The sequence below is a fragment of the Marinobacterium sp. xm-g-48 genome (assembly GCF_013282925.1).
GTDB lineage: Bacteria > Pseudomonadota > Gammaproteobacteria > Pseudomonadales > Balneatricaceae > Marinobacterium_E.
The window spans coordinates 692060-749730 of the sequence record NZ_WBYQ01000001.1 but is presented as its reverse complement, the minus strand read 5'-3'; the positions used below and the strand labels follow the sequence as shown (position 1 = coordinate 749730).

The window sequence follows — 57671 nt, the reverse complement described above, 5'->3', positions numbered from 1 at the left end:
GTTCTGCTGCACGAACACAACTTGCAGTCCCTTCCGGGCGAAGTGTCAAACTATCACCGTTACGATCTTCGAAGGTGTACATTTCCTTCTCAACGATATCGGTTACTTCACCAATTGAGCGTTTGAATAACTCAGTTTGTTCTACGATAGGGGTACGAATCTCAGCATAGCCATAAGCCTGCAGGACCGTTTTTACTTGAGTTTCTAGATACTGCCAGACCGGTGACTGGTCTGGCAGAAGATCATTCATACCACGAATGGCTTGTAGCTTTGCCAATTTTATAACCCGTAATGTGCGATCTAATTATCGCGATAATGTTAAACGGGCTACATTCTTTCTGGTATGAGGTTCTAAATCAACTGTTGAGCCATCAAAAGTTACAGAACTGACTGCATTCGCACGTCCAATGACAATTGAAAACGGGGCTTTACCTTTGATTGTCAGATCCTGTCCTTTTTTTGATAGCCCGTTAAACAGCGCTTCACCGGTAGCATCTTTGATATTCAGCCAACTGACATCGCTAAATTTAATCGTCACACCATCTGAACCACTCGTATTAACAGGTGAAGCGGTCAAGGGTTCGTTAGGCTCGGACTTTTCCGCCGGTTTGGGCTGCTCTGTTTTGACTGGAACGGCCGCCGTTTTAGATTCGAGATCAGGCGTTTCAGCAGGCTTAGGTAGCTCAATCGCTTTGGGCGCTTCAACCACCGCATCTTCATTAGACTCTTGAGTCATTGTTTTGATAGGTATTGAAAGACCCTCAGACTCTCCTGCCAATGGCGGAAGCGCCTGACTGCTCTGCTGCTCTTCAGGTTCAGAACCACCAAACAAACCGGACAGCCCAAGTGTCGGCCAATTAATTTGAGAAGCCCCAAAAGCAAGACCTGCTAAAAGAGCCGCAATGATGACCAACCGAAAGAGGAGTGTTAATAGCGAACTTGCACGACGCGGGTTGAGTTTCATCACCGTACCGGCGGTCGCTGAACCCGCTGATTTAATGGCTGAGCGGCGTTTAACAGGCCGCTGACCAATAGCCGCATTGTACTGTTCAACAAAGGTCTCGGGATCCAACCCAACTCGATTACAGTAGTTACGAATATAACCACGCGCAAACACCGGCTGACCCAATTGATCAAGGTCACCCGCTTCAATCGCAGAAAAAACAGCACTGGTTAGCTTCAGATCTCGCTGCAGCGCACCAGCAGAGATACCCAATGATTCACGGGCAGCAATCAGCTTGTGGTTTTCAAATCCTGAGAGGCTATCGCCCAATAGATCATGGTCTGTCACAGGCCAGTATCCTTAAATTTATTATACTCTTCGGAATTCGGATAAAGGTTCTTCAAAAGCAGCGCATAACTTGCCGCTTTTGATGGGTTCCCACTATGTCTGGCTAACCTTACACCAACCCAAAGACTTTTGGCAAAGTGCTGGGTCTCTTGAGCATCAAGTTGCTGTTGAAAGATTGCATAGTGTTGAGCGGCCAGTGAAGCCTGTCCTTTATCTAAGTAAAGATCTGCAAGCTCAATATGAGCCGTCACCCGAAGTGGTGACAGTGTCACTGAACGATTAAAGACGTGCTCCGCAGCGGAATCACGATCGATCAGACGGTAGCAGCGACCCAAGTTTTCAAATGCTTGTGCTCGCTGTGTATAGAAAGGATCTTCAGTTGATCTTGCTAAGGCTTTACAGGCCTCTTCAAACCGCTGCTGAGAAAAAAGAAAGGCGCCATAGTTGTTAAAGATCATGGCAGAGTTAGGGTCTGCTTGAGTGGCTCTTTGAAAATATTGATCGGCCAGTTCTGGTTCACGCTCGGCTTGAAACACCATTGCCAAACCATTCAACGCTGGGGCATAGCCAGGGTCGGCCAAAGCAGCCTGTTGAAGAGACTCTTTTGCCGATGCCGTATCACCCGCCTGGAGATATTGCATACCCAGCTTGGTGTAGGCTGCTAGGGCAGATTGATCTATTCGCCCTTTAGGTTGTTCACTCGATGAAAAAGCGGAACAGCCTGCCAAAGTAATAGAGCAAAAAAGAGTTACTGCTTTGAATAGGGACACAAAATACCGTTTAGAAACTTAAAGTTAGTTTCATTAACGATAGTAGAATAGTGTCAATAAATCTAGCTCGTTTGATTGTGAAGTTCGATGTACTTCGCACTGCGACGAGTCTTATCCTCAACCTGACCGACGAGCTGACCACAAGCCGCATCCACATCATCGCCACGAGTACGGCGAACGGTCGTAAGGATATTCCCTTTCAACATCTCAGACTTAAATGCCTGAATTGCCTGCTCAGAGGGGCGATCGTATCCAGAATTTGGAAAAGGATTAAATGGAATCAGGTTAAGCTTACAAGGCACCTGACGAAGCAACTTAACCAGCTGACGAGCATGCTCACGCTGATCGTTCACACCAGCAATCAGTGTGTACTCGATCGTTGCTACACGTCGATCCGACAGCTTATCGAAATAGCGTTTGACCGAAGCCATTAGCTCTTCGATCGGGTAGCGCTTATTGATAGGCACTAACTGATCACGCAGTTCATTGTTTGGAGCATGCAGAGAGATCGCTAATGAGACATCAGCACCTAACTCAGCAAGCTTGTCGATTTTAGGAACCACACCGGCCGTACTCAGGGTCACACGACGCTTAGAGAGACCATAGGCGTTATCTTCCATCATCAACTGTACTGCATCAAACACAGCATCAAAGTTCATCAGCGGCTCACCCATACCCATTAACACGACGTTGGATACGCGTCGTTCACCACTTGGGTCAAACGGCCCAAAGGAACGGATAGCAACACGAAGCTGAGCGATGATTTCGGCAGCGCTAAGGTTTCGGTTGAAGCCTTGCTTGCCTGTTGAACAGAAGCTGCAGTCCAAAGAACAACCCACCTGTGAAGAGACACAGAGCGTGCGGCGATCCCCTTCAGGAATCAAGACCATCTCAATCGCTGAACCACCATCCATCTGGATGACCCATTTACGGGTACCATCTTTGGACGTTTTATCCAGTAACACCTCTGGCTCACGAATTTCAGCAACCTCAGATAGGCGTTCACGTAGGGCTTTGCTGATGTTCGTCATCTCATCAAACGAACTGGCACCCTGCTGGTGAATCCACTTTAGGACTTGAGTTGCACGAAAACGCTTCTCACCCATCTCCTCAAAGAAATCTTCAAGCTTAGTAGGTGATAGACCGATAAGGTTTACTTTCTGTTCTGCCATGAGCTTTGGACCAAAAAAAAGGCGCCCTCCGATCAACGGAGAGCACCTTGGGCGTCATTATGCGCCGAAGAAGTATTCGATTTCGCGTGCTGCAGAAGTAGCAGAGTCAGAACCGTGTACTGCGTTCGCATCGATAGACTCAGCAAAGTCACGACGGATAGTGCCTTCAGCTGCTTCTTGTGGGTTAGTTGCACCCATTAGTTCACGGTTTTTAGCGATAGCGTTTTCACCTTCAAGAACCTGAACAACAACTGGACCAGACGTCATGAAAGAGACTAGGTCGCCAAAGAAAGGACGCTCTTTGTGCTCTGCGTAGAAACCTTCAGCATCTGCTTGTGAAAGCTGTTTCATCTGCATAGCAGAAACTTTTAGGCCTGCTTTTTCGAAACGAGAAACGATCTCACCGATAACGTTTTTAGCAACAGCATCAGGTTTGATGATAGATAGAGTACGTTCAGTAGCCATGACTGTGTAATCCTTTAATTAAATTATGGGTTAAAATTTGTGCGCGGATTATACGTTATGCGACGAAAGATAAATAGCCCTTCAACCACAACAAAAAAGGCCCGCTGTGCGGACCCTTTTCAGAGATGCTATAGAAGAATCAATGCCCTTCTGATACCTGATTGATGGTGTATTTAGGAATCTCGACAACCAGATCTTCATCACCAACAACGGCCTGACAACTCAGTCTAGATTCAGGCTCAAGACCCCAGGCCTTATCGAGCATGTCATCTTCTAACTCGTCGGACTCCTCGAGGCTATCAAAACCCTCACGGACGACGACATGACAAGTAGTGCAAGCACAGGATTTTTCACAAGCGTGCTCAATATGAATATCGTTCGCCAGTGCTGCATCACAGATCGTAACACCCGGTTCCACATCGATCACTTTGCCGTCTGGGCACAACTCTTCATGGGGTAGGAAGATCACTTGAGTCATTACATTTACCTAATCTAATTGATCAACGCGCTGGCCTTGCAACGCTTTTTGAATTGATTGATCCATTCTACGGGCTGCGAAGAAGTCACTCACTTGGGCGAGATGCTCTACGCCGGACTCTATCGCTTTAGAGCTCGCACCATCACGAAGCGAACGCAGAACGTCAATTTCTGAAAGAAGATCCTGTCGCTCCTGATCGTTCAGCAACTGCTCGCCATCTTCAGCAATCGCCGCTTCAAGCGATACGATTAAACGATCTGCCTCAACCTGCTGTTCACGCAAGGCGCGCCGCTCTTTATCATCTGCAGCAAACTGATAAGAATCCGTTAGCATCTGAGTAATTTCAGAGTCACTCAAACCGTAAGAGGGTTTCACTTGAACCGCACTCTCAATACCGGTCGATAGCTCTTTGGCTGAGACATTTAATAGACCATCCGCATCAACCTGAAAGGTGACTCGGATTTTAGCGGCGCCAGCCGCCATAGGGGGAATACCGCGCAGAGTAAACTGAGCCAGTGATCGGCAGTCATCTACCAACTCACGCTCACCTTGCAATACATGCACCAACATAGCCGTTTGACCATCTTGGTAGGTTGTAAACTCTTGAGCGCGAGCAACAGGGATTGGCGTATTGCGATGAATTACCTTCTCAACCAAACCACCCATAGTCTCTAACCCTAAAGAGAGAGGGAGCACATCTAACAGCAACAACTCTGCATCCGGTTTATTGCCCGCTAAAATATCAGCCTGAAGTGCTGCACCCACCGCCACAACACGATCAGGATCGATATCGGTATGAGGCTGGCGATTAAAGAACGCCTCGACCCCAGCAACAACGGCTGGTACACGAGTTGAACCACCCACCATCACAACATCGTTGATCTCATCTGGCTTGATGCCAGCATCTTTTAAGGTACGTTTGCAGGCACGAAGCGTTTTCGACACAAGGGGTGCCGTCAACTGTTCAAACTGCTGACGCGTCACCAAAACTTCTTGATCATTAGCCAAGGTTAGAGTGACTGAATCTGAATCCGTCAGTGACTCTTTTGCACGACGCGCTTGAACCATAAGAGATCGCATAACCGCAGGTGTACGCTCCAGCTCAGGCGCTTGCTCTAGCAACCACTCAGCCAAAGCGTGGTCGAAATCATCGCCTCCCAGCGCCGAATCTCCACCCGTAGCCAGCACCTCAAACACACCCTTGGTCAAGCGCAGTATAGAGATATCAAAGGTACCGCCACCTAAATCGTAAACCGCTACGACGCCTTTATCCTGTTGATCTAAACCGTAAGCGACCGCTGCCGCAGTAGGCTCATTCAGAAGGCGAAGAACTTTCAAGCCGGCCAGCGTGGCCGCATCTTTGGTGGCCTGACGCTGTGCATCATCAAAGTAGGCTGGAACTGTAATAACAGCCCCTTCAAGCTCACCACCCAAAGATTCGGCAGCACGAGCTGAAAGCGCTTTAAGAATATCCGCAGAGATTTGAACCGGACTCAAATCACCCAAGGCTGTTTTGAGGTAGGGCATCCCCCCCTCGCCTTCTGAAAACTGATAAGGAAGTTGATCGCCTAAAGTTAACACTTCATTTGAGGAGCGACCCATTAAGCGCTTAATGGATTGAATCGTGTTAAATGGATCGTCGCTTACTCTCGACAGCGCTTCAGCACCGACGATGGCACCAGCCTCTGAGTAGTGGACAACCGAGGGCAGCAAATGGCGCCCTGCCTCATCAGAAAGTGTCTCTGCAACACCATTTCTAACCGACGCCACCAGTGAATTAGTGGTGCCTAAATCGATCCCTACCGCCAACTTACGTTGATGGGGATCCAAACTCATTCCGGGCTCTGCAATTTGCAAAAGCGCCATGACTAAAACTCCTCATCGAGGCGATCTTCCATGGCCTCTATCTCAGACAGTAGTTTCTTTAAAAATTGCAGCTTGCGAACAGACTCTTCAGCCGACTCCAAATCACCACCCGCATAAGCCACCTGAAAATGATCAAAGCAGGCTTTTTCCAACTCCACAGTTTGTGACTCTAAAGCTTCTAGAGTAGCGAAAGGGTCTGCGGCTTCGGGCGCTTCAGCTAAGGTTTCGCGAAGCTCCATCTGCTGCATTAAAAAGTCCATTGGCAGCTGCTTTCTTGACTCTTCACCGGTCAGCACACCTTGTAATGAGAGAAGGTACTGTGCACGCGAGAGTGGTGACTTAAGCGTTTCATAGGCGGTGTTGAGGTGAGTACTGTTCTGCACAGCCTGGCGCTGTTCAGCATCACCTTTGTGAGCAAATCGGTCTGGGTGATACTCTTTTTGCAGCTCTCGAAACGCTGTATCGAGGAGTGTACGATCAAGAACAAAACCTGCTTCAAGACCGAAGAGTTCGAAATAGTTTTGAGAAAGATTCAAGAATTAAGCCTTAACCGGTTTAAACATGGAAACTTTCGCCGCAACCACACTCACTGGCGACGTTCGGGTTATTGAACTGAAAGCCTTCGTTGAGCCCCTCTTTGACGAAGTCGAGCTCTGTACCCTCTAGATAGACAAGGCTTTTTGGATCAACAACAACCTTAACGCCCTCAAACTCGTATACAGAGTCTTCACTGTTAAGTTCGTCAACATACTCCAGAACGTACGCCATGCCTGAACATCCTGAGGTCTTAACCCCTAAACGGATACCAATGCCCTTGCCGCGTTTTTCTAAATACTTAGCCACATGGTTAGCAGCTGCTGACGTCATCGAAATTGACATAAAAACCTTCTACCTAAACTGTCTACCAGAGGTTAAATGCGATTACTTCTGCTTGCCGCGGTAATCTTCAATGGCTGCTTTGATTGCATCTTCTGCCAAAACTGAACAGTGAATCTTAACGGGAGGAAGCGCTAGCTCTTCAGCGATTTTAGCATTTTTCAGCTCAGCCGCCTCGTCCAGTGTCATACCTTTGACCCATTCAGTCACTAATGAGCTAGATGCAATGGCAGAGCCACAACCATAGGTTTTAAACTTTGCATCCTCAATCACGCCGTCATCACTGACTTTGATTTGAAGTCTCATTACGTCACCACATGCAGGTGCACCGACCATGCCGGTACCTACGTGTGGATCATCACTTTCCATTTTGCCAACATTACGAGGATTCTCGTAGTGATCAATTACTTTATCGCTGTAAGCCATGCTGATCTCCTCTCACTGAGTATTAGTGATGTACCCACTCAACCTTAGTTAAATCCACACCGTCCTTGTACATATCCCACAAAGGCGATAATTCACGAAGTTTTTCTACGGCCACACGTGCTTGTGCCGCTGCGTAATCCACCTCTTCATCGGTCGTAAATCGACCAAAAGAGAAACGGATCGAGCTGTGCGCCATCTCATCATTGAGGCCCAATGCACGTAGCACGTAAGAGGGCTCAAGGCTTGCTGATGTACAAGCAGAACCAGAAGAGACCGCCAAATCTTTCAGAGACATCAGAAGTGATTCACCCTCAACAAAGGCAAAACTCACATTCAGGTTGCCTGGGTAGCGCTGCTCAACAGAACCATTGATATGAACCTCTTCCATATCGCTGATTTGTGACCAGAAACGATCACGAAGTTCAGCCAAACGCTTATGCTCTTGCTCCATCGATGCTTGAGCAATCGCGCAGGCTTCACCCATACCAACCAACTGGTGAGTTGCCAAAGTACCTGAGCGCATACCGCGCTCATGGCCACCACCATGTATTTGAGCTTCAATACGTACACGTGGCTTACGACGCACATACAGTGCACCGACACCTTTCGGGCCATACATTTTGTGGCCACAAAGTGACATTAGATCGACCTTCATCTCGGCCATATCGATTGGTAACTTGCCAGCACTTTGCGCAGCATCTACGTGGAACAGCACACCGTGCTTACGAGTCAATTCACCGATCGCCGCAATATCAGTAATCGTGCCAATCTCATTGTTGACGTGCATCAGAGAGACAAGAATGGTGTCATCGCGAAGCGCATCTGCCACCATCTGTGGCGTAATCAGACCGTCGCTACCCGGTGTTAGGTAGGTCACTTCATACCCTTCACGCTCTAATTGGCGACAGGTGTCGAGGACCGCTTTGTGCTCAATCTTAGAGGTAATGATGTGCTTACCCTTCTTATGGTAGAAGTGCGCAACACCTTTAATGGCCAAGTTATCCGATTCGGTAGCGCCTGAGGTCCAGACGATTTCACGAGGGTCTGCACCAATCAACTCTGCTACCTGGCGACGGGCAGTCTCAGCCGCCTCTTCCGCCTTCCAACCAAACAGGTGCGAACGTGACGCTGGGTTACCAAAGTTACCATCTGGGGTAAGGCACGCCATCATCTTTTCAGCAACACGAGGGTCCACCGGTGTTGTCGCTGAGTAATCTAGATAGATCGGCAGTTTCATACTCTCTCTCCAAAAACGTTAAACTGAGTTATGGCTCTTATGCGCTGGCAACAGAGGGAATTAACCCGTCAGCTGCCGTACTTTGGCTTTGACGATCTGCAACAGCCATTACATCCCTGCGTTTCAAAAGATCTGCAAGGCTAATATCACTAAGAAAGTTGTGGATCTGATCGCTAAGATCGCTCCACAGATGGTGCGTCAAACAGGTCTCACCGGCCTGACAGTTACCTTGGCTGTTACAGCCTGTAGCATCAATCGATTCATTAACCGCATCGATGATAGATGCTACAGTAATCTGTTCGCACTCCAGATTGAGCAGGTAGCCTCCACCTGGCCCCCGCACACTGGTCACCAGTGCGCACTTACGCAACTTGGCAAAAAGCTGCTCAAGATAGGATAAAGAGATACCCTGTCTTTCAGAAATATCCGCCAAACTGACTGGTCCTTTCTCTTTGTTGAGCGCCAAATCAAGCATCGCGGTTACGGCATATCGCCCTTTGGTTGTAAGTCGCATAAGACCTTCCTACACCCTATTGTGTTAAAGGTATTATCTAAAACCCTACAAAAACAGTCAACTATTAATCCTACAATTTTAGTCAACTATTAATCTTTACGGATTGAGCGATTTATCTTGGTCAAAATGCCACGCAAAATATTGACCTCTACTTTGTCTGGTACCGCCCTTAGTAGCAGTCTTCTTAACCGAGTCATTAACTGTCTTGGATTATCAGGCTCGAGAAACTTAATATCGATCAGTGTCTGCTCAAGATGATTAAACATCAGCTCAATCTCTTTTTGATCTGCCAACTCAATATCCCAATCCACACCCCATTGCGGCGCTTCTTCAACCACCGACTCTTGCAGCGCCATGCGCAGTTCATACGCGATCACCTGCACAGCTGCGCCGACATTTAATGAGCTAAAATCGGGATTGGTCGGAATATGAACATGCAGATGACAAGCGTGCAGCTCTTCATTGGTTAAGCCACGATCTTCACGACCAAACAGAATAGCTACTTTGAAATCATCTGAAGAGTGGGAGAGTCGCTCTGAAACTTGAGCTGATAACTCTCTAGGGTTAACGATCGGCCAAGGGATGTGACGACCTCGAGCACTGGTGCCCACCACCAACTGACAATCCGCAACTGCTTCCTGTAACGACTCAACGACCAGTGCAGATTCAAGAATATCATCCGCTCTCGAAGAGCGAGCATTGGCTTCAGGGTGAGGAAAGAGTTTGGGCTCTACCAGACAGAGTTCAGACAGCCCCATATTCTTCATAGCACGCGCAGCAGCACCAATGTTCCCTGGGTGGGTGGTATTAACTAACACGATTCGGATTTTATCTAACATCTGTCTCTCCCTGAGCGGGCGTGATTCTAACAGATGACGCCATGAATCACATCTGCTCGATAGTAGCGGTTTTGTAGCGGTCTGAGGTATAATGAAATTCGCTCTTTTAACAATTCCGGATACTTACTGATGCAACCAATGGTTAACATCGCCCTACGGGCTGCCCGTCAGGCTAGTGAACAGATCACTCACGCTTTAGAACGTCTCGACCTCATTAAAAGCGAGCAGTCGAGTGTCGCTACTTTTTTAAGCGATACGTGCAAAAACGTTGAACGCACTATTGCGTTTAACATCCAAAAAGCGAACCCACACCACAGCATCTTCGGTGAGTATTCAGGTGAGTACCCAGCTCAAGAAGAGGGCCCTAACCCTTGTGAGTGGCGAGTACACCCTATCGACAGTGTTGTTCACTTTTCAAACGCAATCCCCTCTTTTGCGCTGTGCATTACTGGAACTATCCGCGGTAAAGTTGAACACGCACTGATTCTTAACCCCATTACCGGTGAAGAGTTTACTGCGAGCAACGGTCAAGGCGCACAGCTAAACGGCAAACGCCTTCGTGTCAGCAACAGCAAAGCGCTTGATAGCACTCTGATCGGAACCGGTTTCTTGGGTCGTCCTTCAGACAAGAGCAACCTTGATCTACAACTGAACATTAACCGCGCATTGATTGAAGCGAACGCTGACATTTTCAGCACCGGTTCTGTCGCACTGAATCTAGCTTACACTGCAGCCGGTCGAATTGACGGCGTTGTTCAGAAAGGCGTGGTGGCAGAAGAGGTCGATGCAGGCCTACTCATTCTTCGCGAAGCGGGTGGCCTATCGGCTGATTTTACAGGCGGAACTGACATCCGCGGCAAAGGTGAGCTGATCGCCGCTAACCCGAAACTGTTTAAAGCACTGGTTACCAAGGTTCATAGCCTTAAATAATCATTCTAAAGGCGGGTTGATCCCGCCTCTGTTTTTTCTATACTGGGTGTTCTAAAAACAAAAAGAACACAACAGTGAACGCTCAATCGATATTTACCGCTTCGTCCAGCAACAGCGATCCCGAACTGGCCGTGAAAGAGCTGAAACATCAGCTCAACGATCCCTCAATTCAATTTGTACTGTTCTTCTGTTCAGCCTCTTTCAATCTTGCGAAGTTGGGCTATGCATTAAACGAACAGTTTCATGACATTGGCATTTCAGGCTGCACGACAGCCGGAGAGATAACCCCTAACGGCTATGAGCGCGGGTCGATTACAGCCATTGGTTTCTCTAACCAGGATTTTTGTGTTCAAGTCGGCTCCGTGAAGAACCTGAAACGCTTCACTCTAGGCAATGCTCAAACCATGCTGGATCAGTTGCGGTCACAGTGCACCCTTTCAAGCGCTGCACTGAACGGCTTTGCCATTACTTTGGTTGATGGCCTTTCAATTGACGAAGAGATCTTTCTTGCCACCCTCAACTCTGCACTTGGCTCAATCCCCAGCTTTGGCGGATCGGCGGGTGATGACGTCAATCTAGCCACCACCCATGTCTTTTTTGACGGTGATTTCCATACCGACGCGGCGGCCGTTTTGATGGTCAATACACGATTTGAGTTTGAGGTTTTTACAACCCACCACCTACTCCCAACCGATAACAAGTTTGTGGTGACGGACGCTGAACCGCAAAACAGAAAAGTCAATGAACTCAATGCCGACCTAGCGGCGACCGAGTATGCCGATGCACTTGAGCTATCAGTCGATCAGTTAAATAACGATATCTGCACGCTCAACCCCTTGGCTGTCAAAATTGGTGAGCAGTATTTTATTCGCTCCATCCAATCCATTGAGCCCGATTCCAGCCTGACGTTCTTTTGCGCAATGGAGAATGGCATCGCGTTAACACTGATGCAGCCCAAGGATTTAAAAGAGAATCTGATCGATCTATTCAATGGCATTGAGAGTCGCATTGGAAAACCACAGATAGTGATTGGCTGCGACTGTTTTTTACGACGCAGGGAAGCCGAACTTAAAGGTGAAGATCAGCAGGTTTCAGAACTTCTAAAAGCCTTTAATGTGATTGGTTTGAACACCTACGGTGAGCAATTCTCAGGCATGCATATTAACCAAACTTTTACTGCAGTCGCCATCGGACAGAGACGGTTGAATGAGTCAGTCTGAGTTAGACGCTGCGCAGAAAGAGAACGCAAAGCTGCGCAAGATCAACCAAGCGCTGATAGAGCGACTGGAGTCAGGCGCCGTTCAACTGGCAAACCCCTACTCCGCCTTTGAGCATTCCGTTACGCTTGCTGAACAGGTCAGAGAGCGCACCGATGCACTGAACCAAGCGCTGGAAAAGCTTAACCTAAGCCATAGAGAGCTGAGTCAAGCCAACCAAGTCGCCGAGCAAGCCAATCTCTCAAAAACGAAATTCCTAGCGGCCGTTAGCCATGATCTACTGCAACCTCTGAATGCCGCCAGACTGTTCGCCACCACTCTCGCCGAGCAACCCTTGGATGATCGTCCAAAGTCACTGGTAGATTCGATGACTCGTTCACTCAACGATGTAGAGAACCTTTTGAGAACGCTGGTCGATATCTCCAAGTTGGATGCAGGCGTTGTCCATGCGGATAAAACCAATATCAGAGTTGCACCGATTTTGGAGCAACTCTCAACGGAGTTTGAGGCTGCGGCTCAACATGCCGGACTGAAGTTTAAACATCGAACCTGTAACGCTTGGGTACACAGTGACTCGCTGCTACTGATTCGATTACTGCGCAATCTTCTGACCAACGCGATCCGCTATACCAAAACAGGCGGCGTCCTACTCTCCGCAAGGCAACGTGGTGACAAATTGCTGATACAGGTATGGGACACTGGTGAGGGAATTAGCCAAGAGGATCAGAAGAGCATCTTTGATGAGTTCAAACGACTACCCAATGCGGACAAAGCGCACGATAAAGGGTTAGGGCTTGGCCTATCGATCGTCGATAAAATTGCAAAGGTGTTAAACCATACGTTGACTGTGACATCGACACTGGGCAAAGGATCAGTCTTCAGCCTTGAGATCCCAATTTTAAATAGAGCACAGGAGCCGGCTAACGATCCATCCCCCCTCCATCCTTCTCTCTCCTCATCCCTTCAGGGTAAACAGATCCTCGTGGTCGATAACGATGCGACCATTTGTGAAGCCATGAGTCAGCTTCTCACACACTGGGGGGCTAATGTCGCGACCTCACTGAACGGTGAAGCCTTAGGGGATAAGATCGATCTGGGAAGCGTTGATCTGTTAATCGTAGATTACCATCTGGATCAGGGTACCGGCATCGATCTCGCGAAGCGTTTACTTGAGCAGAGCTCCATCGATATTCCTGTACTGGTCGTGACGGCCAACCATAGCCAGAGTCTCAATGAGACGATTCGACAAGAGGGTTTTAGCCTGCTGCACAAACCGCTAAAGCCTTTACTCTTTAGGCAGCGCTTGCGACAGCTGTTGGGCTAGAGATAGATCGAAAAGTCTATGGAAGAGGCTTGATTAGCCGCCTGAACACGGTTATCGACACCCAATCGACGCAGTATTTCAGAGACGTGCGTTTTAATTGTGCTCTCTGAAAGGTTTAACTCATCACCAATCTGTTTGTTTGAGCGCCCTTGGGCAAGCTGCTCTAACACCAAAAGCTGTTTTCGAGTCAGCGCCCTCAGCGTATCGTGAAGCTGATGACTACTATTCTGCTGAGGTGACGCTTGGCGCAACAGCTCTGCAGGCATGTAGAGATCACCCGCCAGTATTTGCTCTATCGCCTTACCGAGGGCCTGCTTAGGCAGAGACTTGGGCACATAACCCACGGCTCCAAGTGCTAAAGCTTGCAGTACTAGTTGTTTATTCTCCTCTGCGGAGACAATGGCAACCGCAACATCGGGATGGTGAGATCGAATGTGTTGCAGTCCTGATAAACCTTGAACCCCAGGCATATTAAGATCCAATAGAACCAGGTCCGGCTGCTGCGCTTCAATGAGTTGATCAACCTCGCTGAATTGACCGCACTCGGCGACTTGCTCATCGGGGTAGAGGTCGATTAAAACATTAACGACCGCCTCTCTATAGAGGGGGTGATCATCAACGACTAGGAACTGGTAAGAAGGCATAGGTTTAAGCGTCTCGAATCATGCCAATGTGAGCAATACCGCACTCATCGTAGACTTCACCATAGGATTGAAAACCAAAGCGCTGATAAAACGCCTCGACGGGTAGTTGTGCCGACAAGCGAATAGCGACACCCGGCGCGAGGGTCTCCAGTATATGAATCGCCTCTTCTGTTAGGGTGTTTGCAAACCCTTTTCCCCGTTCGGCTTTGGGAACTAGGACCCTACCGATCGAGGATTCAGCATAGACTTGGTTGGGTAAGAAGAGTCGTGCATAGGCAACCAGTTCACCGGCACTGTTTTCTAACCAGAGGTGCTGCGCAATCTGATCTTTATCATCCAGATCTTCACATTGACAGCTCTGCTCTAAGAAAAAAACGTTCGAGCGGTGTTTCATGATCTTGTAAAGCTGATCAATCGATAGCTCGTCAAAAGTTTTGAGAAAACGTTTTGTGGTCACTGACTACTCCTTGAAAGTAGTTCGATTCTATCACTACTTTCCCGCACACCACATTGCTCTTTCAAAAACGGTACTTTAGTACCAATTAAAAAGAGCCTTATGGCCGATAGGGGATCTTATCGAAACTCTTCATAGTGAGGTCAGGCTAATCAATAGCCCCTCGACTAAAAAAAACAAATGAGGATTCTTCGATGATCTATGCAAATCCAGGCAGCGCAGGCGCTGTTGTCTCTTTCAAAGCAAAATACGGCAACTACATCGGCGGCCAATGGGTAGAACCAGTTAAAGGCCAATACTTCACAAACCACACTCCTGTAAACGGTGAAGCGATTTGTGAAATCCCACGTTCGACTGAAGAGGATATCAACCTAGCGATTGATGCTGCTGAAGCAGCTAAAGATGCATGGGGCACAACCTCTGTTACAGAACGCTCTAACCTACTGTTAAAAATTGCTGACGTTATCGATGCAAACAGTGAAATGCTGGCGGTTGCTGAAACTTGGGACAACGGTAAAGCCGTTCGTGAAACCCTAGCAGCCGATATCCCACTCTCTTCTGACCACTTCCGTTACTTTGCCGGCTGTATTCGTGCACAAGAGGGAAGCATTGGTGAAATTGATAATAAAACGGTTGCCTACCACTTCCACGAGCCACTGGGCGTGGTTGGACAGATTATCCCATGGAACTTCCCACTACTGATGGCTGCCTGGAAACTGGCACCAGCTCTTGCCGCCGGTAACTGTGTGGTTCTTAAGCCTGCAGAGCAGACTCCTGCCTCAATTTTGGTTCTAATGGAGCTGATTGGCGATCTTCTACCAGCGGGCGTACTTAATATTGTAAACGGCTTTGGTGAAGAGGCCGGTCAGGCATTGGCTAGCAGCAAACGCATTGCGAAGATTGCCTTCACAGGCTCTACGCCTGTTGGCTCACACATCATGAAGTGTGCAGCCGAAAACATTATTCCATCAACCACTGAGCTAGGCGGCAAATCACCTAACATCTACTTCTCGGATGTTATGAACGCTGAACCTGAATTTGTCAGCAAAGCCGTTGAGGGTGCGGTACTAGCCTTCTTTAACCAGGGTGAAGTGTGTACCTGTCCATCACGTCTTCTTGTACAAGAAGATATTGCAGACGAGTTTCTTGCGATGGTGGTTGAACGCGCTAAACAGATCAAACGTGGTAACCCACTGGATACTGACACCATGGTGGGTGCTCAGGCATCACAAGAGCAGTTCGATCGCATTCTTAACTACCTACAGATCGGTCGTGATGAGGGTGCAGAGGTATTGATGGGTGGTGACGTTCACGCAGTGGATGGCGATCTATCCAAAGGCTACTACATCCAACCAACTCTTCTTAAAGGCAGCAATGACATGCGCGTCTTCCAAGAGGAGATCTTTGGACCGGTTGTCTCAGTCTGTACCTTCAAAGACGAAGCGGAAGCACTGGCAATCGCTAACGATACCACTTTCGGTCTTGGTGCTGGTGTATGGACACGCGATAGCAACGTTCAATACCGTATGGGTCGCGGCATTCAAGCCGGTCGTGTATGGATGAACTGTTACCACCTCTACCCTGCTCACGCAGCATTTGGTGGATACAAGAAATCAGGTGTTGGCCGTGAAACGCACAAGATGATGCTGGATCACTACCAACAGACCAAGAACATGCTTATCAGTTACGACATTAACCCACTGGGTTTCTTCTAACGCTTCCAAAGTGCTTGCCCCCGCCAGGGGGCTTTTTTATTCCCAGGATGGGATGTATCCAGCGGTTTCAGGGATGAAATAGAGCTGGGCATATCCAGGATGGGATGTATCCAGCGGTTTCACGGATGAAATGGAGCTGGGAATACCAGCTTTGCTGGCAAAAAAAAGCCGGCTTATTAAGCCGGCTTTCTAGTATCAAGCAACGAATTACGCGTCGTAGGGATCACGTAAAACGATGGTTTCAACACGGTCTGGACCCGTCGAAACGATGTCGATAGGCGCTTCCATTAGCTCTTCGAGCTTAGCGATGTATGCACGCGCATTCTCTGGCAACTGTTCTAGAGTTTGAGCACCGATTGTCGACTCACTCCAACCAGGCACTGACAGGTACTGTGGAGTCACTTTTTCGTAATCTTCACTGCCGTTCAAAGAGTATACGTCGTTACCTTCAGCATCTTTATAGCCGGTACAGATCTTGATCTCTTCCAGGCCATGCAATACGTCCAGTTTAGTCAGACAGATACCAGACACAGAGTTCACTTGAATCGCATGTTTCAGTGCAACTGCGTCGAACCAACCACAACGACGAGCACGACCTGTAGTCGAGCCAAATTCATGGCCACGTTCAGCAAGGCGCTGGCCGATTTCACAATCCAATTCAGTTGGGAAAGGACCACCACCAACACGTGTCGTGTAAGCTTTAGTAATACCTAGGATGTAATCTAGGTAGAGTGGACCAAAACCAGAACCCGTAGAAGTACCACCCGCCGTTGTATTCGAAGAGGTTACGTATGGGTAAGTACCGTGGTCGATATCAAGAAGAGAGCCCTGCGCCCCTTCAAACATGATATTTTGACCCGCTTTACGCATTTCGTGCAGTTTAGCGGTCACATCCACGACAAGCGGAAGCAACTCTTCTGCCATTTCGAAACACTCTTTAAGGACCGCTTCGTAGCTTACCGGTTCTACTTTGTAGTAATTCTCTAGCATGAAGTTATGGTACGCCATCACCTCTTCTAGTTTCTTAGCGAACATCTCGCGATCCTGAAGATCACCAAGACGTAGACCACGGCGAGATACTTTGTCTTCGTATGCTGGTCCAATACCACGACCTGTAGTACCGATCTTGGCATTACCGCGAGCGATCTCACGCGCCTGATCCAGCGCAATGTGGTAAGGCAGAATCAGGGGGCAAGCTGGGCTAAGACGTAGACGTTCACGAACAGGAACACCGGTCTCTTCAAGCTGCTTCATCTCTTTTAACAGAGCGTGCGGAGACAACACCACACCGTTACCAATCAAACACTGAACGTTTTCACGAAGAATGCCTGAAGGAATCAGGTGAAGGACGGTCTTTTCACCATCGATTACCAGAGTGTGGCCCGCATTGTGTCCGCCTTGAAAGCGAACAACCGCTGATGCTTTATCCGTTAGAAGGTCAACGATTTTACCCTTGCCCTCGTCACCCCATTGGGTACCGAGAACTACGACATTTTTGCCCATTAGTATCTCAACTATTCGTTTACTTAGAGAGTGGTAACAGTCCACTCAGAATTTTCTTTTACCAGACGACGATCGCAGTGCGTTGGCACTGCTGCATTGTCTAGCTCATAAACCACTCGTTCGCCCTGCGCACGCAGTGCTGCGACAGCTAGGACCAACGATGAATCTTCCATTTTCGGCGCCAAAATCGCCAAACCTGGCTCTGGCACTTCATCCAACGCCAATGTAACCAGTGTTTTCAGATCGGCACTGAAGCCAGTAGCGGGACGCGCACGACCAAAGTCCGCTCCGATCTGGTCATAGCGACCGCCTTTTGCTAGTGCTTGGCCAAACTTAGGCGAGTAGGCCGCGAATACAACGCCTGTATGGTAGCTGTAACCGCGCAGTTCACCCAGGTCAATGTAGATACCGATTGATGGGTGCGCTGTTTTAACACGATCAGCAATCGCAGCAACGTGATCGACAGCAGCAAGAATGGCCGCGTTATCCGCAAAGAGTTCGCGTGCACGCTCCAGCGCCTGCTCTGAGCCATTTAAGGTACCCAAGGCGGCAAGCTTGTTTTTGATCGAGTCTGATTGATCAAGCTGATCAACAAATTGCGCCAGCTCAGGCAACGCCTTACGCTCTAGAATATCGATGTAGCTGGTAATCTCTGCTTCAGAGAGGCCCGCTTCAGCCACCAATTCAGTGAATACACCTACATGGCCTAGATCCAGATTGATTGCTCCTTTGACACCGACCTGAACCAAAGTGTCGAGCATCAGAGCGATGACTTCTGCATCACTGTCAACGCCTTCGTGCCCGAACATATCAGCGCCAATCTGCATGGGGTTGCGCGATGCCAACATATTCACCGCACGAGTGTGAAGTACTGAACCACAGTAACAGAGACGGCTCACGCCATCTGAACGCAGACGATGGGCATCAATACGCGCGACCTGTGGCGTAATATCCGCTCGAATACCGAGCATGTGACCAGAAGTCTCATCGGTCACTTTGAAGGTACGCAGACCTAAGTCACCACCCACACCGGTCAACAGTGACTCAAGGTGCTCAGCAACCGGAGGCATCACTAACTCGTACCCCCAGCCATGAAACAGATCCAACACTCGACGACGAACCAGCTCAACCTCGCGCGCAACGGGAGGGAGCAACTCTTTCATACCGTCAGGAAGTAGCCAGCGATCAGCCAACGCCATTATAAAAAACTCCGATACTCTTTATTTAGAAAGTATGAGTAGTGCAGTGCCTATTAACATAGAGGCCAGGCCAAAAGCACGAAGGGTCTTATCATTCACCATCGCCAGTTGACTCACCATAGAGCGCCAGCGGTGTGGATAGAGAAAAGGAATGATCCCTTCTATCACTAAAACCAAACAAAATGCGAGCCAAAGCTCGTGCCAAAGTTCAGACATCTTAAGTACTGCTAAATCACAAAAAAACCGGGGCACGCCCGGTTGATCAATTTTAACACGAAAACGGGTGCCAATGGCACCCGCTTTTTAACCCGACCTTGGTTTAGTTGGTCGCGTTTGGAGATGCGTTCTGCAGGTAACGGAAGAACTCACTATCCGGCTTCAGCAGCAGTACATCAGATCCATTATTGAATGACTCTTTGTAGGCAAGAAGACTGCGGTAGAAAGAGTAGAATTCACTGTCCTTGTTAAATGCTTCTGCATAGATACGTGCCGCTTCTGCATCACCCTCACCTCGAGTCACCTCCGACTCACGATAAGCGTTCGCTAGGATAACGGTGCTCTGACGGTCAGCATCTGCACGGATACCTTCTGCAAGCTCTTGACCACGTGAACGAAGCTCACGTGCCAGACGCTCACGCTCTGTGCGCATACGTTGGTAGACCGAGTTTGACACTTCAGACGGTAGATCTATTCGTTTAACACGAACATCAATCACGCTTAAGCCTAGCTCTTTTTCACTCAGCTCTGTCAGTGATGAAACGACGGTATCCATCACCTCTTCACTCTCACCAGAGACAACCTCAGTTAGGGTACGAGTACCAAACTGGTTACGCAGACTGGTCTCAATACGCGTCGACAAAAGATCTGCCGCACGGAACGAGTCACCAGAGGTTGCGGTGTAGTACTTCTCCACATCCGAGATAATCCACTTAACGTAAGAGTCTACCACTAGACGTTTTTTCTCTAGTGTAAGGAACGACTGTGGGCGAGTATCCAAGGTTTGAACACGAGCATCGAACTTACGAACGGTGTTCACAAATGGAATTTTAAAGTGCAGACCGGGTTTTAGATCGCTTTCGACCACTTCACCAAACTGCAGCTTCACGCCACGCTCGGTCTCTTTAACGATGTAGACCGAGTTACTAACAATCAACAACACCAATACGGCAAGTACCGATGTAAACATCGAAGTCGGTTTCATATTAACGACCCTCCCGTAGTGTACTAGTGCTTGAGCTGCCGATGCGGTTAATCACCTGCTGCGTTAACTCACGCATGCTGGAGTCATCTAAACGCACAGAGCGTGGCGTGTTAGCAATGGTATCTGCTTGGCGCTTCATCAATTGATCCAGCGGTAGGTACATCATGTTATTACCACCATCGACATCCACCATCACCTTAGGCGTTTTGCCCAACACCTCTTGCATCATATCGATGTAGAGACGTTCACGGGTGACACCAGGAGCCATCTGATATGCTTGCAGAAGTGATGTGAAACGATCAGCTTCACCGCTTGCTCGAGCAACGACTTCCTCTTTGTAAGCATTCGCTTCTTCGATCACACGCTGAGCGGTACCACGAGCTTCCGGAACAATACCGTTAGCGTAAGTTTCCGCCTCGTTTTTAACACGCTGCTCATCCTCACGCGCTTTGATCACGTCATCAAACGCATCTTGAACCTGCTGTGGTGCGGTTGCGTTTTTGATATTGACACGTGAAAGAGCAAGACCTGTGCCGTAACTGTCCATGTAGCTTTGTAGACGTGCCTGAACCTGTGTCGCGAGAATCTCACGACCTTCGGTCAAGATGCCGTCCAGGTTAGTCGAACCAACCGTATGGCGAAGTGATGATTCAGATGCATGTGACAGACTGGTTTCAGGGTCACGAACATTAAGAACAAATGCACGTGGATCACTGATCACATACTGAACCGTCATCTCTACATTTACGATGTTCTCATCACGAGTCAGCATCAAAGAGCCGTGGTCGTGGGTACGAACTCGAGTCACATTCACCTTAGTGACTTCATCCAGTAGTGGCGGGTTCCACTGCAGACCTGGCTGTACAGTTTCATGGTACTTACCAAGGCGCAGAACAACACCACGTTCCTGTTGATCGACTGTGTAGAAACCAAAGCCAGCCCAAGCAACCACTACAACCAGAGCAATGATGCCGAAAAAACCTGCACCAGGTCCTTTAACATCACCACCATTAGAACCACCAGAACCACCAGAGCGTTTACCGCCAAAGATAGAGTTCAAGCGTTCTTGCAGCTTCTGCAACGCTTCATCTAGATCGGGTGGTCCCTGTTCAGGGCCGCCTGATCCACCACGGCGGCCATTATTGCCACCTGAGTTCCATGGATCCTGGTTGTCTTTACGACCACCGGGCTCATTCCAAGCCATAGTATTGCTCCATTACTTTAAAAATCTAAAACAAGCTAAACTTGTTACCACTGCTCTTCTTCAGCCGGCAGATAGCGCTCATGCGGAATATCTAAACGGCTTAAAATCTTTCTCAGCTCCTTCTCTTGGAGCCTTACCTCTAACCTAATACGACCGTCATCGGTAAACTGTTCATCGACCACCGCGTTTTGTGCAAACAACATGGCTCTGAACTGCCCCTGATTATGATCAAGCTCCACAATCTCGTGGAACATATCATTGGCCAGACGCTCGCGCAGCGCTTGAACAAGAAGATCAGTACCTACACCGGTTCTAGCCGATAACCAAACCCGAACAGGCACGCCTTGATCATCTCGATCGATACGAGGCTCTACACCCTCGAGTCCATCAATTTTATTGTAGACCTCCAGTGTAGGAACTTCATCCGCTCCTATCTCGTGTAACACATTATTAACTTGTGCAATGTGCTCACGACGCTCTTCATCTACCGCATCAATGACATGAAGAAGCAGTGTAGCTTCAACCGTCTCTTGAAGGGTCGCACGAAAGGACTCTACTAGTTTATGGGGGAGGTCTCGGATAAATCCAACCGTGTCAGCCAAAATAACTGAACCAATATCACTTAGCTCTAACTTTCTTAGGGTTGGATCGAGTGTCGCAAACAGCTGGTCGGCTGCATAGACGTCCGCTTCGGTAATTCGATTAAACAGTGTCGATTTACCTGCGTTGGTGTAACCAACCAAAGAGAGAGTCGGAATCTCTGCACGGGCACGTGCTCTACGGCCCTGTTCTCGCTGCTTACGAACCTTCTCTAGGCGACCGGTAATCGCTTTAATTCTGGCGCGCAGTAGACGTCGGTCGGTTTCAAGCTGGGTTTCACCAGGGCCACGCAGACCGATACCACCCTTTTGACGCTCAAGGTGGGTCCAACCTCTGATTAGGCGAGTCGACATATGTTCAAGCTGAGCCAACTCAACCTGCAGCTTCCCCTCATGGGTTCGAGCGCGTTGTGCGAAAATATCAAGAATCAGGCCTGTACGATCAAGTACTCGACACTCAATTTCACGTTCGATATTTCGTTCTTGGCCGGGGGTTAGAGAATGATCAAAGATAACCAGTTTGGCATCATGCAGGCGCACGAGCTCTGCAAGCTCTTCAACCTTACCTTTGCCTAAAAAGAATTTTGAACTGGGTTCGGAGCGAGTCCCGAAGAGATACTCAACGGGATCAGCACCGGCAGAGAGAGCCAGCTCTTCTAGCTCTCTAGGATTGTCATTCGCATTAGGTCCAGGGAAATCAATGTGGACGAGAATCGCTGTCTCGCCCGATTCGGGACGATCGAAAAACAATTAGAAACCTCAGTCAGCTGGCTTTTCGTCAACCTGAGGTAGTTTTACAGGACGAGATGGAACCACTGTCGAAACAGCGTGTTTGTAAACCATCTGGCTAACGGTGTTTTTAAGCAGAATGACAAATTGATCGAAAGACTCAATTTGGCCTTGTAGCTTGATGCCGTTTACTAGGAAGATTGATACTGGAACGCGCTCTTTGCGCAAAACGTTCAAGTAAGGGTCTTGTAGGGTTTGCCCTTTTGACATAGTCATCACCTTTAGAGTAATCGTTATTAAGACTCTACGACCGCCGCCCAATATTTCAGGCTCGAGACAATCCTCGATACAGCCATTACGTAGAGAGAAAATGATATTAGATTCGTGGAATCAATGCCAAAGTTTTCTTAAAAAGATTTTCACCAAAGGGATCAATCACCTCTGCACCCTGCCAGCTGCGCAACCATGTCATCTGACGTTTAGCTAGCTGACGTGTCGCTACCACTCCTTTATGGTGCATCTCTTGCCAATCCAACTCACCCTCCAAATACTGCCACATTTGGCGATAACCAACACAACGCATTGAAGGCAGATTCAGATTCAGATCCCCACGCTGACGAAGCCTAACCACTTCCGCCTCAAAGCCTTGCTCCAACATCAGCTTGAAACGCAGCTCAATACGCTGATGCAGTTGAGCGCGATCTTCTGGCATTAACGCGACGGGAATGAGGTTCCACGGCAACTCTAGGGCTTTCTGTTCCTGCCAGTGGCTCTCAATACTTCGGCCTGTCATCAGAAAGACTTCCAATGCACGCTGGATTCGCTGTTGATCGTTGGGCCCCAAACGCTCACCCGAAGCCGGATCTAACTGAGCTAAGCGAGCGTGAACGGCCGGCCAACCCTCCTGCTCAGCCTGAGCCTCAATCTCCGCTCTGATCTCTGCATTGGCTTCGGGGAGTTTTGCCAACCCTTCTGCCAACGCCTTAAAGTAGAGAATGCTCCCCCCCACAAGAACAGGCAACTTGCCCTGCGCGTGTGCTTGATCGATTAATTGACGTGCATCCTCAGCAAAGTCTGAGGCTGAATAGACCTCTGTTGCATCTAAAATATCCACCAACGCATGCGGGTACTTTTCCAATGTCTCGCGATCAGGTTTGGCCGTACCAATATCCATCTCTCGGTATATAAGAGCACTATCAACACTGATAATCTCAACGTCCATATGATCAAACAGATTAAGGGCAAGGTCCGTTTTGCCTGAGGCTGTTGGCCCCATCAAAAAGAGTACTGGCAACTTTTCGGCCACTACTGCCCCCTTAGGAAGAGCTTATCCAGCTCATTCATGGTCATCTGCACATAGGTAGGACGGCCGTGGTTGCACTGACCACTTCGTTCAGTCGCTTCCATATCACGCAATAGAGCATTCATCTCTGGTAGCGTAAGCTGGCGGTTGGCCCGAACCGAGCCATGGCATGCCATGGTCGCCAACAGCTCATTAATGCTCTCTTCAATACGGCTGCTACTGCCATAAACCTTCATATCGGATAGAACATCACGAACCAAGAGCGAAACATCCGATCGAGCCAGTGCAACAGGCACTTCACGAATCACAACAGACTCTTGGCCCATTCGCTCAACAGAGAAGCCTAACTTAGCAAACACCTCGGAGCGCTCTTCAGCAATATCCACTTCGGCTTCACTTAAATTCAGAGTAACCGGAACCAATAGCGGCTGACTGCGCAATCCATCAGATTCCCATGCACTCTTCATTCGCTCGTAAACAATACGTTCATGCGCGGCGTGCATATCGACCAAGATGAGTCCTTCTGCAGTTTGGGACAAAATGTAGATGCCATGCAGTTGCGCCAATGCAAAACCCATTGGGGGAATATCTTGAGTCTCTGACGACGGGTTCAATGAACCATCCTGATTCAGTGTAGAGGTAGGATGAAGAGCCCCATAACCGGCTAGCTGCTGCTTCACCTCACCGGCTGATGGCGTTGCAGGTCGAACGTAATTAGAGAAGTTAATCCCTGAAGTGCTACTACCTAGCCCAGTACCTGAACCGGTTGACTGAAGTGAGATGCGCTGCTGATCAAACTGCTGCTGAATCGGTTGAGCCTGCCCCTGCAAAAGGGATGACACAGAGGTATCGCTGTTCTGTTCACCGGGACGCGTTTCCGCGATCACCCGGTGAATGGTACGGAATATGAAATCGTGAACTAAGCGCCCTTCTCGGAATCGAACTTCATGTTTGGTTGGGTGTACGTTGACATCAACCAGCGCCGGATCGAGCTCTAGATAGAGAACATAACAAGGGTGTCGACCGTTATAGAGAACGTCTGCATAGGCTTGGCGAATAGCATGAGTCACCAGTTTGTCACGAATGATACGTCCATTAACAAAGAAATATTGCTGATCAGCTTGCGAGCGCGAATAGGTTGGCAAACCGATCCAACCCCACAATCTGAGACCTGAAGCTTCTGCACTGATGTCTAAGCTGAGTGCATTATCAATAAAGCCAGATCCTAACAGTAAGGCTATACGGCGCTCTCGCATCTGCTCACTGTTGGCCGGCTTCAGTTGATGCACCACACGGTTGTTATTGCTGAGCTGAAACTGAAGATCGAAACGACTCAATGCTAGACGTTTAACCACCTCTTCAAGGTGTCGATACTCAGTATTCTCTGTCTTCAAAAATTTACGGCGCGCAGGGGTATTAAAGAACAGGTCGCGCATCTCAACGGTTGTCCCTTGCGGATGAGCTGCAGGTGATACCTCAGCGACCATGTCCCGCCCCTCCGCCTTGACCTGCCAGGCGCTATTATCATCGACTGAGCGCGACGTGAGAGTTAAACGAGAGACCGAACTGATACTGGCCAGTGCCTCACCGCGAAAGCCGAGGCTTGCCACCGCTTCAAGATCCTCAAGCGCTGTGATCTTTGAAGTCGCATGACGACTCAACGCCAGTGGCAGATCCTCTTTATCGATCCCCTTACCATCATCACGAATACGGATCAGCTTCACACCGCCCTGTTCAACCTCCACCGAGATCTTTTCTGCACCCGCATCGATGGCATTTTCCAAAACCTCCTTGACGACGGATGCGGGGCGTTCTACCACTTCACCGGCAGCGATCTGGTTGGCTAACTGCGGCGATAAAAGATGTATTCGACTGCTCATATTAACCTGCAGGTATCTTTAGAACCTGACCCACTCTAATACGATCAGACTTCAAATTATTATAACGACGCAGTGCGTCCAAACTGACGCCATTACGCTCGGCAATCATTGAGAGACTGTCACCCGGAACCACTTTATGGCTTCGATTGATATTCTTAGGCACTTTCCCCTGAGCCTTCAAAGAGGCGACAAGCGTAGCCGCAGGCGGGCGCTTCCAAAAATGACTAATAATGCCGTCCGCAATCGCTTTCGCCATCCGCTTTTGGTACTTAGGATCACGAAGCTTTTTAGCCTCTTGTGAATTCGAAATAAAACCCGTTTCAACAAGAATGGAGGGGATGTCAGGAGATTTAAGCACCACAAACCCCGCTTTCTCCACGTAGCTTTTGTGCATTTTGGCAAAGCGCGCGATGTTCTGATGAACCGCTAGCGCCACCTCTGAGCTACTGGTACGCGCATAGGTCATCGACATATCCAGCAGCACACTGGCGAGCGTCTCATCTTTATCTTCAAGACTGACACTACCGACACCGCCGATTAAATCAGCTGCGTTCTCTTTTTTCGCCAGCCAACGACCCATCTCACTGGTGGCACCGCGGTTTGAAAGAACCCAGACAGAGGCTCCGCGTGCCCGTTTGTTTTGTGCGGCGTCTGCATGAATCGATACAAATAGGTCGGCATTTTTTTGGCGCGCTTTCTTGGTACGATCACGAAGGCGGATAAAGTAGTCACCGGTTCGTGTTAGCTCAGCACGAAAGCCCGGCTGCTGATCAATCAGCTTTTTAACCTCTTTGGTGATGGCGAGAACAACCTGCTTCTCTTTAAGGCGTCCGGGGCCAAGCGCACCCGGATCTTCACCACCATGCCCCGCATCTAAAACAACAACAATTTCGCGCTGCCCCGTAGGCAAAGTCACAGGCTTAGGCGCAGCAGTGGGTTTTAATTGCGCTCCACCTTGATGGGCCAGATCGATTACCAATCGATCCCCATACTTCTCATTGGGCGCTAACGTAAAACTCGAGGGTTTAACCGGTTGCGCTAGATCTAGAACGATACGCAACTTATCACTCTGTTCACCGGTTCGAATGCGACTGATAGGACTTCCCGTCAAATCAACGGTACTAAAATTGGATTTCGCTCGACCCTTGGGTATATCGATAACAATTCGATCCGGATTATCGAGGGTAAACAGCGAGTGTTCGGTGGAGCTGTCCAGATCAAAGACCAGTCGAGTGCTGTCAGGCGACTGCCACAGGCGCAAACTATCAACCGAAGCAGCCCAAGAGAGCAGAGGAAGCACTAACAGAGCGCAGCCAAAGAAGAGTCTCTTAAACTGATTCAACGCTGATTGATTCCTTAATAACATCATTAAGCCTTAACAGACCTCAATTCTTGGAGTCTCTGCACAGTGGATTGCCCTAACTCGGTGCGAGCAAAGATTGTTATTTTACGTCCCAAATCTTCGGGTTCAAGGAAGAGATCTAGATCAGCAGCTGGCAGGAAACCTTCGCCCTTCTCTGACCACTCGACCAGACAGAGCGAACTGTTCTCAAAATAGTCGCGAATCCCCATATACTCGAGCTCTTCAGGATCACCCAAGCGGTAAAGGTCGAAGTGATAGACCCTACGATCATCAAACTCGTAGGGTTCTACCAGCGTATAGGTAGGACTCTTCACCGCGCCTTGATGGCCTAACGACTGAATCACACCACGTGCAAGAGTCGTCTTGCCCATGCCAAGGTTGCCATGCAGAAAGAGGACCCCCGAACTCATTGCACGGGAAATCAATGCACCAGCAGCGATTGTTTCAGCCTCATCTGCAAGAGACCATGAGATCGATTGTGTCACGAATTCATTACCCTAATAAACTTCTGATATGAGGAAGAAGGTCTGTCGCAATCAACCCTCTTTCACCCTCGGCACTGGCCATATCACCCGCTTTAGCATGGAGCCAAACACCTATCTGCGCAGAATCTAACAGAGAGTACCCCTGCGCCAAAAACGTTGCGATGATACCAGAAAGCAGATCCCCCATCCCAGCCGTTGCCATACCTGGATTGCCTAGGTTGCAGATAAAGGCTTTATGACCATTGCAGACAATGCTGCCGGCACCTTTTAACACGATGACACCACCCAACTGGCTCTGAAGCGCAAATGCACTCCTGACAGGGTCAGACTGGACTTCTGCTATAGAACAGCCCAACAATCTAGCAGCCTCACCGGGGTGTGGCGTAAAGACAGCATGAGGATGAAAACCAACTTTATTCTGTGCAATAAGGTTCAGTGCATCCGCATCCACCACAGTCGGTTTATCTAAAGAGTTGACCCTTTCTAAACAGCTGAGAGCCCAATCGCTCTGCCCCAAACCGGGCCCTATCGCGATGGCATCCATGGATTGAATCATCGACTCAAAGGCCGCAATGTCACTGGCTAAACGCACCATCACCTCTGGCGTACGAGAGAGCATCGCTGTGACCGCCGATTCACTATTGGTCAGTAGCGTGACCCGCCCCGCCCCTGTTCTGAGCGCAGCTTCACTCGATAGCATCGGCGCACCGCCAAACCCAAAATCACCGCCAATCACTACGAGGGACCCTTGGCTGCCTTTGTGCGCAGCGCGATTCAATGGAGCTATTCGATGCATCGGTTCAGAGATCAATTGACTCTGTGACTCTGGGAAGAGATCTGCTGGCACGCCCAAGCTATCCACCATCACACGACCCACATAGTCACGCGCTTGATTGATAAACATCCCCTGCTTGGGAGCGATAAAGGTCAAGGTCGCATCGGCTTTAACGGCAGAACCCAGCACTGATCCTGTATCAGCCGACAGACCTGATGGGATATCCAATGAAAAAACAGGCCTTTGCTGCCGGTTGATCCAATGAATAACAGCAGCTGAGTCTGAGCGAACCTCGCCATTCAGACCAATCCCTAGCAGAGCATCCACGATGAGATCTGACTCGTCATTAACAGCCGGATCAAAGGGACGTTTTGGAAGGTCAGCAGGCAGGTCATTCCAAGCCTCTAAAGCTTCACCGCTTAGCTGAACTTCAAAATCAGTGCTAGCCAGAGTGATTGTCACAGCGTGACCTGACTTAAACAGCAGTTTGGCTAACGCCAGTCCATCTCCACCATTATTGCCGGCACCACATACAAGATTAAACGAGCTGGCCTTCGGATAGAGTCGTGTGATCCAGTGTTGCGCCGATCGTGCAGCACGACACATCAATTGATAACCCGGTATCGGCATAGACTCAATGGCCAAACGATCAATCACTTTGCATTGAGCGGCAGTAAAGAGCGAAGAGCCAATTGGGGACTCATTCATTCGAGGCACTCCTGATGCTGACTTATTTGACGTATAGTAACACCTCATCATGAAAACAAGCTGATAATGACTCGCGTGCACAAGATCGAACTGTCCAATATTGCCGAAGGTTTAAAAGAGAGAGCGAAGCAGCTTGGATTTCAGCAGTGCGCAATCACCCTGCCAGATCTACAACATGAAGCGAGCCACCTGCGTAGCTGGCTGGATAAGCACTACCATGGCGAAATGAGGTTTCTTGCCGAACATTTCGAAAAGCGAATCGATCCAACCCTGCTGGTTGAAGGCACTCAGCGTATTGTTCTACTGCGTATGGACTACCTTCCCGCCGATGTCAGCCTGTTCAAAACGTTGACCAATGCCGACAAGGGTTACATAGCACGTTACGCATTGGGGCGTGATTATCACAAGTTGATTCGAAAACGCATTAAACAGCTTGGACAGTGGTTAGAAGAGCAGTGCCAAACCACGATTAACTTCCGCCCTTTTGTCGACAGCGCTCCGATATTAGAGCGCCCGCTTGCTCGTGACGCTGGTCTGGGCTGGATCGGCAAAAATACACTACTGCTCAATAAAAGCGCGGGGTCTTGGTTTTTTTTGGGCTCACTGTTTACCGATGTCGAGCTACCTATAGATCCACCAGAAACGGCTTCACACTGCGGATTATGCACCGCTTGTTTGGATGTTTGTCCCACCAACGCATTTCCCAAACCCTATGAGCTGGATGCTCGACGATGCATCTCCTATTTGACCATAGAGTACTCTGGCAGTATTCCAGAAGAGTTACGCCCGCTGATGGGCAATCGCATCTTTGGCTGCGACGATTGCCAACTGGTCTGCCCGTGGAACCGTTTTGCTCAGCACACCCAGGAGTGTGATTTCTCGCCACGCCATCAACTCGACGATATCGATCTGATTGAGCTGTTTCAGTGGAGCGAAGAGACCTTTCTACAAAGAACTGAAGGATCAGCCATTCGCAGAACGGGCTACCAGGGATTTAAACGAAACATTGCGGTAGCCCTAGGCAACAGTAAGGGTGGTGACAGAGTCATTGAGCTGCTTGAAGCTTGTTTAGCCTCTAACGAGAGCGCGCTAATAAAAGAGCACGCTCAATGGGCGGTTGAGCATTTAAGAAATCGAACGGCCGATGCGAACGCACTGAAAATTATCGATTTCCCACTTGCTCAACGTTTAGACCTGTAAAAAGTGCTCACGATAGACTTTTAACTCTTCAATGGAGTCACGAATATCATCCAGGGCTAAATGAGCCCCCTTTTTAACCACCTTTTCAGTCACATCAGGGCGCCAGCGGCGTGCCAGCTCTTTCAGCGTGCTGACATCCAAATTACGGTAGTGGAAGAAGGCTTCTAGTTCGGGCATGTAACGATGCAAAAACTTACGATCTTGATGGATAGAGTTTCCACAAATCGGCGAAGTACCCTGGTCGACATGCTCTCTCAAAAACGCCAACATCTGCTGTTCTGCTTCGGACTCACTGGTACGGCTCTGTTTAACTCGTTCAATCAAACCTGAGCCACCATGCTGCTTTGTATTCCACTCATCCATGGCATCAATCAGTGCATCGGATTGGTGAACGGTAATCACAGGACCTTCGGCTAGAGTGTTCAATTCAGAGTCGGTCACAATCGCAGCCATCTCAATGATGCGCTCACGCTCGACATCCAGACCCGTCATCTCTAGATCGATCCAGATAAGATTATCTTGTCGTGACATGCCAAAGCTCCCTTTAAAGTGTCTAATCTTTTATGAACAAAGTATGATGCACAGTATACCGACTAACACAGCGATTTAGCAGAGATTGAATGGCGCAACGTAAAGTTAATCGCCGCCAAGCATGGCGTATTAAGAAGATTCAAGAAGAGCGTGCCGCTCGAGCCAATAAACGTGACACTCAAATCGACTCACAACTCGAAGGGGGCGATTTAGGTGCCGAACAGCGTGGCCTGATCATCTCGCACTACGGAAAACAGGTCGATATTGAAGCCTTAGATGGCGATCGTAGCGGTGAAATCATTCGCTGCCATATGCGTACCCACCTAGGGCAATTGGTGACCGGGGATAGAGTGATCTGGCGTCCCTCCCCCGATGCGGGTGTGGTCGTCGCTGTTGAGGATCGCCACTCTGAACTTAAGCGCCCAAACAATCATGGTGAGTTGAAGCCAGTCGCAGCCAACATCGATGCAATATTAATAGTCATCGCCGTCGAACCCCATGCGCACGCCAACCTGATTGATCGTTACTTAGTTGCCTCTGAACTCTCTGGCATAGAGCCTATTATTGTCTTAAATAAGACCGATCTACTCGATGACAAGCATCGTGAACGATTGATACCTCTTCTGGATAGCTATGCCGAAATTGGCTACCGCACCATCTATGCATCCACAGAGAACTCCAACGGCTTAGATGAGCTGCACGAGTTCTTAAAAGATCGCACGACCGTCTTTGTTGGACAGTCTGGTGTGGGTAAATCGTCGCTGGTCAATGCGCTACTGCCTGGCGTTGATCTGAAAGTGGGCGCCCTGTCTGAGTCGAATCGAACCGGTAAACACACAACAACCACCGCGCGTCTATTCCACATACCCGAAGGGGGCGATCTCATCGACTCTCCTGGCATCCGTGAATTTGGTCTATGGCACATTGATCCCAACGATCTGATTGACGGATTTAAGGAGTTTCGCCAGGTCACAGGCCACTGCAAGTTCAGAGACTGTAAGCACGAACAGGAGCCTGGTTGTGCTTTTTATGATGCGATCGACATGGGCGTCATCAGCGAGCAGCGCTTTTTCAGTTACAAACAGATTTTGGATTCCATGTTGGAATCTGACTTCACGGTGCGATAGTGAAAAAGCACTAGCTCAGGTATCATCACAACCCAACTTAAAGAATCACTCAGGCGGAGTTTTTAGTGAAAGATAAACTGTTCATTCTGTTTCAATACATCGTGCCACAGCACTTGTTATCACGTGCCGTTGGCCGCCTAGCTGAGTGCACAAATAGCCGTATTAAGAACTGGATTATTCAGCGATTTATAAAACAGTTTAACGTCGATATGAGTGAAGCGGAGCGCCAGCAACCGGAACAATTTATCAACTTCAATGACTTCTTCACTCGCGCCCTTAAAGAGGGAGCTAGACCGATTGCAGAGGGCGAAGATGTCGTGGTGTCGCCTGCTGACGGGGCAATCTCAGAGATGGGAACCCTTCAATATGGGCGTATTTTGCAAGCAAAGGGACATAGTTACAGCGCCGTTTCTCTGCTGGGTGGTTGTACCGAGCGAGCAAAACCCTTCATCAATGGCGAGTTCGCGACCATCTACCTATCACCAAAAGATTACCACCGCGTACACATGCCAGTAGCCGGTGCACTTAAAGAGGCCTACTACGTTCCTGGTGATCTTTTCTCGGTCAACCAAACCACAGCCAACAATGTTGACAGCCTGTTTGCTCGTAATGAACGCCTAGTCTGTCTATTTGAGACAGAGCGTGGCCCAATGGCGATGGTACTCGTCGGCGCAATGATTGTTGCCGGTATAGAGACCGTCTGGAGTGGCCAGGTAGCCCCTCTCAAAAAAGAGGCTATGAAACTGTTTAGCACAGAAGCTGACGCCCCTCTTCTACTGGAGAAAGGTGCAGAAATGGGCCGATTCAAACTCGGTTCAACGGTGATCCTTCTCTACCCTGAAGGCGTAATCAATTGGCGCGACCATCTAGCGGCCGGCGCACCGGTCAAGATGGGTGAAGTCATTGCCCATCAAACAGAGTCTTAAGTGATACCACAACCCTTTTTAGTGAGCTGAGCTATGAACATTGCGATAACGGATGCCAAACTGTTCTCCGTCGAAGGCGTTGATGCAGCCTCTTTTTTACAAGGCCAGCTAACCGCCGATGTGGCTGCACTTAACATCGGTGAGCACCTCATCGCCGCACACTGCTCAATTAAGGGAAGCATGGTTGGGCTTTTCAGAGTCATGCGCATCAGTGACGAATGTTTTTGGCTGCGGGTCCATCAAGAGATCGCCGAGAGCGCCTTTAACAACCTAAAGAAATACAGCATCTTTTCCAAGGTGCAGCTTAATTTCATAGATAGCGCCAATGGGTTTTGCCTATCGAGCGACTATTTAGAGCCTGTTAAAAGTTCTGAAAGTGACCGATCCTTTGCGGCTCAAATCGATGCCGAGCACGTTGAGTTCTGGACCACCGATCTTGAAGTACAAAATAGATTGGCCAAGGATGCTACCGGCTCATTAGAGGATTGGTATGAGATCAATGTCCGCGCTGGCATCTTCGATTTAAGAGAGGCCACCCAAGAGACATTCATTCCTCAGATGTGTAATTTACAAGCCATTGATGGCGTCAGCTTCAGTAAGGGGTGTTACACCGGTCAGGAGATAGTAACCCGTCTACAGCATCGCGGTATTTTGAAAAAAGCGATGTACGGGTTCACGCTACCGCAGGGCCATTCCATCAGCATTGGGGAGCCACTGTTTAATGCTGACCAAGTTGAGGTCGGCAGCGTAGTACTGACTAGCTCAACTGATCAAACCTCTCTACTTGCTGTCATTCAACAGTCAGAAAAAGAGGGTGCGATTTTTACAGAGAGTGGCGCAGCCCTAAACGCTTTGGAACTACCTTACACCTTAGATCCAAAGCTATTTGAATCCAAGCGTTAGCCATCAACCGAACAGATCTGCTTGTCCTATCACCGGCAGCTCCCAGTTGATCTCAGAAAACCCCTTCTCAGCGAGCCAACTGTTGGCTTTAGAAAACGGCTGACTACCAAAAAAGCCTCGGTGTGCTGATAGAGGCGAAGGGTGAGGTGATTGAATCACCAGATGCTTTGCCTGATCGATCATGCTCGTCTTTTTCTGAGCATAGCTTCCCCAGAGGATAAACACCGTGCCCATGGAGCTATCATTAACCTGCTGAATGATACGATCGGTGACACTCTCCCAACCCTTGCCTTGGTGTGCATTGGCGTTGTTATCCTCTACCGTAAGGACCGCATTGAGTAAAAGGACTCCCTGCTCTGCCCAGGCTTCAAGAAAACCATGTTCTGGTGCAGCTATTCCTAAATCACTACTCAACTCTTTGTAGATATTCCTCAGAGATGGTGGCACTTGAATACCGGGTAAGACAGAGAAACTTAAACCATGCGCCTGGCCTGCCTGATGATAAGGATCTTGGCCAAGAATGACGACGCGTGTCGACTCTAGCGGGGTCAGCTCCAAAGCACGAAACCACTGATCTTGAGGTGGGTATATTGTGACACCCTCAGCTGTTCGTTGATCCAGAAACGCCATAAGAGATTGATAGCTTGGTGTCTCGGATATCTCTTTCAGCAGCTGCTGCCAACCCTTAGAAAGCATCGGCACCTACCTTGAATGCGACTGATTAAAGCTAAGTTCGGCTGAGCTTTTTATGACTCGCCCGAAAAAGGGTGAGTAGTATCGAACCTTGCCAGGCGCATGTGAGAAGTAGCCTGAGATAATGACGATCAGACAGAACAGCACCGTTGTCAGGTGAGGAGCGTTCATCGCTAACAACAGTAGAAAAATTTTAGTAATGACTGCCAAACCCCGCAGTTGAATCAACCAAATTGCATCAACGTAGAGTTCGACCAGTAGCATTAAGGACCCAGTCGTCAGCGCCAGTATGGCATAGGGCCGCCAAAGCGATTCGGGTAAGTCGTACAAGAAAAAGCCCGCAAAACCTGCAACCCCAAAAAGGTGCAGAGTTCGCAGGCTTATACTGAGATAGCGCTTCGCTGTGAAGTCACGCTTCTGTTTGGGAAACAGCCTCGACAACACAGCAAAACCCTTCTGTACGCTTAATTGCGCTTAAGCGCGTGGACGCATTGCAGGGAATAGAATGACGTCACGAATCGATGGTGAGTCAGTCAGTAGCATCACCAAACGGTCAATACCGATCCCTTCACCTGCTGTTGGTGGCAGTCCATACTCAAGTGCCGCAACGAAATCAGCGTCAAAGTGCATCGCCTCATCATCGCCTGCATCTTTCTCAGCGACCTGTTTGCGGAAACGTTCAGCTTGATCTTCAGCGTCATTCAACTCCGAGAAGCCATTTGCTAGCTCACGACCCGCGACGAAGAACTCGAATCGATCGGTCACAAATGGGTTGTCGTCACTTCGACGAGCGAGAGGAGAGACCTCGGTAGGGTATTCTGTAATGAAGGTTGGTTGCTGCAGAAGGTGTTCAACGGTCTCTTCAAAAATCTCAATCTGGATTTTACCCAGACCCCAGCTATCTTTTACGTCGATGTCCAGACGCTCGGCAATCTGACGAGCGGCATGTTCATTCGCCAATGCTTCCGCTGTGATATCAGGGTTGTACTGCAGAATGGCATCAAATACTGACAATCGGGTAAACGGCTTAGCAAGGTCGTACTCAAACGTCTCTAGCACCTCACCCTCTTCATTACGAACCGTATTGATGATGGTTGTTGTGCCTAGCACCTGCTGTGCAACGGTACGAAGCATCTCTTCCGTTAGGTCCATTAGATCTTTGTAATCAGCATACGCCTGATAGAACTCGATCATGGTGAACTCTGGGTTGTGACGTGTTGAGAGACCCTCATTACGGAAGTTACGGTTGATCTCAAATACGCGCTCGAAACCACCGACAACCAGGCGTTTCAGGTAGAGCTCTGGCGCGATGCGAAGATACATATCGATATCAAGTGCGTTGTGGTGTGTCACAAAAGGACGAGCCGATGCACCACCAGGAATCGCTTGAAGCATTGGCGTTTCCGCTTCAAGGAAACGGCGCTCGCTTAAGAACTGACGAATCGCGGCAATCACCTTAAAACGCGTCTCAAACACATCACGGGATTCAGGGTTAGTAATCAGATCAACATAACGCTGACGGTAGCGCATTTCAGTATCTTGAAGCCCTTTGTGTTTATCTGGCAGTGGGCGCAAGCTCTTTGTCAGCAACTGGTACTCTGCCATATCAACGTAGAGATCACCCTTGCCTGACTTGTGCAATTCACCGCTAATGCCGACGATATCACCAAGGTCTAGTTGCTTAGCAAAGCTACGAGCCTCTTTGTTAACGTACGCCTGGATGCGGCCAGACATATCTTGGATCACCATGAACGCGCCACGATTGAGCATCACTCGACCGGCAATAGAGACCTTAATGCCTGCAGCTTCTAGCCCCTCTTTGCTCTTCTCACCGTGTTCAGACTGCAGATCCTCTGCGTAGCTGTCGCGACGAAAAGTGTTCGGGAAGGCTTGGCCCTGCTCACGCAGTGCAGAGAGTTTTTCACGGCGCTCTGCAATCAAGCGGTTTTCATCAAGCTGTGTGTTATCAGACATGGTGTCTATTTCCTGTGTTAACTTTTAGAGACCAGCTTTTAAGCTAGCTTCAATAAACATATCCAGATCGCCGTCGAGCACGCGATCACAATTCGACGATTGAACGCCAGTGCGAAGATCTTTGATACGCTGATCATCCAGTACGTAACTGCGAATCTGACTGCCCCAACCTATATCGGCTTTAGTATCTTCAACCTCTTGGGCAGCCTCACGACGTTTCAGCATCTCCATTTCGTAAAGCTTGGAGCGTAACTGCTTCATACAGTTATCTTTATTCTGGTGCTGCGAACGCTGCGACTGACTCTGTACAACGATTCCAGATGGACCGTGGGTAATACGGACCGCCGACTCAGTTCGGTTGACGTGCTGACCACCCGCACCGGATGCACGATAAACATCGACACGAAGATCAGCCGGGTTAATGTCGATCTCAACATTGTCGTCGATCTCAGGAGAGACGAAGACAGATGAGAAAGAGGTATGGCGGCGACCACCAGAATCGAATGGGCTCTTACGAACGAGACGGTGAACACCCGTTTCTGTTCTTAACCAACCGAAGGCGTACTCACCCTCAAAACGAATCGTTGCAGATTTAATACCGGCCACGTCACCGTCAGACACTTCCATCAACTCGGTTTTAAAGCCTTTGCTCTCACCCCAACGAAGGAACATTCGAAGCATCATATTGGCCCAATCCTGAGCCTCGGTACCACCCGAACCCGCCTGGATATCCAAGAAGGCGTTACTTGAATCCGCTTCACCCGAGAACATACGGCGAAACTCAAGTTGCGATAACATGCCGCCTAGACGCTCAACTTCACTGCGAACCTCTTCAACGGTATCTTCGTCATCCTCTTCAACTGCCATCTCCAGCAGCTCCAGGCAATCAGCAGTCCCCTCAGTCAGCTCATCGATGGTCTTAATCACAGACTCAAGGCTTGATCGTTCGCGACCTAGCTTTTGTGCATGCTCTTGATCATTCCAAATATTGGGATCTTCAAGCTCACGCTCAACCTCTTCAAAGCGCTCAAGCTTCTCGTCATATTCGAGATAGCCACGCAACTCTTTAGTGCGTTCGGCATACTCTTTAAGGCTGTTAACAATCGGATTAATTTCCATAGTCGAGCAAATGTCCAAAAGGTCTTAAAAAAGGGGGCACATTTTACAGGATTTATCCTCACCTTTAAATCACCGTCTCGGCCTTTATTTCAACGTTTTTCATGCACCTCTATTGAGATAACGGACAAGCTAGTCCATCGTATGGGAATGACAAATTTTATCGATTTAACAGGCACCCTATATGGCTACCTAGCGGTACTCACCTTCCTTGTCGGGTACTATTTTGTGATCAGCGAAGACCGCACTCACCTAGCCAAATCCAAGCCGATGATGGTGGCCGCTGGTTTAATCTGGTTATTAGTCGGCCTTAGCTATTCCATCAATGGCCAACCAGAGCAAGCTGGCGCACTACTGGAACAGACCCTGCTTGAGTACGCAGAGCTTTTTCTGTTCCTGCTCAGCGCCATGACATTTATCCACGCCCTTGAGGAGCGCAACCTATTTTTGGCATTGCGTAGCTGGCTGATTGCTAGAGACTTTTCCCTAAGAACCGTGTTCTGGGTCACGGGTGGGTTGACCTTTGTCCTATCCCCCATTGCTGACAACCTCTCGACAGCGCTACTGATGGGCTCAGTAGTGATGGCTGTTGGCACCAGAACAGCGTCGTTCGTAGTGCTCGGCTTGATCAACGTGGTTATTGCCGCCAATGCAGGGGGCGTTTTCTCCCCCTTCGGCGATATTACGTCACTGATGGTTTGGCAGCAGGAGAAACTAAAATTCCTTGAATTTACCCATCTTATTGTTCCCGCACTGATCAGCTGGTTCGTGCCTGCTTTAGTGCTTAACCATTATCTTCCGACAGGCCCAGCGCAACTCCCGCATGAACAACAATCCATGAAGCCTGGAGCGATCGGCATGCTGATACTCTTTTTAGCCACGATAACGGCGTCAGTGTTAATCCATTCACTTCTGAAATTACCCCCGGTAATTGGAATGATGACGGGGCTAGGCGCGTTAAAGATTTATGGATACCTATTGTCAAAACAGGATCCTCTGTTGCAAGAGAGTGAATTGCGTGGACACCACATGGGTGCGATGACAAAACACCTCAAAGGGGATCACGGTGAAGTCGTCATGCGTTTTGATAATTTCCGAGTGGTTGAACGCGCCAGCTGGGATACATTAATGTTCTTCTATGGCGTTGTACTGAGCGTTGGTGGTTTAGCTGCCCTGGGCTATTTAGCCCTGATCTCAACGTCGCTTTACGGCAACTTTGGAGAGACCACCACCCATCTAATCATCGGCCTAAGCTCCTCATTGATCGATAACATACCCGTGATGTACGCCATTCTGAGCATGGATATGCCGATGTCGACTAACCAATGGCTATTGGCGACCCTCTGTATTGGCATTGGTGGCTCTCTGCTATCGATTGGCTCAGCGGCAGGTGTGGCTCTGATGGGCCAGGCGAATGGCATCTACACTTTCAGAGCCCACCTCAAATGGAGTTGGGCGATACTCCTTGGGTATGCACTATCAACCGGATACCATATAGTTTTTACATTGTGATTTTGTATTCATTAGCGAGCTTATCAACATGCAGAAAAAAATTGTCACCGTCTGGGATCTAAGCACTCGACTCTTTCACTGGCTTCTAGTCATGCTATTTGGCTTAAGCTGGCTGAGTGCAGAATTAGGTGGCAACTGGATGATCTGGCACACTCGCTTTGGATTTGTAGCTGCAGGCTTAATCACATTCCGCATTATTTGGGGAGTGATTGGCAGCGACTCCTCTCGATTCTCCCAATTCGTGAAACGTCCAAGCAGCGTCATAGCCTACCTCAAGGGAGAGGGGCAAAGAGACTACAACACACATAATCCTGCTGGCGCACTCAGTGTCATAGCCCTGCTAGGCTTAATGTTTCTACAGATGACGACGGGGCTGTTTAGTAACGATGACATTTTTATTGAAGGGCCATTAGCCTATCTAATCTCTTACGACGCTCAACTAGCGATGACGGAACTGCATGAGGCGATTTTTAATCTATTGATTTTGTTTGTCGCCCTGCATCTGGCTGCCATTATTTGGTATCAACGTTTCAAAGGTGAAAAACTGGTGCAAGCCATGCTGCATGGTAGAAAGGAGAGTGAAGAGGAAGCACCTAAGATTCGAGGCGGCATTCCTCTCTTTGTAGCTATCCTAGTAGGAGCGACTGTCAGCTCACTCCTATTTTGGATCTGAATTAAAGGGTTAACGTTTCTCGCGGTAGTTGTCGTGACACCCTTTGCAGGATTTCGCTACAGCACCAAAGGCTGCTTTGGCATCCGCCAATTCACCGCCAGATACAGCGACTAGCTTTTCAGCGGCTTCAGTCATAGCAACAAAGCGCTGATTGACATCATCTAAATTCTCCCAGAGCTCATCTTTGGCAGACGTTTCACCAAAATCAGAACCTTCGATAAACCCCTCAGCCGCAAGCGGCGCTACCGCTAAGAACGACTTAGCGTGATGAGCAAATTGCTCTGCATCATAATCAACCTTACCGCGAACCATGGCACCCATAGCACCAAAGTGCCAACCGTAGGCTTTAAAGATCCCTTGGCGATATTCAATAGCATCTTCCGCTCGATCAGCCTGTGCCAAAGGCGAAGCCAGTAAAGCACAAGACAAAGTCGTTAATACAACTTTCTTCAAAGACATAATCTCTCTCCGAGTTAACACTTAAACTTACAATTGTGGATAGATCAGATTGAGCCAACGCTCAACACGGTCTTTTGTTTCAAAGGACTGTGTATCCTCATCCAAGGCCAAACCCACGAAGGCAGTCTCACAAGGGATTAGCGCTTTTGAGGACTCAAAATCGTAACCTTCGACAGGCCATTCACCTATCAGCTTAGCACCCTTTTGTGAAATCTGTGCGGCAACTGTACCCATCGCATCAAGAAACCAATCGCCATATCCCAATTGATCACCCAATCCAAACAGTGCTACGCGTTTGCCACTGAAGTCGATTTCACAAAAACTCGACCAAACTTCTTCGAAATCTTCTTGTAACTCACCAAAGTTCCAAGTGGGCACACCAATAATCAGTGACGAAGCCTGTTCAACATCGGCATTAATCATGCTATCGATTGAAATTAGCTTTAGAGGCACCTCCCCTGGCCAGCACTCAACCATGAGTTGCGCTACGCGTTCAGTATTGCCTGTAGTACTTCCGTAAATGAGAGGGATCAAAAACTATTTGCCACCCATCGATTGAGAGGCAATTTTTTGAATCTCCTCTTGGGCGTTTTGAACCGTTTTCATATTCTGCTCAGCAGCCGCTTTAAGTGCAGCCTCTAAGCGCTGTGTATACTCTTTTTGCGCTTCGATGAACTCTTCAGGTGATTTTAGACCCTGAAGTGAATTAGCCTGATTCATGGTCGCTTGGATACACTGCTGGGTGTACTCAATCTGCTGATTGGTAATGCGCTGTAGCATCTCTTGTTGAACCTTCGCCAACTCTTGAAATGATTCAACACTCTGTTCGAACAGCTTTGTCATATCTTGAAACATTTGATAATCCTCAATGTCCATTTAAATTGACAGGTTTAACCTGCGCTACATCAATCATTACGTTACTCATAATAGAAATTCAGAGCAAGCGCTGTGGATTATGCAGTGAAAAGGTTATGATAGCGCCACTTTGATAACACTAACGGTTATTGACCATTAATTTGTTGGAATAGAATAGGAGGTCAGGTTTGACCAAAGCTCGTCTATTATCACTAGCCTTTGCATTGGCTCTTCCAGTCATGTCTGTTGAAGCCGCATCCATCATCGCAGCTGAGCGTGCCATTCAGTCAGCCGATTACACCAAAGCCCTTGAAGAGCTTAAGCCTCTAGCCAAAGAAGGTGATTTAGATGCTCTCTATCTAATGGGTACGCTTTACCGTGATGGTCAAGGTGTTGAAAAGAGCAAAGAGGATGCCAAGCAGTACTTCAGCAGTGCCGCTCGCCAGGGCCACCTAAAAAGTATCAATGCGCTTCGCGTCATGCGAAATGAGGTATACCTTGCCGAGTTCACACAACTCCTTCCCAAAGCGGAAGCGGGTGATGCCGATGCACAAAACCGAATTGGTGAAATGTACGAGTTTGGCCAAGGCGTCGAACGCGATCTAAACCTTGCCCTGCAATGGTTCGATAAAGCCTCTCACAATGGTTCACTGGTCGGGCTTCACAACTTGGCTAGAAGCTACAACTTCGGAAGCGGTACCGAGCAAAACTTTGCACAGGCAGAGAAGCTATACCTGCAAGCTGCTGAATCGGGATACTCTGAATCGATGTTCTTCTTAGGCACGCTTTACGCTACGGGTAATGGTAATGACCTCTCTGTAAATCCAGACATTACTGCTTACGCATGGATGAAAGCGGCAGCCAATGCTGGCTCAACGACGGCTCAGACCATTGAAGCACGCCTGCTGATGAAACTGTCTGATACCGAACAGAGCGAAGCCAAAGCACTTGCTGACAAGCTCTCACAGCAGTACATAAAATAACCAATATCAGATGGGTCATGAAGAGCGCTACGGCGCTCTTTTTTATAAGTGAAATATTTTTAATAACTTATTTGTATATAAAATCACCAAACATTCTTGGAAGAGTTATTAAAAGATCATTAGTATTGCCACTCCTAAAAGGAGTCGAGCATGAATACTTTAAACACGACATCTACAGACTTTAAAACCCAGCTTCTTGAGCCAAACAAGCTATTTTGGCTTATGCTCTCTTCTGCTTTGTTGGTTGCTTCCGCTGTTTATGTGTTTAATGAGCACGGCACCTTTGAACTACTTGCTCTCATTTTAGGTGCAGCCCTGGGTGTCTGCTTGCTTCAAGCGTCTTTTGGTTTCACGACCGCATGGAGAGAGCTTATCTCTAAACGTCGTGGTGCGGGCATCCGCGCTCAGATGATCATGCTCTCCCTGAGTGTACTGCTATTTTTCCCGACCCTGGCCTCAGGCGAGCTGTTTGGACAATCGGTCGCAGGATTTGTTAGACCTCTCGGCCTCTCCGTTGTTGCCGGCGCGTTCATGTTCGGTGTAGGTATGCAGATCGCAAGTGGCTGTGCTTCGGGTAATCTTTACCATCTTGGCGGTGGACAACTGAGAGCCATTCCCGTCATGGCAGGCTTTAGTGCCGGTGCGCTATGGGCAACAGCTGACTATGAGTGGTGGACAACCTTGCCACAACTAGCGCCCATTGGATTGATCGAACTGCTGGGTCCAATCACCGCCATCGGTCTAAACCTGCTGTTATTCACTGCTATCTATCAGTTCACTAAACGTCTTGAAATTAAAGCTCACGGCTCGCTTGAAGAGTGTCAAAGTACTGGCACGACCAGCTTTGCAAGCAAACTGATTGCTGGACCCTGGCCACTGATTTGGGGAGCGGTTGGACTCACCATTCTAAACTTCGCGACGCTCGCTTTAATGGGCCGTCCATGGGCTGTCGCCCTGGCTTACCCTGTATGGGGAGCGAAAGTGGCTCAATGGTTAGAGCTCGATCTAGAGATCGACTTCTGGACCTACTGGATGGCACCTGGCCGTGAAGAGGCGCTCTACAACAGTCTCAGCCAGGATCCCGCGTCATTGATGAATGGTGGTGTCATCCTAGGCGCTTTCTTAGCGGCGGCGATCGCCGGCAAATTCACACTCAAGATGAAAATGCCGATTCAAAACTTCTTAGCCTCTCTGCTGGGTGGCGTGCTATTGGGCTACGGTGCAACCATCGCTTATGGGTGTAACATTGGCGCATTTGTAGGCGGTGTGGTCTCTGGCAGTTTACACGGCTGGCTATGGATCTTGTTTGCATTTGCCGGTTCAGTGATCGGACTTAAGCTTCGTCCACTGCTTCGTTTAAAGTAAACTTTTCAGTACACTACGGCTCCGACAAAGGAGTTCAGTATGCCCAGACCGTTTCACGATGATGCTAACCAACATCAACTACCCTCTCTAATCATTAGAGTGATGGCAATGGTCTATGACACTCTGATCATTCTTGCCATTTGGTTCTTAATTGGTGCTGTTGGAGTCATCCTAAATCAAGGTGAAGCGGTCGACAGCTTTCTCGGCCAAGCGGCCTTAAAGTCCGCACTGCTCTGCTCAACATTCCTATTCTTTGGATACTCTTGGACCCGTTCCGGTCAGACGATCGGCATGATGGCATGGCGACTGCGAGCGCAGAGTGAAAAGGGGTTTTCGTTAACCTGGACTCAGGCACTGATTCGCTTTTTTGGTGCCGCTATCTCTATTGTCACTCTAGGAGCCGGTTACTGGGCGACACTGTTAAGTGATGAGCGCCTAACCTGGCATGAGCGCTGGTCAAACAGTGTCACCGTTCGACTACCAAAACCTGCCAAAAAGAGTTAGCGAACTCTAGAGAGTAACCATAAAGCGATGGCAAAGCTGATCGCAATGGGTAACAGCGCGGCCAGTAACGGAGAAAATCCTAGCACCTGACTGGCCGGCGCCAAAAGATCCTGACTGAATTTAAATACCAGTCCAATCACGACACCGGTGATAATTCTTTGGCCTACCGTAACACCGCGCATCGGTCCAAAAATAAACGCAACGCCAATCATCACCAAAGCGATAATTGACAAGGGTTGTAGCAATTTATTCCAAAGGGCTAACTCATAAGAGGTTGAATCCACCCCTTGATCATTCAGATAGCTAGAGTAAGAAGATAGACCTGAGATAGGGAGTTCAACAGGGGGCACCAAAATGACTCGCAGCATCTCTTCCGTCAATTCGGTTGACCAAAAAGTCTCATCTAAATGACCTTTTTCAATACGCTGATCATTGATCAGTGCCGTTAATTCAACGTCAGTTAGCAACCAGCCTTGACGCTCTTCAGAGTAATACCCCGACTTGGCAAAACTGGTTTGTTTGAGCCTAAGCTCTGAATCAAATTGGTGACGAGTGACACCTAAAATTTGCCCGTCAGGAGTGATTGCAGAGACATGAATGTATTCACTCGGTTGACGATACCAGCCGCCACCTTCGAATAATTTCAAATTTTGATTCGCTGCCTTTAAAGCTCTAGCGCTTTGTTGAGCTTCAGGAATACCGATTTGATTTAGAAACAGTGAAAAGCAGGAAATTAAGAAGATGGGTTTTATGACGCCTAAAATAAGTTTTGACATAGAGACACCTGCTGCTCTCATGACTGTCAATTCAGAACTTGAGGCCAAAACCCCTAAACCGATAAGTGTTCCCACTAATGCACTGAGTGGAAGTAATTCAATACAAATACCAGGGATACTAAGAAGGGTGTAAATTATGGCATCTTTTGAAGTGTAACTACCCCTGACGTCTCCAAGCTCATCTAGATAAAGACTAATACCCATTAAACTGACTACAACTAACAAAACAACAAAAATTGCAGACAAGGTGTGAGCAGCGATATAACGATCCAAACGACTTAACATCAAAGAGCTCGCCTTTTAAAACTTTTAAGTCTAGGAAATTTCGGTAACCTTTCGAAAAAACGCTCAATAGCACCCTCAAAAACAAACATACTCAAAGCAATAATAAGCACTGCAATATGGACAAACCATATTAGCCAACTACCAGCGTCACCTTGTTCCACTTGCGCCCTTGCTGCAGTTAAAGCACCAACATAGACTTGGTATATTATGATTGCTGGAATAAGCTTCGAGTACCTACCCTGCCTAGGACTAGTCTTTGATAGCTGAACAGCCAATAAAACAACGATTATGGCCAAAAATGGTAGAGAAAGTCTCCAATGCAGTCTTCCAATATAAAAAGCTGAATCATTCTCTAATAAGGCAAGTGTAGGTAGAGCATCAAAGGCATTAATCGAGAACTGTCGCTCAACATCTCTCATTTTAAGCCCGTACTCATGATACTGAATCTCTTCAACTGAATTGTTCTCTGAAAAGTTATAACGATAGCCTTCCTCAAACACCAAGAAGCGCCCTTGATCGTCAAGAAATCTCTGCGAACCCTTCCTAGCAACTAGAATGTAACGTTCATCCTTCGCATCAATACCCGAAATAAAAACATCAACCAACTCCCCTTCATCACTGACCTGTCGAGCGTAAGTGACTTGTCTTTCGTTTTTACTGACCTGAAATTTACCGGGTAACAGCATATCCAGTTCACTTCGCTCTTTTTGCTCTGAAAGTATCTTTCTTGCCTCCGTCATGCCTGTAGGCGTTAGGTAAAGAGTCATTAAAGCAACTAACAAGGCGATGAAAACGGCTGGCCCAATTGCGTAGCTAGCCAATTTAAAGGGCCCTACACCACAGGCTTTCAAAACAATCATTTCACTATCTAAGTAGAATCGACCGTAGGCTAGCAAGACACCTAAAAACAGACCGAGGGGAAGAAGGAGCTCAAGAATTTTAGGGGTTCTGTAAATAACCAACTCAAGAATAACACTGGTTTGTATCTGACCAGCGGCAGCGTCATTTAGGTAGCCAATTATTCTGGCGCTGAGAATAATTAACAACAAAACAATCACAACAGCAAAAGTAGTCTTGAGTATGTCCAGACTTAGGTAACGATTTATAATCACTAATTAATCCGATAGGTGCATGGATATCCAACAGATGCGATACTGTAGGGCACATTATCACCTAAACCTAAGTGCTTGTCTTGTTAGAGGAAACAGAAATGGATTTTGAGATCGTTAACGGATCGATTGAGAGTGTAGAAGCAGATTGTATCGTTATTGCGATTGCGGCAGACGGTGAACTTTCGGACTCGGCTAAAGCGATTGATAAAGCCAGTTCAGGGGCCATAAGCGATGTTGTTGCATCGGGTGATTTTTCCGGCAAACAGGGCTCTCTGCTTCTACTGCGCAGCCTTCCTGGTATCAACACTAAGCGCATCCTGTTAGCTGGTGTAGGGGCACAGAGTGAACGAACCATCATCAAACAGCAGCAACTGATTAAAAGCGCGGTGGATACCATCAAAACTCTGGGTGTTAAAACACTCTGCTTTGCCCTGGATCGGATCAGCGGCAATAGCGACGACATCTACCGTGACACACGAACTCTAGTAGAAGCTTCGTCGGCCGCGCTCTACCAATACGACACCACCAAATCCAAGTCTGCACCTGCATTAACACTTGAGCACATTCATATCCACCTACCTGAGGAAGATACTGAATTTGGAGAGGGTGCCCTTCTGGATGGCGTTGCTATCGCCAATGGGGTATCAACTGCTCGTGAGCTGGGTAATTTGCCAGGCAATATCTGTACACCTCTCTACTTGGCAGAGCATGCTCAAAATCTTGCGGAAGAGTTCGACAGTGTCAGCTGTGACATTCTAGATGAGAAACAGATAGAAGAGCTGGGTATGGGTGCGCTTCTAAGCGTCGGCAAAGGCAGTGTCATTCCGCCTCGCCTCATTGTATTGAAATACCAAGGTGCAGAGGATGCTAATGAGGCTCCGTATGCTCTGGTTGGTAAAGGCATCACCTTCGATACCGGCGGCATCTCATTGAAACCAGGCCCTGAGATGGACGAGATGAAATTCGACATGTGTGGTGCAGCCAGCGTGTTAGGTGCCTTCGAATCAGTGGCAGAGATGAACTTGCCATTGAACCTTATTACGATCGTTGCTGCGGCTGAGAACATGCCTTCAGGTGAAGCCTCTAAACCAGGTGACGTGGTAACGACCATGTCAGGTCAAACAGTAGAGATCCTTAACACCGACGCTGAAGGCCGACTGGTACTTTGTGATGCTTTGACCTATGTGCAACAGTTCAATCCTCAAGCCGTCATCGATGTCGCGACCCTGACAGGCGCCTGTATTATTGCACTTGGACATCAAGCAACGGGAGTTCTTGCGAACGATAATGAGCTTGCAGCTAAGTTGCTTGATGCAGGTGAATTTGCTGGCGATCGTGGCTGGCAGCTACCTTTATGGGACGAGTACCAATCACAACTGGATAGCAATTTTGCCGATATGGCTAACATCGGAGGTCGACCTGCAGGGACCATTACCGCGGCCTGCTTCCTATCACGCTTTACCAAAGAGGTTAGCTGGGCTCACCTAGATATAGCCGGTGTTGCTTGGAATAGCGGCAAAGCCAAAGGGGCAACGGGACGTTGTGTTCCTATGCTGACGCAATATCTTCTCGATATTGCTGAGCAGATTGAGGCCTAAACGTGCCTCGCGCAGACTACTACATACTCCCCAGCAGTGATCACGACAGTCGTGAACTGCTGGCGTGTAAACTCTGTGAAAAAGCCTTATCCCTTGGCCAACGCATCCATATACACACTGAAAATGAAGCTGATCTACATCAGCTAGATCAGACTTTGTGGAATTTTCGATCGGACAGCTTTGTACCGCATGCCATACTGGGTACTGAACTTAAATCGCCTGTCTCTATAGCCTGTGGTGAATTGCCCTCAGAACCTATTGATCTGTTTATCAATCTAGGCTTAACCGCACCAGAGGGTTGTCAATCAGCTTCTCGCTGCATCGAGATTGTCACTCAATCCGAAACAGTGCTTGCAGCCACACGACACTCTTGGGCCGCACGTAAAGCAGCCGGTTGGGAGCTACAGAGACAAGACCTTAGAGATCGATCTTAAATTTGTCCTACGGAGGATATTCAATGAAAAAACTGCTTATTCTCCCCCTCCTTGCTGCTGCGGTGATCAGCTACTCGCTCTTTTGGCCAGAGCCTCCAATCAGCGTTGAGTTAGTCCAAGTTGAACAGGGCGCAGTCGAGCAGATCGCCGCTAACAGTCGCTCAGGAACCATCACCCCCTGCCGTCAGTCCAGCTTATCCCTAACCATTGGGGGCATCATAGAGTCAATCAACATTGCTGAGGGCGAGGTGGTCGAAAAAGATCAGACCCTACTCACATTGAACAGTGATGTTCAAAGGGCTCAAATAAAACTATCCAAAGGGGAGTATCAAGCCGCAAAGATCGAAGAGGAACGAGCCTGCGAACTGGCGGATCTTGCAAAACGCGAGCTCGTCCGAGGTCAGTCCCTTAAGGAGAAAGGGCTCATTTCAAACGAACAATTTGATCAACAGGATAGCGAATCAGCCAGCAGCGCCCATATCTGTGAGTACCAAAGATCACTATCAAAACTCGCGGCAGACAAAATTAATCTTCTTAGCATTGATCAGAACCAGCGTACTCTAAAATCTCCGTTTGCCGGTACCGTTAGCAAGATCAACGGTGAAGTCGGTGAATACCTGACCCCCTCACCTCCAGGCATCATGACGCCAGCGGCTGTTGAGTTGCTTGATACCAGCTGCCTCTATGTGACCGCCCCAATTGATGAGGTCGAGGCCTCCCGACTTAAGATAGGTCAATACGCCCGTATAACCCTAGATGCTTTTAGAGGTGAAATCTTTGATGGTGTCATCAGCAAATTAGGCTCTCGAATTTCTGACAATGAGAAGCAGGCAAGAACGCTTGAAGTCGAGGCTGCCTTTATCAATTCTGATGAAGATATGACGCTTTTAGTGGGATACAGTGCTGATATCGAAGTGGTGACCTCATCAACAGGCAGTGTGTTAAGGGTTCCTACCGAATCTGTCATTGGCGGATCTGAAATCGTGATATTCAACGAAAAAACCAATGAGCTTGAAATTCGACCTATTAAAGTCGGCGCCTATAACTGGACGTGGAGCGAGGTGACGGAAGGACTCGATTTAAATGACCGTTTCCTGAAGAACACCAATGATGTTGAAAACCTTCTAAATCGACGAGTTATTCCACAATGATCGAGCTTAAGCATCTCTGTAGAAGCTATCCAATGGGCAGTGAAACGGTGAATGCGCTTCAGGATTTCACACTCGATATCGAGGCAGGTGACTACCTCAGTATCATGGGCCCTTCTGGATCAGGTAAATCCACACTACTCAATCAATTAGGACTGCTCGATTCACCAAACTCCGGTGAATACTGTCTGGATGGCACTGCAACGACTGAATTAAACGAAGCAGAAAAGGCTCGATTTCGAAACGACAATATCGGCTTCGTTTTCCAAGCCTATCATCTCATCAATCGACTAACGGCGTTGGAAAACGTTGAGTTGCCGTTAATTCTTAAAGGGATTCCTGCCAGCCAACGCCGAGAAAAAGCCTCCGAGTTACTGAAAACCCTGGGATTAAAAGATTTTCTTAACCGCAAGCCACAGCAACTCTCTGGTGGCCAGAGGCAGCGTGTTGCCATAGCGCGCGCTGTGGTCACTCAACCTAAAATACTTCTCGCCGATGAGCCGACCGGTAATCTTGATCGCGCATCAGGTCAGGAGGTCATTAACCTGCTTGAAACGCTAAACAGCCAAGGAATTACTCTAGTAGTGGTGACTCATGACAGTGATCTTGGCGCCCGAGCAAAACGCCAGATAACTATGGTTGATGGTCAACTCATAGAGATCAAAAAGAGGGGATAGCCGTGCTCTTGATTGATCATCTTCGGTATAGCCTAGCGACCTACTCTCGGCAGGCATTTAAAGCGTTGATGATACTTCTATCGGTAAGCATCGGAGTCATGTCCGTTGTTCTATTAACCGGTCTTTCGGAGGGAGCAAGACAGTTTGTCTATCAGGAGTTCTCTCTGCTAGGGAAAGAGGTATTAATCGTTCTTCCAGGGCGCAAAGAGACGGAAGGCGGCATCCCTCCAGTGACTGGGGAGGGAACTCGCGACTTAACCCTTGATGATGCAAAGGCTATCCATAAACTGCCACAAGTGAATGAAATCGTTCCGATTATTGCAGGTATTACCGAGGCTCATAGCAACGGTTTAAATCGGGAGATCATCGTACTTGGGACCAACCAAAGCCTACTTACTATCTTTGGAATACCCGTAAAAACCGGAACCAATTTGACGCAAAGGGATGTTGATACGGCAGCGTCAGTCACCCTACTGGGTAGCACGCTTGCTCAGGAGATTTTCCCTAATGGAAACGCTTTAGGTGGGTGGGTCAAATTTTCTGATCGACGCTACCGGGTCATTGGTATTATCGAGCCCAGCGGCATCAACTTTGGTACCAACATGAATGAGACTGCCCTCATTCCTGTCACCTCTTCTCAAACCCTTTTTAACGCTCCCGGACTCTTCAGGATGCTAATCAAACTACAATCAGATCAACAGATTGAAGAGAGTCAGCAGCTTATAGAGCAGCTGATAATGGAGCGACATCAAGGTGAAAGAGACATCACTATCGTGACTCAAAACTCTCTACTTAACACCTTCAGTGACCTATTGAACAAGCTCACCCTGGTCGTCATCGCGATTGCTAGCATCAGTTTATTAGTGGCTGGCATATTGATCATGAACATCACTCTGATCAGTGTCTCACAACGGGTTCCAGAAATTGGGTTACTCAAAGCACTTGGCGCCTCACATAACACCGTCACTTCCATTTTCCTCTTGGACTCCATTTTAGTAGCCACAACCGGAGCCATAATCGGTGTTAGTCTAGGCATAGCTTCGCTGTATGCCATTCATCTGACTTGGCCAAGCTTTCCTTTTGCTATCCCTTATATGGCAACACTGGCCGCTCTTTTAGTATCACTCACGGTCTCTCTGATTTTTACCTGGCTACCCGCCAAAAAGGCTGCAACGGTCGATCCCGTTGCCGCATTGCGAGGTGAGATGAATGCCTATCGCTGATCTCATCAAACTGGCAGCGGGGACACTGACCGTCGATATTAGAAAGAGCTTTTTGACCGCCTTAGGCATTACAGTCGGTATCTTTATGGTGACATTGATCACCAGCTTAGGCAGTGGCCTGCAAAACTATATGCTCAATAGCTTCTCTCAATTTGGCACCCGAATCATCGCTATTACACCGGGACGTACACAGACGGGGGGCGTCGGTGGCCTCATCGCCAATACTCGCCCGCTCACGCTAGACGACGCCCAATCACTTAAAACCTTATCGGGTATCCGACAGGTAGTGCCCGTTATTCAGGGTAGCGGAGCGATTGAGTATCAATATCGCGTCCGTCATGTGGATATTCTTGGCGTCAGTTACAGCATGCCTGACGCCTGGAATTTCACCATTCAGAAGGGGCATTTCTTACCTGACAGCCGGGGGCGAACCCCTCTACCCTACGCAGTTCTTGGTGCAAAAGTAGCCAGTGAACTGTTCGGTAACCAGCCAATACTTGGGCAATTTATCAGGGTTGGTGGCGAGCGCTATCGGGTGTTAGGTGTACTCGAATCTAAGGGACAAATGTTGGGTTTTGACCTCGATGATATTGTCTATATCGACACCCAGAGAGCACTCACCCTATTCAACAGAGATGGCGTGATGGAGATTGACGTCACGTTTTCAGCCAACAGCAAAACGGATCAACTGATGCAATCAATTAAGGAGCACCTGAGCCTGCGCCACAACGCAGAGGATTTCACACTGACCTCCCAAGATCAGATGCTCTCTACGCTCAATAAGATTTTAGACGTATTAAAAATTGCACTGATAGGGTTAGCGGCCATTTCCCTACTGGTCGGGTCAATCGGCATTCTAACCATTATGTCGACACTGGTTGATGAGAGACGCAGCGAGATCGGACTGCTACGTGCTTTAGGCGCCAGTAAAAAAACAGTTGCATCGCTCTTTCTGACCGAAGCGATTATGTTCTCAATCATCGGCGGAATCGGAGGTATTTTGACTGCTTATGCTGCAATTTACGGCTTTAGGCAGCTCCTCCCAGGCTTACCTCTTGAACCGAATATTCTTTTCTTAGTTATTTCACTGCTGATTGCAGCAGCAACAGGACTACTCAGTGGCTTAATACCCGCCCTGAAAGCCGCCAAAATCGAACCTATAGAAGCGTTGCAGAGCGAATAAAGAACCGCTCAACCACTGTCTATAAGGGCTCTCAAAGGGTATACTCCCACCCTTTAAATTTTTTCCAAAAGTAGAGAGGAGCTATCCTCTGCTACCGAACTTGAAAACAGAGACTACAGCACCTCATGGATAAGACGTATCAACCGCAAGCAATCGAGCAAAAGTGGTACCAAGACTGGGAAGAGAAAGGCTTTTTCGCACCTTCAGGTGAAGGTGATGCCTACTCAATCATGATCCCACCGCCAAATGTCACGGGCAGCTTGCATATGGGTCACGCCTTCCAGCACACCCTAATGGATACTTTAATTCGATACCGTCGAATGCAGGGCCGCAACACGCTCTGGCAGGTTGGTACAGACCATGCAGGAATCGCCACTCAGATGGTAGTTGAGCGCAAACTAGCTGCTGAGACCGGCGAGAGTCGTTACGATCTTGGTCGCGATGCGTTCATTGAAAAAGTCTGGGAGTGGAAAGGCGAATCGGGTGGCACCATTACCCGCCAAATGCGTCGTCTAGGTAACTCTGTCGATTGGCCAACCGAACGTTTCACTATGGACTCTGGTTTTTACCATGCCGTTCAAGAGGTCTTTGTACGCCTTTACGACGACGGCTTAATCTATCGTGGTAAGCGCCTCGTTAACTGGGATCCTAAACTTCACACAGCAATCTCCGACCTTGAGGTGGAGAACCGCGAAGTGACTGGCAAAATGTGGTACATCCGTTACCCACTTGCTGATGGTGTGACAACCAAAGAGGGTAAAGATTACATTGTCGTGGGTACCACGCGTCCAGAGACACTGCTGGGTGACACTGGTGTCGCAGTCAACCCTGAAGATGAACGCTACGATGACCTAATCGGTAAAGAGATCCTACTGCCATTAGTCGGTCGTCGCATCCCGATTGTTGCCGATGAACATGCCAGCATGGAAAAAGGGACTGGCTGTGTAAAAATCACACCGGCGCACGATTTCAATGACTACGAAGTGGGTAAGCGTAACAAGCTGCCAATGATCAACGTTCTGACCCTTAACGCAGATATTCGTGATGAGGCTCAAACCTTTAACTTCGATGGCAGTGTCAACAAAGAGATCGATCCAACGCTACCTGAGAAATATCGTGGCATGGAACGTTTTGCTGCACGCCGTGCCATCGTCGCTGAACTGGAAGAGCTCGACCTTCTCGTGAAGATCGAAGAGAACGCGATGACCATTCCTTACGGTGACCGTGGCGGTGTGGTGATTGAACCGATGCTAACCGATCAGTGGTTCTGTGATGCTAAGACACTGGCTAAGCCAGCGATCAAAGCAGTTGAAGATGGCGACATTAAATTTGTCCCTAAACAGTACGAAAACATGTACTTTGCTTGGATGCGTGACATTCAAGACTGGTGTATCTCACGTCAGCTTTGGTGGGGTCACCGAATTCCTGCATTCTATGATGCTCAGGGTAACGTCTACGTTGCGAACTCAGCTGAAGCTGCGCGTGAAAAATACAACTTGGCGGCCGATTTAGAGCTCCACCAAGATGATGACGTACTAGACACCTGGTTCAGCTCGGCACTGTGGACCTTTGGTACTCTTGGCTGGCCTGAAAACACGGAACGTTTGAAAACCTTCCACCCTACCGACACCCTTGTAACCGGTTTTGACATTATCTTTTTCTGGGTTGCTCGCATGATCATGATGACCATGCACTTCATGAAAGATGAAAATGGCAAACCTCAAGTGCCATTTAAAAACGTCTATGTGACAGGTCTTATCCGCGATGAGAGCGGCGATAAGATGTCGAAATCGAAAGGCAACGTGCTTGACCCTCTCGATATGATCGATGGCATCTCACTTGAAGATCTGTTGGAAAAACGTACCGGTAACATGATGCAACCTCAGCTAGCCGAGAAAATCGGCAAACGTACTGAGAAACAGTTCCCTGAGGGCATTACGGCGCACGGTACTGATGCATTGCGCTTTACATTAGCAGCACTCGCTTCAACGGGTCGTGATATCAACTGGGATATGAAGCGACTAGAGGGTTACCGTAACTTTTGTAACAAACTCTGGAATGCTGCCCGCTATGTCATGATGAATACCGAAGGTGAAGATTGCGGCAACAATCAAGAGCCAGTGGAACTCTCACTGGCTGACCGCTGGATTATCAGCCAGTTACAACGCACCGAAGCGACCGTCACCAAACAGCTAGACGAGTACCGCTTTGACCTTGCTGCACAGACACTCTACGACTTTATTTGGAACCAGTACTGTGACTGGTACCTAGAGCTGTCAAAACCTGTTCTATGGGATGAGCAAGCGTCTGAAGCGGCTAAACGTGGCACACGTCGTACACTGGTTCGCGTTCTTGAGACGATTCTCCGTTTAAGCCACCCTATCATGCCATTCATTACTGAAGAGATCTGGCAGACAATCAAAGGGCTGGCCGGTGTTGAGGGTGAGACACTGATGCTTAAGGAGTTCCCTGTTGCATCAGAAGAGAAGATTGACGAGCAAGCAGAAGCTGACATCGAGTGGCTTAAGGGCGTGATCACAGCGGTTCGAAACATTCGTGGTGAGATGAAAATTGCACCATCACAGGATCTTGAACTTCTGCTATCTAACTGCAGCAGTGAAGACACTCGTCGTTTAGCTGAGAACCAAACATTCTTGATGAAACTAGCCAAATTGAGCAGCATCACGACCCTAAACGAAGGTGATGATAAACCTCTTGCCGCGACTCAGCTGGTTGGCGCAATGGAACTGTTGGTTCCTATGGCGGATCTTATCGATAAAGAGGCTGAAATGGCTCGCCTTCAGAAAGAGATTGATCGCCTACAAGGTGAGATTGACCGAGTTGATAAGAAACTGTCTAACGAGAAGTTTGTTGCCAACGCACCTGAAGCCGTTGTGACTAAAGAGCGCGCTAAGGCTGATGATGCTGCACGCTCTAAAGTTCAACTAGAGAAACAGTTAGAGTCGATTAAAAACCTTTAAGCGACGTTGATAGTTAAAAAGGGGCTCAATCTAAGATTGCGCCCCTTTTTTATACCTCTAGCGTTAGCGATACACCTCTATACTCCAGAGCCAAAATCGCCACTTTGAAGGTCTCTAATTGAGCCAATTCAACTAACAGTGTTTTATCTACTATCTCTGTATAGCTAGCCGATAGCTCTTCAGCCGCTACGGCAGCGATGACCTGTTGAATGTCAGCCTCTAGCTCGTAAGGATATCGGATCTGGCACTCAATCTTAGGAGCACATTCAATGGTCAGCAGATGTTCTGAGAGCTCACTAACCGAGGCACCATAGGCTCTAATTAACCCACCGGCTCCCAGTTTAGTGCCACCAAAGTAACGTGTCACGACGACACCGATGTCTCCCAAATTTTTATGCATGAGGATATTAAGCATCGGCTTACCCGCTGTACCACTGGGTTCGCCGTCATCACTGGAGCCAGCGGCCTTAGGTGCCTGAGGTGCGCCTAAAATATAGGCCAAACAGTGGTGGCTGGCTTTAGGGTGCAGACGCTGCATCTCTGATTGCAGCTGATAGAGTGCATCAGTGGAACTAAGAGGGATTGCGGTCGCTATGAAACGACTTTTTTTGACTTCGATCTCATACTCAAATCGATCGACTGGGGAGAAGTAAGCAGCCATAAGCCTCCTTAAAGAAGAGGCTTAGACTACTGACATGAAGAGGAATGTAAAGTGATTACTTTTTCTGATCTTCGTTCATCAGGTTCTTCACTTTGAAGAAACCCCAAGTCATTACACCTGCCATTGCAGCCACACCTAGAAGGCTTGGCCAAACTGTTTCAAAAGTGTATGCATCAATACCGAACATTTCGTTACTCCTAGTTATCAAGTTTTAATAACTGTAACTCGAAGGCGGCAACAATATATTGATATAACTCAAGCTTGCAGGGCAGACTCAAGAACATTCGGATTTAACAGGGTCTGTTTTATAGCCAATAGCAATATTACTCGGCTAACTCGGCTAGCTCCTCTTCAGTGGCCATGCGGACATCAATCACCTCAACATCAAAGTTTAAATCCTGCCCTGCAAATGGGTGGTTAAGATCAACCTTCACCTCGCGGATATCGATCTCTGCAACTCGACCCAAGCGCGGCTCGCCATCTTCATCCTCTAGCTGAACCAACATCCCTTTTTGCAAACCTGGCATATCAGCAAAGGCCTCACGAGGAAGTACATCGAACAGCTCCTCATCACGTTCGCCATAGCCGCGACCCGCTTCTACAAGAACCTGAAAATGATCACCAGCCGATCGCCCGTCTAGCGCCTGCTCAAGACCCGGCACCAGCATCTTGTAACCATGGACGTAGGTGAGCGGTTCATCATTTCTCGAACCATCTTTTACCTCACTCTCATCACTTACAATGGCGTAGTGAAAGGTGACGTAAGCATCTTTACAAATATTCATTATCCAAAATCCTTAAGGTTGCAGGCGGGTAACGACCCAACCTGTGTCTGATGGTTCAAAACGAAAACGGTCGTGCAGGCGACTTTCACGCCCTTGCCAAAACTCAAAACGGGTCGGTACAAGTCGATAACCGCCCCAGTTATCGGGACACGGAACCTCAGTCATATCTGACAGCTGATTGACCGCTTGTTCAAGCACAGCTCGAGATTCGACTGGCTGACTTTGATGAGACACAGCAGCACTTCTCTGGCTACCCACTGGGCGAGAGTGGAAGTAGGTTTCACTCTCAATGCGATCGATCTTTTCAACCTGTCCGCGAACGCGAACTTGACGCTCTAACATCGACCAGTAGAAAAGAAGTTCTGCTTGCGGATTGGCCGCTAACTGCTCCCCTTTCTCACTCGAGTAGTTAGTAAACCAGGTAAACCCTTCTGAACTAAACTCTTTTAACAGAACAATACGCGCACTGGGCATCCCCGACTGATCAGAGGTCGCCAGAGTCATAGAGGTAGCATCTTTAGGATCCACAGCCAATGCATCCTGCATCCATGCATCAAACTGCTGAATCGGATCTCTGACTAAATTATCTTCATGAAGACCTGCCACGAGGTATTCACGACGCACATCACTTAATTGGGTTGTCGACATCGAAACTCCTATCATTCAGATTTTCGAGAGTTATACTTAGGGAATCTAAGAATAAGTCCATGGCATCTCAGGTTTACAGTCAAATTCATCATCAAGGCGTGTTTTCGAAGGCCTAGCCAGCTAAGTCAAGAAAGCACAACACCGAGGGTGGATTTGACTGTGAACCCCGAAG

General features: G+C 48.5%; 61 protein-coding genes (1 of these 61 cut by a window edge). 20 read left to right on the top strand and 41 right to left on the bottom strand.

Features of this window, described 5'->3' with window-relative positions:
• From hisS to XMG48_RS03840, 13 genes are all read right to left on the bottom strand, one after another.
• A protein-coding gene (gene hisS, locus XMG48_RS03900; RefSeq protein WP_173480722.1) for a histidine--tRNA ligase crosses the window boundary here: on the bottom strand, positions 1-277 show its start. It extends 1001 nt beyond the left edge of the window; 277 of the gene's 1278 nt are visible here — the first part of the coding sequence; it begins with the start codon at positions 275-277; the stop codon falls past the left edge of the window.
• Between the two features lie 27 nt (positions 278-304).
• A complete protein-coding gene (locus tag XMG48_RS03895; protein ID WP_173480721.1) occupies positions 305-1291 on the bottom strand; it encodes a RodZ domain-containing protein in 987 nt (328 codons plus the stop codon).
• Positions 1288-2061: a type IV pilus biogenesis/stability protein PilW gene (gene pilW, locus XMG48_RS03890; protein WP_217363716.1), complete on the bottom strand. Its 774-nt coding sequence runs from the start codon at positions 2059-2061 to the stop codon at positions 1288-1290. The genes XMG48_RS03895 and pilW overlap by 4 nt, the downstream gene beginning before the upstream one ends.
• Before the next feature lie 62 nt (positions 2062-2123).
• The gene (gene rlmN, locus XMG48_RS03885; RefSeq protein ID WP_173480720.1) at positions 2124-3233 is read right to left on the bottom strand and encodes a 23S rRNA (adenine(2503)-C(2))-methyltransferase RlmN; all 1110 of its coding nucleotides are present in this window, start codon (positions 3231-3233) and stop codon (positions 2124-2126) included.
• 57 nt (positions 3234-3290) lie between these two features.
• Positions 3291-3698 carry a nucleoside-diphosphate kinase gene (gene ndk / locus XMG48_RS03880; protein ID WP_169450197.1) on the bottom strand — a complete coding sequence of 136 codons (408 nt, stop codon included), beginning with the start codon at positions 3696-3698 and terminating at the stop codon, positions 3291-3293.
• 139 nt (positions 3699-3837) lie between these two features.
• On the bottom strand, positions 3838-4176 hold the full coding sequence (fdx, locus tag XMG48_RS03875) for an ISC system 2Fe-2S type ferredoxin (RefSeq protein WP_173480719.1): 339 nt from the start codon (positions 4174-4176) through the stop codon (positions 3838-3840).
• Between the two features lie 9 nt (positions 4177-4185).
• Positions 4186-6042, bottom strand: coding sequence for a Fe-S protein assembly chaperone HscA (gene hscA / locus XMG48_RS03870; protein ID WP_173480718.1), 1857 nt, complete (start codon positions 6040-6042; stop codon positions 4186-4188).
• Positions 6043-6044: 2 nt separating this feature from the next.
• Positions 6045-6578 carry a Fe-S protein assembly co-chaperone HscB gene (hscB, locus tag XMG48_RS03865; RefSeq protein ID WP_173480717.1) on the bottom strand — a complete coding sequence of 178 codons (534 nt, stop codon included), beginning with the start codon at positions 6576-6578 and terminating at the stop codon, positions 6045-6047.
• Positions 6579-6597: 19 nt separating this feature from the next.
• Positions 6598-6921, bottom strand: coding sequence for an iron-sulfur cluster assembly protein IscA (gene iscA, locus XMG48_RS03860; protein WP_173480716.1), 324 nt, complete (start codon positions 6919-6921; stop codon positions 6598-6600).
• A gap of 42 nt (positions 6922-6963) precedes the next feature.
• On the bottom strand, positions 6964-7344 hold the full coding sequence (iscU, locus tag XMG48_RS03855) for a Fe-S cluster assembly scaffold IscU (RefSeq protein WP_173480715.1): 381 nt from the start codon (positions 7342-7344) through the stop codon (positions 6964-6966).
• Between the two features lie 22 nt (positions 7345-7366).
• Positions 7367-8581: an IscS subfamily cysteine desulfurase gene (locus XMG48_RS03850; protein ID WP_173480714.1), complete on the bottom strand. Its 1215-nt coding sequence runs from the start codon at positions 8579-8581 to the stop codon at positions 7367-7369.
• 37 nt (positions 8582-8618) lie between these two features.
• Positions 8619-9095: a Fe-S cluster assembly transcriptional regulator IscR gene (iscR, locus tag XMG48_RS03845; protein WP_173480713.1), complete on the bottom strand. Its 477-nt coding sequence runs from the start codon at positions 9093-9095 to the stop codon at positions 8619-8621.
• Positions 9096-9184: 89 nt separating this feature from the next.
• On the bottom strand, positions 9185-9934 hold the full coding sequence (locus XMG48_RS03840; protein ID WP_173480712.1) for an RNA methyltransferase: 750 nt from the start codon (positions 9932-9934) through the stop codon (positions 9185-9187).
• Between the two features lie 129 nt (positions 9935-10063).
• Between XMG48_RS03840 and XMG48_RS03835 the strand changes: the two genes are divergently transcribed.
• The 3 genes from XMG48_RS03835 to XMG48_RS03825 all read left to right on the top strand — a co-directional run bounded on the left by XMG48_RS03835 (position 10064) and on the right by XMG48_RS03825 (position 13405).
• On the top strand, positions 10064-10864 hold the full coding sequence (locus XMG48_RS03835; RefSeq protein WP_254443547.1) for an inositol monophosphatase family protein: 801 nt from the start codon (positions 10064-10066) through the stop codon (positions 10862-10864).
• 74 nt (positions 10865-10938) lie between these two features.
• Positions 10939-12084, top strand: a complete 1146-nt coding sequence (nosP, locus tag XMG48_RS03830) for a nitric oxide-sensing protein NosP (protein WP_173480711.1) — start codon at positions 10939-10941, stop codon at positions 12082-12084.
• Positions 12071-13405, top strand: coding sequence for a hybrid sensor histidine kinase/response regulator (locus XMG48_RS03825; protein WP_173480710.1), 1335 nt, complete (start codon positions 12071-12073; stop codon positions 13403-13405). Before nosP ends, XMG48_RS03825 begins: the two co-directional genes overlap by 14 nt.
• On the opposite strand, the gene XMG48_RS03820 is transcribed toward XMG48_RS03825, so the two are convergent.
• Positions 13402-14049, bottom strand: coding sequence for a response regulator transcription factor (locus XMG48_RS03820; RefSeq protein WP_173480709.1), 648 nt, complete (start codon positions 14047-14049; stop codon positions 13402-13404). The genes XMG48_RS03825 and XMG48_RS03820 overlap by 4 nt on opposite strands.
• A 4-nt stretch (positions 14050-14053) precedes the next feature.
• Positions 14054-14506 (bottom strand): GNAT family N-acetyltransferase, encoded by a 453-nt coding sequence (locus XMG48_RS03815; protein ID WP_173480708.1) that lies wholly within the window; start codon positions 14504-14506, stop codon positions 14054-14056.
• Positions 14507-14697: 191 nt separating this feature from the next.
• On the opposite strand from XMG48_RS03815, the gene XMG48_RS03810 reads away from it, so the two are divergent.
• Entirely contained in the window at positions 14698-16218 is a 1521-nt protein-coding gene (locus XMG48_RS03810; RefSeq protein WP_173480707.1) for an aldehyde dehydrogenase family protein, read from the top strand.
• 207 nt (positions 16219-16425) lie between these two features.
• Here the strand turns inward: XMG48_RS03810 and XMG48_RS03805 are convergent, their stop codons facing one another.
• From XMG48_RS03805 to XMG48_RS03750, 12 genes are all read right to left on the bottom strand, one after another.
• Complete coding sequence (locus tag XMG48_RS03805; RefSeq protein WP_173480706.1) at positions 16426-17721, bottom strand: adenylosuccinate synthase; 1296 nt, start codon at positions 17719-17721, stop codon at positions 16426-16428.
• 23 nt (positions 17722-17744) lie between these two features.
• Positions 17745-18920: an ATP phosphoribosyltransferase regulatory subunit gene (locus XMG48_RS03800; protein WP_173480705.1), complete on the bottom strand. Its 1176-nt coding sequence runs from the start codon at positions 18918-18920 to the stop codon at positions 17745-17747.
• Positions 18921-18941: 21 nt separating this feature from the next.
• On the bottom strand, positions 18942-19136 hold the full coding sequence (locus XMG48_RS03795) for a DUF2065 domain-containing protein (RefSeq protein WP_173480704.1): 195 nt from the start codon (positions 19134-19136) through the stop codon (positions 18942-18944).
• A gap of 103 nt (positions 19137-19239) precedes the next feature.
• Positions 19240-20121 carry a protease modulator HflC gene (hflC, locus tag XMG48_RS03790; protein ID WP_173480703.1) on the bottom strand — a complete coding sequence of 294 codons (882 nt, stop codon included), beginning with the start codon at positions 20119-20121 and terminating at the stop codon, positions 19240-19242.
• A 1-nt stretch (position 20122) separates the two neighbouring features.
• Entirely contained in the window at positions 20123-21325 is a 1203-nt protein-coding gene (gene hflK, locus XMG48_RS03785) for an FtsH protease activity modulator HflK (protein ID WP_173480702.1), read from the bottom strand.
• Positions 21326-21369: 44 nt separating this feature from the next.
• A complete protein-coding gene (hflX, locus tag XMG48_RS03780) occupies positions 21370-22674 on the bottom strand; it encodes a ribosome rescue GTPase HflX (RefSeq protein ID WP_173480701.1) in 1305 nt (434 codons plus the stop codon).
• Positions 22675-22683: 9 nt separating this feature from the next.
• Entirely contained in the window at positions 22684-22923 is a 240-nt protein-coding gene (hfq, locus tag XMG48_RS03775; RefSeq protein ID WP_173480700.1) for an RNA chaperone Hfq, read from the bottom strand.
• A 106-nt stretch (positions 22924-23029) separates the two neighbouring features.
• Complete coding sequence (gene miaA, locus XMG48_RS03770) at positions 23030-23959, bottom strand: tRNA (adenosine(37)-N6)-dimethylallyltransferase MiaA (RefSeq protein ID WP_371731408.1); 930 nt, start codon at positions 23957-23959, stop codon at positions 23030-23032.
• On the bottom strand, positions 23959-25836 hold the full coding sequence (mutL, locus tag XMG48_RS03765) for a DNA mismatch repair endonuclease MutL (protein ID WP_173480699.1): 1878 nt from the start codon (positions 25834-25836) through the stop codon (positions 23959-23961). Before mutL ends, miaA begins: the two co-directional genes overlap by 1 nt.
• A gap of 1 nt (position 25837) precedes the next feature.
• Entirely contained in the window at positions 25838-27178 is a 1341-nt protein-coding gene (locus tag XMG48_RS03760) for an N-acetylmuramoyl-L-alanine amidase (RefSeq protein WP_254443546.1), read from the bottom strand.
• A 26-nt stretch (positions 27179-27204) separates the two neighbouring features.
• A complete protein-coding gene (gene tsaE, locus XMG48_RS03755; protein WP_173480697.1) occupies positions 27205-27684 on the bottom strand; it encodes a tRNA (adenosine(37)-N6)-threonylcarbamoyltransferase complex ATPase subunit type 1 TsaE in 480 nt (159 codons plus the stop codon).
• A gap of 7 nt (positions 27685-27691) precedes the next feature.
• On the bottom strand, positions 27692-29167 hold the full coding sequence (locus XMG48_RS03750; protein ID WP_173480696.1) for an NAD(P)H-hydrate dehydratase: 1476 nt from the start codon (positions 29165-29167) through the stop codon (positions 27692-27694).
• Positions 29168-29233: 66 nt separating this feature from the next.
• Here XMG48_RS03750 and queG point away from each other — a divergent pair, with 66 nt between their 5' ends.
• A complete protein-coding gene (queG, locus tag XMG48_RS03745; protein WP_173480695.1) occupies positions 29234-30367 on the top strand; it encodes a tRNA epoxyqueuosine(34) reductase QueG in 1134 nt (377 codons plus the stop codon).
• On the opposite strand, the gene orn is transcribed toward queG, so the two are convergent.
• Positions 30356-30898, bottom strand: coding sequence for an oligoribonuclease (gene orn / locus XMG48_RS03740; protein ID WP_173480694.1), 543 nt, complete (start codon positions 30896-30898; stop codon positions 30356-30358). The genes queG and orn overlap by 12 nt on opposite strands.
• An 89-nt stretch (positions 30899-30987) precedes the next feature.
• Here orn and rsgA point away from each other — a divergent pair, with 89 nt between their 5' ends.
• The 3 genes from rsgA (at position 30988) to XMG48_RS03725 (ending at position 33854) form a co-directional block, all read left to right on the top strand.
• Entirely contained in the window at positions 30988-32025 is a 1038-nt protein-coding gene (gene rsgA / locus XMG48_RS03735; protein WP_173480693.1) for a small ribosomal subunit biogenesis GTPase RsgA, read from the top strand.
• Between the two features lie 65 nt (positions 32026-32090).
• Entirely contained in the window at positions 32091-32951 is an 861-nt protein-coding gene (asd, locus tag XMG48_RS03730; RefSeq protein WP_173480692.1) for an archaetidylserine decarboxylase, read from the top strand.
• Between the two features lie 33 nt (positions 32952-32984).
• The gene (locus XMG48_RS03725; RefSeq protein ID WP_173480691.1) at positions 32985-33854 is read left to right on the top strand and encodes a folate-binding protein YgfZ; all 870 of its coding nucleotides are present in this window, start codon (positions 32985-32987) and stop codon (positions 33852-33854) included.
• A gap of 3 nt (positions 33855-33857) precedes the next feature.
• Here XMG48_RS03725 and ung read toward each other — a convergent pair whose 3' ends face one another.
• From ung to prfB, 4 genes are read right to left on the bottom strand one after another with little or no spacing between them, the layout of a single operon-like run.
• Positions 33858-34550: a uracil-DNA glycosylase gene (gene ung / locus XMG48_RS03720; protein ID WP_173480690.1), complete on the bottom strand. Its 693-nt coding sequence runs from the start codon at positions 34548-34550 to the stop codon at positions 33858-33860.
• Positions 34551-34556: 6 nt separating this feature from the next.
• The gene (locus XMG48_RS03715) at positions 34557-34991 is read right to left on the bottom strand and encodes a hypothetical protein (RefSeq protein ID WP_173480689.1); all 435 of its coding nucleotides are present in this window, start codon (positions 34989-34991) and stop codon (positions 34557-34559) included.
• Between the two features lie 30 nt (positions 34992-35021).
• Complete coding sequence (gene lysS, locus XMG48_RS03710) at positions 35022-36521, bottom strand: lysine--tRNA ligase (RefSeq protein WP_173480688.1); 1500 nt, start codon at positions 36519-36521, stop codon at positions 35022-35024.
• A gap of 24 nt (positions 36522-36545) precedes the next feature.
• Complete coding sequence (prfB, locus tag XMG48_RS03705) at positions 36546-37640, bottom strand: peptide chain release factor 2 (protein ID WP_173480687.1); 1095 nt, start codon at positions 37638-37640, stop codon at positions 36546-36548.
• A 141-nt stretch (positions 37641-37781) separates the two neighbouring features.
• On the opposite strand from prfB, the gene nhaD reads away from it, so the two are divergent.
• On the top strand, positions 37782-39149 hold the full coding sequence (gene nhaD / locus XMG48_RS03700) for a sodium:proton antiporter NhaD (RefSeq protein ID WP_173480686.1): 1368 nt from the start codon (positions 37782-37784) through the stop codon (positions 39147-39149).
• Positions 39150-39177: 28 nt separating this feature from the next.
• A complete protein-coding gene (locus XMG48_RS03695; protein ID WP_173480685.1) occupies positions 39178-39822 on the top strand; it encodes a cytochrome b/b6 domain-containing protein in 645 nt (214 codons plus the stop codon).
• Positions 39823-39831: 9 nt separating this feature from the next.
• On the opposite strand, the gene XMG48_RS03690 is transcribed toward XMG48_RS03695, so the two are convergent.
• Genes XMG48_RS03690 through XMG48_RS03680 form a run of 3 tightly spaced genes read right to left on the bottom strand, consistent with a single transcriptional unit; the run spans position 39832 to position 41136 of the window.
• Positions 39832-40281: a cytochrome c gene (locus XMG48_RS03690; protein ID WP_173480684.1), complete on the bottom strand. Its 450-nt coding sequence runs from the start codon at positions 40279-40281 to the stop codon at positions 39832-39834.
• Positions 40282-40308: 27 nt separating this feature from the next.
• Positions 40309-40815, bottom strand: coding sequence for a flavodoxin (locus tag XMG48_RS03685; protein WP_173480683.1), 507 nt, complete (start codon positions 40813-40815; stop codon positions 40309-40311).
• Between the two features lie 3 nt (positions 40816-40818).
• Positions 40819-41136: a phasin family protein gene (locus XMG48_RS03680; RefSeq protein ID WP_173480682.1), complete on the bottom strand. Its 318-nt coding sequence runs from the start codon at positions 41134-41136 to the stop codon at positions 40819-40821.
• Positions 41137-41324: 188 nt separating this feature from the next.
• Here XMG48_RS03680 and XMG48_RS03675 point away from each other — a divergent pair, with 188 nt between their 5' ends.
• From XMG48_RS03675 to XMG48_RS03665, 3 genes are all read left to right on the top strand, one after another.
• Positions 41325-42119, top strand: coding sequence for a tetratricopeptide repeat protein (locus XMG48_RS03675; RefSeq protein ID WP_173480681.1), 795 nt, complete (start codon positions 41325-41327; stop codon positions 42117-42119).
• A gap of 150 nt (positions 42120-42269) precedes the next feature.
• Complete coding sequence (locus XMG48_RS03670) at positions 42270-43484, top strand: YeeE/YedE family protein (protein ID WP_173480680.1); 1215 nt, start codon at positions 42270-42272, stop codon at positions 43482-43484.
• 39 nt (positions 43485-43523) lie between these two features.
• Positions 43524-43988: an RDD family protein gene (locus tag XMG48_RS03665; protein ID WP_173480679.1), complete on the top strand. Its 465-nt coding sequence runs from the start codon at positions 43524-43526 to the stop codon at positions 43986-43988.
• Here the strand turns inward: XMG48_RS03665 and lptG are convergent.
• Together lptG and lptF are read right to left on the bottom strand one after the other, a co-directional pair.
• A complete protein-coding gene (gene lptG, locus XMG48_RS03660; protein ID WP_173480678.1) occupies positions 43985-45049 on the bottom strand; it encodes an LPS export ABC transporter permease LptG in 1065 nt (354 codons plus the stop codon). The genes XMG48_RS03665 and lptG overlap by 4 nt on opposite strands.
• A complete protein-coding gene (gene lptF, locus XMG48_RS03655) occupies positions 45049-46161 on the bottom strand; it encodes an LPS export ABC transporter permease LptF (protein ID WP_173480677.1) in 1113 nt (370 codons plus the stop codon). Before lptF ends, lptG begins: the two co-directional genes overlap by 1 nt.
• A 98-nt stretch (positions 46162-46259) precedes the next feature.
• Here lptF and XMG48_RS03650 point away from each other — a divergent pair, with 98 nt between their 5' ends.
• From XMG48_RS03650 to XMG48_RS03620, 7 genes are all read left to right on the top strand, one after another.
• Positions 46260-47759, top strand: coding sequence for a leucyl aminopeptidase (locus XMG48_RS03650; protein WP_173480676.1), 1500 nt, complete (start codon positions 46260-46262; stop codon positions 47757-47759).
• A gap of 2 nt (positions 47760-47761) precedes the next feature.
• A complete protein-coding gene (locus XMG48_RS03645) occupies positions 47762-48193 on the top strand; it encodes a DNA polymerase III subunit chi (protein ID WP_173480675.1) in 432 nt (143 codons plus the stop codon).
• Between the two features lie 23 nt (positions 48194-48216).
• A complete protein-coding gene (locus XMG48_RS03640) occupies positions 48217-49344 on the top strand; it encodes an efflux RND transporter periplasmic adaptor subunit (protein ID WP_173480674.1) in 1128 nt (375 codons plus the stop codon).
• Positions 49341-50018: an ABC transporter ATP-binding protein gene (locus XMG48_RS03635; RefSeq protein ID WP_173480673.1), complete on the top strand. Its 678-nt coding sequence runs from the start codon at positions 49341-49343 to the stop codon at positions 50016-50018. Before XMG48_RS03640 ends, XMG48_RS03635 begins: the two co-directional genes overlap by 4 nt.
• A 2-nt stretch (positions 50019-50020) precedes the next feature.
• Positions 50021-51241: an ABC transporter permease gene (locus XMG48_RS03630; protein ID WP_371731409.1), complete on the top strand. Its 1221-nt coding sequence runs from the start codon at positions 50021-50023 to the stop codon at positions 51239-51241.
• Positions 51228-52424 carry an ABC transporter permease gene (locus tag XMG48_RS03625; RefSeq protein ID WP_173480672.1) on the top strand — a complete coding sequence of 399 codons (1197 nt, stop codon included), beginning with the start codon at positions 51228-51230 and terminating at the stop codon, positions 52422-52424. The genes XMG48_RS03630 and XMG48_RS03625 overlap by 14 nt, the downstream gene beginning before the upstream one ends.
• Before the next feature lie 125 nt (positions 52425-52549).
• Positions 52550-55405, top strand: coding sequence for a valine--tRNA ligase (locus tag XMG48_RS03620; protein ID WP_173480671.1), 2856 nt, complete (start codon positions 52550-52552; stop codon positions 55403-55405).
• Positions 55406-55454: 49 nt separating this feature from the next.
• Here XMG48_RS03620 and XMG48_RS03615 read toward each other — a convergent pair whose 3' ends face one another.
• The 4 genes from XMG48_RS03615 to pdxH all read right to left on the bottom strand — a co-directional run bounded on the left by XMG48_RS03615 (position 55455) and on the right by pdxH (position 57499).
• On the bottom strand, positions 55455-56066 hold the full coding sequence (locus XMG48_RS03615; RefSeq protein WP_173480670.1) for a YigZ family protein: 612 nt from the start codon (positions 56064-56066) through the stop codon (positions 55455-55457).
• A 55-nt stretch (positions 56067-56121) separates the two neighbouring features.
• Positions 56122-56253 (bottom strand): hypothetical protein, encoded by a 132-nt coding sequence (locus tag XMG48_RS12065; protein WP_256368167.1) that lies wholly within the window; start codon positions 56251-56253, stop codon positions 56122-56124.
• A 136-nt stretch (positions 56254-56389) separates the two neighbouring features.
• Positions 56390-56851 (bottom strand): peptidylprolyl isomerase, encoded by a 462-nt coding sequence (locus XMG48_RS03610; RefSeq protein WP_173480669.1) that lies wholly within the window; start codon positions 56849-56851, stop codon positions 56390-56392.
• Positions 56852-56863: 12 nt separating this feature from the next.
• On the bottom strand, positions 56864-57499 hold the full coding sequence (gene pdxH, locus XMG48_RS03605; protein ID WP_173480668.1) for a pyridoxamine 5'-phosphate oxidase: 636 nt from the start codon (positions 57497-57499) through the stop codon (positions 56864-56866).
• Positions 57500-57671: the final 172 nt, after the last annotated feature.

Excerpts from the sequence above, each read along its gene's own strand:
- rlmN (WP_173480720.1), bottom strand. The coding sequence starts at position 3,233 with ATGGCAGAACAGAAAGTAAACCTTATCGGTCTATCACCTACTAAGCTT.
- ndk (WP_169450197.1), bottom strand. The coding sequence starts at position 3,698 with ATGGCTACTGAACGTACTCTATCTATCATCAAACCTGATGCTGTTGCT.
- fdx (WP_173480719.1), bottom strand. The coding sequence starts at position 4,176 with ATGACTCAAGTGATCTTCCTACCCCATGAAGAGTTGTGCCCAGACGGC.
- hscA (WP_173480718.1), bottom strand. The coding sequence starts at position 6,042 with ATGGCGCTTTTGCAAATTGCAGAGCCCGGAATGAGTTTGGATCCCCAT.
- iscA (WP_173480716.1), bottom strand. The coding sequence starts at position 6,921 with ATGTCAATTTCGATGACGTCAGCAGCTGCTAACCATGTGGCTAAGTAT.
- iscU (WP_173480715.1), bottom strand. The coding sequence starts at position 7,344 with ATGGCTTACAGCGATAAAGTAATTGATCACTACGAGAATCCTCGTAAT.
- XMG48_RS03850 (WP_173480714.1), bottom strand. The coding sequence starts at position 8,581 with ATGAAACTGCCGATCTATCTAGATTACTCAGCGACAACACCGGTGGAC.
- iscR (WP_173480713.1), bottom strand. The coding sequence starts at position 9,095 with ATGCGACTTACAACCAAAGGGCGATATGCCGTAACCGCGATGCTTGAT.
- XMG48_RS03840 (WP_173480712.1), bottom strand. The coding sequence starts at position 9,934 with ATGTTAGATAAAATCCGAATCGTGTTAGTTAATACCACCCACCCAGGG.
- XMG48_RS03835 (WP_254443547.1), top strand. The coding sequence starts at position 10,064 with ATGCAACCAATGGTTAACATCGCCCTACGGGCTGCCCGTCAGGCTAGT.
- XMG48_RS03825 (WP_173480710.1), top strand. The coding sequence starts at position 12,071 with ATGAGTCAGTCTGAGTTAGACGCTGCGCAGAAAGAGAACGCAAAGCTG.
- XMG48_RS03820 (WP_173480709.1), bottom strand. The coding sequence starts at position 14,049 with ATGCCTTCTTACCAGTTCCTAGTCGTTGATGATCACCCCCTCTATAGA.
- XMG48_RS03810 (WP_173480707.1), top strand. The coding sequence starts at position 14,698 with ATGATCTATGCAAATCCAGGCAGCGCAGGCGCTGTTGTCTCTTTCAAA.
- XMG48_RS03805 (WP_173480706.1), bottom strand. The coding sequence starts at position 17,721 with ATGGGCAAAAATGTCGTAGTTCTCGGTACCCAATGGGGTGACGAGGGC.
- XMG48_RS03800 (WP_173480705.1), bottom strand. The coding sequence starts at position 18,920 with ATGGCGTTGGCTGATCGCTGGCTACTTCCTGACGGTATGAAAGAGTTG.
- XMG48_RS03795 (WP_173480704.1), bottom strand. The coding sequence starts at position 19,136 with ATGTCTGAACTTTGGCACGAGCTTTGGCTCGCATTTTGTTTGGTTTTA.
- hflC (WP_173480703.1), bottom strand. The coding sequence starts at position 20,121 with ATGAAACCGACTTCGATGTTTACATCGGTACTTGCCGTATTGGTGTTG.
- hflK (WP_173480702.1), bottom strand. The coding sequence starts at position 21,325 with ATGGCTTGGAATGAGCCCGGTGGTCGTAAAGACAACCAGGATCCATGG.
- hfq (WP_173480700.1), bottom strand. The coding sequence starts at position 22,923 with ATGTCAAAAGGGCAAACCCTACAAGACCCTTACTTGAACGTTTTGCGC.
- mutL (WP_173480699.1), bottom strand. The coding sequence starts at position 25,836 with ATGAGCAGTCGAATACATCTTTTATCGCCGCAGTTAGCCAACCAGATC.
- XMG48_RS03750 (WP_173480696.1), bottom strand. The coding sequence starts at position 29,167 with ATGAATGAGTCCCCAATTGGCTCTTCGCTCTTTACTGCCGCTCAATGC.
- queG (WP_173480695.1), top strand. The coding sequence starts at position 29,234 with ATGACTCGCGTGCACAAGATCGAACTGTCCAATATTGCCGAAGGTTTA.
- orn (WP_173480694.1), bottom strand. The coding sequence starts at position 30,898 with ATGTCACGACAAGATAATCTTATCTGGATCGATCTAGAGATGACGGGT.
- rsgA (WP_173480693.1), top strand. The coding sequence starts at position 30,988 with ATGGCGCAACGTAAAGTTAATCGCCGCCAAGCATGGCGTATTAAGAAG.
- XMG48_RS03725 (WP_173480691.1), top strand. The coding sequence starts at position 32,985 with ATGAACATTGCGATAACGGATGCCAAACTGTTCTCCGTCGAAGGCGTT.
- ung (WP_173480690.1), bottom strand. The coding sequence starts at position 34,550 with ATGCTTTCTAAGGGTTGGCAGCAGCTGCTGAAAGAGATATCCGAGACA.
- lysS (WP_173480688.1), bottom strand. The coding sequence starts at position 36,521 with ATGTCTGATAACACACAGCTTGATGAAAACCGCTTGATTGCAGAGCGC.
- prfB (WP_173480687.1), bottom strand. The coding sequence starts at position 37,640 with ATGGAAATTAATCCGATTGTTAACAGCCTTAAAGAGTATGCCGAACGC.
- nhaD (WP_173480686.1), top strand. The coding sequence starts at position 37,782 with ATGGGAATGACAAATTTTATCGATTTAACAGGCACCCTATATGGCTAC.
- XMG48_RS03695 (WP_173480685.1), top strand. The coding sequence starts at position 39,178 with ATGCAGAAAAAAATTGTCACCGTCTGGGATCTAAGCACTCGACTCTTT.
- XMG48_RS03690 (WP_173480684.1), bottom strand. The coding sequence starts at position 40,281 with ATGTCTTTGAAGAAAGTTGTATTAACGACTTTGTCTTGTGCTTTACTG.
- XMG48_RS03680 (WP_173480682.1), bottom strand. The coding sequence starts at position 41,136 with ATGTTTCAAGATATGACAAAGCTGTTCGAACAGAGTGTTGAATCATTT.
- XMG48_RS03670 (WP_173480680.1), top strand. The coding sequence starts at position 42,270 with ATGAATACTTTAAACACGACATCTACAGACTTTAAAACCCAGCTTCTT.
- XMG48_RS03665 (WP_173480679.1), top strand. The coding sequence starts at position 43,524 with ATGCCCAGACCGTTTCACGATGATGCTAACCAACATCAACTACCCTCT.
- lptG (WP_173480678.1), bottom strand. The coding sequence starts at position 45,049 with ATGTTAAGTCGTTTGGATCGTTATATCGCTGCTCACACCTTGTCTGCA.
- XMG48_RS03650 (WP_173480676.1), top strand. The coding sequence starts at position 46,260 with ATGGATTTTGAGATCGTTAACGGATCGATTGAGAGTGTAGAAGCAGAT.
- XMG48_RS03640 (WP_173480674.1), top strand. The coding sequence starts at position 48,217 with ATGAAAAAACTGCTTATTCTCCCCCTCCTTGCTGCTGCGGTGATCAGC.
- XMG48_RS03635 (WP_173480673.1), top strand. The coding sequence starts at position 49,341 with ATGATCGAGCTTAAGCATCTCTGTAGAAGCTATCCAATGGGCAGTGAA.
- XMG48_RS03625 (WP_173480672.1), top strand. The coding sequence starts at position 51,228 with ATGCCTATCGCTGATCTCATCAAACTGGCAGCGGGGACACTGACCGTC.
- XMG48_RS03620 (WP_173480671.1), top strand. The coding sequence starts at position 52,550 with ATGGATAAGACGTATCAACCGCAAGCAATCGAGCAAAAGTGGTACCAA.
- XMG48_RS03615 (WP_173480670.1), bottom strand. The coding sequence starts at position 56,066 with ATGGCTGCTTACTTCTCCCCAGTCGATCGATTTGAGTATGAGATCGAA.
- XMG48_RS12065 (WP_256368167.1), bottom strand. The coding sequence starts at position 56,253 with ATGTTCGGTATTGATGCATACACTTTTGAAACAGTTTGGCCAAGCCTT.
- XMG48_RS03610 (WP_173480669.1), bottom strand. The coding sequence starts at position 56,851 with ATGAATATTTGTAAAGATGCTTACGTCACCTTTCACTACGCCATTGTA.
- pdxH (WP_173480668.1), bottom strand. The coding sequence starts at position 57,499 with ATGTCGACAACCCAATTAAGTGATGTGCGTCGTGAATACCTCGTGGCA.